The organism is Streptomyces sp. NPDC003016, from assembly GCF_053591455.1.
The window spans coordinates 57,672-112,521 of the sequence record NZ_JBSFTV010000028.1; the positions used below are offsets into that span (position 1 = coordinate 57,672).

At 71.2% G+C, this 54,850-nt stretch carries 56 protein-coding genes (2 of these 56 only partly in view); 28 read left to right on the top strand and 28 right to left on the bottom strand.

Translation table 11 applies throughout. From position 1 onward, the window contains the following. From ACWDZ4_RS23515 to ACWDZ4_RS23525, 3 genes are all read left to right on the top strand, one after another. On the top strand, positions 1-202 hold the 3' end of the coding sequence (locus tag ACWDZ4_RS23515) for a DUF2252 domain-containing protein (protein WP_451510357.1). It extends 1,289 nt beyond the left edge of the window; the window shows 202 of its 1,491 coding nt (coding positions 1,290-1,491); its start codon lies beyond the left edge, outside the window; its stop codon occupies positions 200-202. 45 nt (positions 203-247) lie between these two features. Further along, positions 248-1,264 (top strand): J domain-containing protein, encoded by a 1,017-nt coding sequence (locus tag ACWDZ4_RS23520; protein WP_451510358.1) that lies wholly within the window; start codon positions 248-250, stop codon positions 1,262-1,264. Between the two features lie 91 nt (positions 1,265-1,355). After that, a complete protein-coding gene (locus ACWDZ4_RS23525) occupies positions 1,356-1,700 on the top strand; it encodes a rhodanese-like domain-containing protein (protein ID WP_451510359.1) in 345 nt (114 codons plus the stop codon). A 61-nt stretch (positions 1,701-1,761) separates the two neighbouring features. Here ACWDZ4_RS23525 and ACWDZ4_RS23530 read toward each other — a convergent pair whose 3' ends face one another. The 5 genes from ACWDZ4_RS23530 to paaA are packed head-to-tail and all read right to left on the bottom strand — an operon-like array spanning position 1,762 to position 5,346. Next, positions 1,762-2,841, bottom strand: a complete 1,080-nt coding sequence (locus ACWDZ4_RS23530) for a 2Fe-2S iron-sulfur cluster-binding protein (protein WP_451510360.1) — start codon at positions 2,839-2,841, stop codon at positions 1,762-1,764. Continuing rightward, positions 2,842-3,339 (bottom strand): 1,2-phenylacetyl-CoA epoxidase subunit PaaD, encoded by a 498-nt coding sequence (gene paaD, locus ACWDZ4_RS23535; protein ID WP_451510361.1) that lies wholly within the window; start codon positions 3,337-3,339, stop codon positions 2,842-2,844. Beyond that, positions 3,333-4,064 carry a 1,2-phenylacetyl-CoA epoxidase subunit PaaC gene (gene paaC / locus ACWDZ4_RS23540; RefSeq protein ID WP_451510362.1) on the bottom strand — a complete coding sequence of 244 codons (732 nt, stop codon included), beginning with the start codon at positions 4,062-4,064 and terminating at the stop codon, positions 3,333-3,335. Before paaC ends, paaD begins: the two co-directional genes overlap by 7 nt. Next, entirely contained in the window at positions 4,061-4,348 is a 288-nt protein-coding gene (gene paaB / locus ACWDZ4_RS23545) for a 1,2-phenylacetyl-CoA epoxidase subunit PaaB (protein WP_344489457.1), read from the bottom strand. Before paaB ends, paaC begins: the two co-directional genes overlap by 4 nt. Continuing rightward, entirely contained in the window at positions 4,345-5,346 is a 1,002-nt protein-coding gene (paaA, locus tag ACWDZ4_RS23550) for a 1,2-phenylacetyl-CoA epoxidase subunit PaaA (RefSeq protein WP_451510363.1), read from the bottom strand. Before paaA ends, paaB begins: the two co-directional genes overlap by 4 nt. Positions 5,347-5,508: 162 nt before the next feature. Between paaA and ACWDZ4_RS23555 the strand changes: the two genes are divergently transcribed. The 3 genes from ACWDZ4_RS23555 to ACWDZ4_RS23565 are packed head-to-tail and all read left to right on the top strand — an operon-like array spanning position 5,509 to position 8,431. Next, positions 5,509-6,321 carry a DUF5819 family protein gene (locus tag ACWDZ4_RS23555; RefSeq protein ID WP_451510364.1) on the top strand — a complete coding sequence of 271 codons (813 nt, stop codon included), beginning with the start codon at positions 5,509-5,511 and terminating at the stop codon, positions 6,319-6,321. Further along, positions 6,318-7,628: an HTTM domain-containing protein gene (locus ACWDZ4_RS23560; protein WP_451510365.1), complete on the top strand. Its 1,311-nt coding sequence runs from the start codon at positions 6,318-6,320 to the stop codon at positions 7,626-7,628. The genes ACWDZ4_RS23555 and ACWDZ4_RS23560 overlap by 4 nt, the downstream gene beginning before the upstream one ends. Before the next feature lie 38 nt (positions 7,629-7,666). Next, positions 7,667-8,431 (top strand): TrmH family RNA methyltransferase, encoded by a 765-nt coding sequence (locus ACWDZ4_RS23565; protein WP_451510366.1) that lies wholly within the window; start codon positions 7,667-7,669, stop codon positions 8,429-8,431. Between the two features lie 85 nt (positions 8,432-8,516). On the opposite strand, the gene paaN is transcribed toward ACWDZ4_RS23565, so the two are convergent. Then, positions 8,517-10,247, bottom strand: a complete 1,731-nt coding sequence (paaN, locus tag ACWDZ4_RS23570) for a phenylacetic acid degradation protein PaaN (protein ID WP_451510367.1) — start codon at positions 10,245-10,247, stop codon at positions 8,517-8,519. Between the two features lie 125 nt (positions 10,248-10,372). Here paaN and ACWDZ4_RS23575 point away from each other — a divergent pair, with 125 nt between their 5' ends. Together ACWDZ4_RS23575 and ACWDZ4_RS23580 are read left to right on the top strand one after the other, a co-directional pair. After that, positions 10,373-11,878 carry a 3-hydroxyacyl-CoA dehydrogenase gene (locus tag ACWDZ4_RS23575; RefSeq protein WP_451510368.1) on the top strand — a complete coding sequence of 502 codons (1,506 nt, stop codon included), beginning with the start codon at positions 10,373-10,375 and terminating at the stop codon, positions 11,876-11,878. Further along, entirely contained in the window at positions 11,878-12,480 is a 603-nt protein-coding gene (locus ACWDZ4_RS23580) for a TetR/AcrR family transcriptional regulator (RefSeq protein WP_451510369.1), read from the top strand. Before ACWDZ4_RS23575 ends, ACWDZ4_RS23580 begins: the two co-directional genes overlap by 1 nt. A gap of 6 nt (positions 12,481-12,486) precedes the next feature. Here ACWDZ4_RS23580 and ACWDZ4_RS23585 read toward each other — a convergent pair whose 3' ends face one another. After that, entirely contained in the window at positions 12,487-13,035 is a 549-nt protein-coding gene (locus ACWDZ4_RS23585) for an Lrp/AsnC family transcriptional regulator (protein ID WP_451510370.1), read from the bottom strand. A 189-nt stretch (positions 13,036-13,224) separates the two neighbouring features. Between ACWDZ4_RS23585 and pdhA (ACWDZ4_RS23590) the strand changes: the two genes are divergently transcribed. Genes pdhA (ACWDZ4_RS23590) through ACWDZ4_RS23620 form a run of 7 tightly spaced genes read left to right on the top strand, consistent with a single transcriptional unit; the run spans position 13,225 to position 21,339 of the window. After that, a complete protein-coding gene (pdhA, locus tag ACWDZ4_RS23590) occupies positions 13,225-14,358 on the top strand; it encodes a pyruvate dehydrogenase (acetyl-transferring) E1 component subunit alpha (protein ID WP_451510413.1) in 1,134 nt (377 codons plus the stop codon). Further along, a complete protein-coding gene (locus ACWDZ4_RS23595; protein ID WP_451510371.1) occupies positions 14,355-15,389 on the top strand; it encodes an alpha-ketoacid dehydrogenase subunit beta in 1,035 nt (344 codons plus the stop codon). Before pdhA (ACWDZ4_RS23590) ends, ACWDZ4_RS23595 begins: the two co-directional genes overlap by 4 nt. A 17-nt stretch (positions 15,390-15,406) precedes the next feature. Beyond that, entirely contained in the window at positions 15,407-16,777 is a 1,371-nt protein-coding gene (locus tag ACWDZ4_RS23600) for a dihydrolipoamide acetyltransferase family protein (RefSeq protein ID WP_451510372.1), read from the top strand. A 58-nt stretch (positions 16,778-16,835) separates the two neighbouring features. Next, positions 16,836-17,741, top strand: coding sequence for an NTP transferase domain-containing protein (locus ACWDZ4_RS23605; RefSeq protein WP_451510373.1), 906 nt, complete (start codon positions 16,836-16,838; stop codon positions 17,739-17,741). Continuing rightward, entirely contained in the window at positions 17,738-19,204 is a 1,467-nt protein-coding gene (locus ACWDZ4_RS23610) for a molybdopterin molybdotransferase MoeA (RefSeq protein ID WP_451510374.1), read from the top strand. Before ACWDZ4_RS23605 ends, ACWDZ4_RS23610 begins: the two co-directional genes overlap by 4 nt. Before the next feature lie 20 nt (positions 19,205-19,224). After that, the gene (locus tag ACWDZ4_RS23615; protein WP_451510414.1) at positions 19,225-20,298 is read left to right on the top strand and encodes a potassium channel family protein; all 1,074 of its coding nucleotides are present in this window, start codon (positions 19,225-19,227) and stop codon (positions 20,296-20,298) included. Positions 20,299-20,358: 60 nt separating this feature from the next. Next, a complete protein-coding gene (locus ACWDZ4_RS23620) occupies positions 20,359-21,339 on the top strand; it encodes an NAD(P)H-quinone oxidoreductase (protein WP_451510375.1) in 981 nt (326 codons plus the stop codon). Positions 21,340-21,427: 88 nt separating this feature from the next. Here ACWDZ4_RS23620 and ACWDZ4_RS23625 read toward each other — a convergent pair whose 3' ends face one another. The 6 genes from ACWDZ4_RS23625 to ACWDZ4_RS23650 form a co-directional block, all read right to left on the bottom strand. After that, on the bottom strand, positions 21,428-21,967 hold the full coding sequence (locus tag ACWDZ4_RS23625) for a bacterial proteasome activator family protein (protein WP_451510376.1): 540 nt from the start codon (positions 21,965-21,967) through the stop codon (positions 21,428-21,430). 114 nt (positions 21,968-22,081) lie between these two features. Continuing rightward, entirely contained in the window at positions 22,082-24,922 is a 2,841-nt protein-coding gene (locus tag ACWDZ4_RS23630; RefSeq protein WP_451510377.1) for an FtsX-like permease family protein, read from the bottom strand. Beyond that, complete coding sequence (locus ACWDZ4_RS23635; protein ID WP_451510378.1) at positions 24,919-25,734, bottom strand: ABC transporter ATP-binding protein; 816 nt, start codon at positions 25,732-25,734, stop codon at positions 24,919-24,921. The genes ACWDZ4_RS23630 and ACWDZ4_RS23635 overlap by 4 nt, the downstream gene beginning before the upstream one ends. 46 nt (positions 25,735-25,780) lie before the next feature. Beyond that, a complete protein-coding gene (locus tag ACWDZ4_RS23640; RefSeq protein WP_451510379.1) occupies positions 25,781-26,473 on the bottom strand; it encodes a PadR family transcriptional regulator in 693 nt (230 codons plus the stop codon). 114 nt (positions 26,474-26,587) lie between these two features. Then, the gene (locus ACWDZ4_RS23645; RefSeq protein WP_451510380.1) at positions 26,588-27,292 is read right to left on the bottom strand and encodes a hypothetical protein; all 705 of its coding nucleotides are present in this window, start codon (positions 27,290-27,292) and stop codon (positions 26,588-26,590) included. A gap of 244 nt (positions 27,293-27,536) precedes the next feature. After that, positions 27,537-29,228 carry a protein kinase domain-containing protein gene (locus ACWDZ4_RS23650; protein ID WP_451510381.1) on the bottom strand — a complete coding sequence of 564 codons (1,692 nt, stop codon included), beginning with the start codon at positions 29,226-29,228 and terminating at the stop codon, positions 27,537-27,539. Positions 29,229-29,633: 405 nt separating this feature from the next. Here ACWDZ4_RS23650 and ACWDZ4_RS23655 point away from each other — a divergent pair, with 405 nt between their 5' ends. Next, positions 29,634-31,322, top strand: a complete 1,689-nt coding sequence (locus ACWDZ4_RS23655; RefSeq protein ID WP_451510382.1) for a protein kinase domain-containing protein — start codon at positions 29,634-29,636, stop codon at positions 31,320-31,322. A 16-nt stretch (positions 31,323-31,338) separates the two neighbouring features. Here the strand turns inward: ACWDZ4_RS23655 and ACWDZ4_RS23660 are convergent, their stop codons facing one another. The 3 genes from ACWDZ4_RS23660 to ACWDZ4_RS23670 all read right to left on the bottom strand — a co-directional run bounded on the left by ACWDZ4_RS23660 (position 31,339) and on the right by ACWDZ4_RS23670 (position 33,687). Then, complete coding sequence (locus ACWDZ4_RS23660) at positions 31,339-32,352, bottom strand: phosphotransferase (protein WP_451510383.1); 1,014 nt, start codon at positions 32,350-32,352, stop codon at positions 31,339-31,341. A gap of 15 nt (positions 32,353-32,367) precedes the next feature. Beyond that, the gene (locus tag ACWDZ4_RS23665) at positions 32,368-32,886 is read right to left on the bottom strand and encodes a pyridoxamine 5'-phosphate oxidase family protein (protein WP_451510384.1); all 519 of its coding nucleotides are present in this window, start codon (positions 32,884-32,886) and stop codon (positions 32,368-32,370) included. 138 nt (positions 32,887-33,024) lie between these two features. After that, the gene (locus tag ACWDZ4_RS23670) at positions 33,025-33,687 is read right to left on the bottom strand and encodes a response regulator (RefSeq protein ID WP_451510385.1); all 663 of its coding nucleotides are present in this window, start codon (positions 33,685-33,687) and stop codon (positions 33,025-33,027) included. Between the two features lie 325 nt (positions 33,688-34,012). Between ACWDZ4_RS23670 and pdhA (ACWDZ4_RS23675) the strand changes: the two genes are divergently transcribed. Genes pdhA (ACWDZ4_RS23675) through ACWDZ4_RS23685 form a run of 3 tightly spaced genes read left to right on the top strand, consistent with a single transcriptional unit; the run spans position 34,013 to position 37,664 of the window. After that, positions 34,013-35,170: a pyruvate dehydrogenase (acetyl-transferring) E1 component subunit alpha gene (gene pdhA, locus ACWDZ4_RS23675; RefSeq protein WP_451510386.1), complete on the top strand. Its 1,158-nt coding sequence runs from the start codon at positions 34,013-34,015 to the stop codon at positions 35,168-35,170. 2 nt (positions 35,171-35,172) lie between these two features. Further along, complete coding sequence (locus ACWDZ4_RS23680) at positions 35,173-36,162, top strand: alpha-ketoacid dehydrogenase subunit beta (RefSeq protein ID WP_451510387.1); 990 nt, start codon at positions 35,173-35,175, stop codon at positions 36,160-36,162. 14 nt (positions 36,163-36,176) lie between these two features. Continuing rightward, complete coding sequence (locus ACWDZ4_RS23685) at positions 36,177-37,664, top strand: dihydrolipoamide acetyltransferase family protein (protein WP_451510388.1); 1,488 nt, start codon at positions 36,177-36,179, stop codon at positions 37,662-37,664. Between the two features lie 80 nt (positions 37,665-37,744). On the opposite strand, the gene ACWDZ4_RS23690 is transcribed toward ACWDZ4_RS23685, so the two are convergent. Both ACWDZ4_RS23690 and ACWDZ4_RS23695 read right to left on the bottom strand, forming a co-directional pair. Continuing rightward, positions 37,745-38,200 (bottom strand): VOC family protein, encoded by a 456-nt coding sequence (locus ACWDZ4_RS23690; RefSeq protein WP_451510389.1) that lies wholly within the window; start codon positions 38,198-38,200, stop codon positions 37,745-37,747. A 55-nt stretch (positions 38,201-38,255) separates the two neighbouring features. Next, the gene (locus ACWDZ4_RS23695) at positions 38,256-39,200 is read right to left on the bottom strand and encodes a BRO-N domain-containing protein (protein ID WP_451510390.1); all 945 of its coding nucleotides are present in this window, start codon (positions 39,198-39,200) and stop codon (positions 38,256-38,258) included. A gap of 210 nt (positions 39,201-39,410) precedes the next feature. On the opposite strand from ACWDZ4_RS23695, the gene ACWDZ4_RS23700 reads away from it, so the two are divergent. Together ACWDZ4_RS23700 and ACWDZ4_RS23705 are read left to right on the top strand one after the other, a co-directional pair. After that, positions 39,411-40,103, top strand: coding sequence for a GntR family transcriptional regulator (locus ACWDZ4_RS23700; RefSeq protein WP_451510391.1), 693 nt, complete (start codon positions 39,411-39,413; stop codon positions 40,101-40,103). 71 nt (positions 40,104-40,174) lie between these two features. Next, positions 40,175-41,455: an MFS transporter gene (locus ACWDZ4_RS23705; RefSeq protein ID WP_451510415.1), complete on the top strand. Its 1,281-nt coding sequence runs from the start codon at positions 40,175-40,177 to the stop codon at positions 41,453-41,455. A 116-nt stretch (positions 41,456-41,571) separates the two neighbouring features. On the opposite strand, the gene ACWDZ4_RS23710 is transcribed toward ACWDZ4_RS23705, so the two are convergent. Further along, the gene (locus ACWDZ4_RS23710) at positions 41,572-42,396 is read right to left on the bottom strand and encodes a maleylpyruvate isomerase family mycothiol-dependent enzyme (RefSeq protein ID WP_451510392.1); all 825 of its coding nucleotides are present in this window, start codon (positions 42,394-42,396) and stop codon (positions 41,572-41,574) included. Between the two features lie 158 nt (positions 42,397-42,554). Between ACWDZ4_RS23710 and ACWDZ4_RS23715 the strand changes: the two genes are divergently transcribed. Beyond that, entirely contained in the window at positions 42,555-43,340 is a 786-nt protein-coding gene (locus ACWDZ4_RS23715) for a carbon-nitrogen family hydrolase (protein ID WP_451510393.1), read from the top strand. A gap of 14 nt (positions 43,341-43,354) precedes the next feature. Here the strand turns inward: ACWDZ4_RS23715 and ACWDZ4_RS23720 are convergent, their stop codons facing one another. Then, on the bottom strand, positions 43,355-43,849 hold the full coding sequence (locus tag ACWDZ4_RS23720; RefSeq protein ID WP_451510394.1) for an LURP-one-related/scramblase family protein: 495 nt from the start codon (positions 43,847-43,849) through the stop codon (positions 43,355-43,357). 10 nt (positions 43,850-43,859) lie between these two features. Further along, the gene (locus tag ACWDZ4_RS23725; protein ID WP_451510395.1) at positions 43,860-44,273 is read right to left on the bottom strand and encodes an ATP-binding protein; all 414 of its coding nucleotides are present in this window, start codon (positions 44,271-44,273) and stop codon (positions 43,860-43,862) included. 215 nt (positions 44,274-44,488) lie between these two features. Between ACWDZ4_RS23725 and ACWDZ4_RS23730 the strand changes: the two genes are divergently transcribed. Continuing rightward, positions 44,489-45,340 (top strand): helix-turn-helix domain-containing protein, encoded by an 852-nt coding sequence (locus tag ACWDZ4_RS23730; protein WP_451510396.1) that lies wholly within the window; start codon positions 44,489-44,491, stop codon positions 45,338-45,340. Between the two features lie 11 nt (positions 45,341-45,351). After that, positions 45,352-45,549, top strand: coding sequence for a DUF397 domain-containing protein (locus ACWDZ4_RS23735; RefSeq protein ID WP_451510397.1), 198 nt, complete (start codon positions 45,352-45,354; stop codon positions 45,547-45,549). 81 nt (positions 45,550-45,630) lie between these two features. Here ACWDZ4_RS23735 and ACWDZ4_RS23740 read toward each other — a convergent pair whose 3' ends face one another. Further along, positions 45,631-46,185, bottom strand: coding sequence for a Uma2 family endonuclease (locus ACWDZ4_RS23740; RefSeq protein ID WP_451510398.1), 555 nt, complete (start codon positions 46,183-46,185; stop codon positions 45,631-45,633). A 116-nt stretch (positions 46,186-46,301) separates the two neighbouring features. Here ACWDZ4_RS23740 and ACWDZ4_RS23745 point away from each other — a divergent pair, with 116 nt between their 5' ends. Beyond that, positions 46,302-48,116 carry an NHL domain-containing thioredoxin family protein gene (locus ACWDZ4_RS23745; RefSeq protein WP_451510399.1) on the top strand — a complete coding sequence of 605 codons (1,815 nt, stop codon included), beginning with the start codon at positions 46,302-46,304 and terminating at the stop codon, positions 48,114-48,116. A 77-nt stretch (positions 48,117-48,193) separates the two neighbouring features. On the opposite strand, the gene ACWDZ4_RS23750 is transcribed toward ACWDZ4_RS23745, so the two are convergent. From ACWDZ4_RS23750 to ACWDZ4_RS23775, 6 genes are all read right to left on the bottom strand, one after another. Further along, complete coding sequence (locus ACWDZ4_RS23750; protein ID WP_451510400.1) at positions 48,194-48,415, bottom strand: DUF6458 family protein; 222 nt, start codon at positions 48,413-48,415, stop codon at positions 48,194-48,196. A 167-nt stretch (positions 48,416-48,582) separates the two neighbouring features. Next, positions 48,583-49,878 carry a M18 family aminopeptidase gene (locus tag ACWDZ4_RS23755; RefSeq protein ID WP_451510401.1) on the bottom strand — a complete coding sequence of 432 codons (1,296 nt, stop codon included), beginning with the start codon at positions 49,876-49,878 and terminating at the stop codon, positions 48,583-48,585. 46 nt (positions 49,879-49,924) lie between these two features. Beyond that, positions 49,925-50,638: a hypothetical protein gene (locus tag ACWDZ4_RS23760; protein ID WP_451510402.1), complete on the bottom strand. Its 714-nt coding sequence runs from the start codon at positions 50,636-50,638 to the stop codon at positions 49,925-49,927. A gap of 103 nt (positions 50,639-50,741) precedes the next feature. Continuing rightward, complete coding sequence (locus ACWDZ4_RS23765) at positions 50,742-52,568, bottom strand: acyl-CoA dehydrogenase (RefSeq protein ID WP_451510403.1); 1,827 nt, start codon at positions 52,566-52,568, stop codon at positions 50,742-50,744. A 234-nt stretch (positions 52,569-52,802) separates the two neighbouring features. After that, entirely contained in the window at positions 52,803-53,258 is a 456-nt protein-coding gene (locus tag ACWDZ4_RS23770; protein ID WP_451510404.1) for an ATP-binding protein, read from the bottom strand. Beyond that, on the bottom strand, positions 53,255-53,446 hold the full coding sequence (locus ACWDZ4_RS23775; RefSeq protein ID WP_451510405.1) for a hypothetical protein: 192 nt from the start codon (positions 53,444-53,446) through the stop codon (positions 53,255-53,257). The genes ACWDZ4_RS23770 and ACWDZ4_RS23775 overlap by 4 nt, the downstream gene beginning before the upstream one ends. 114 nt (positions 53,447-53,560) lie before the next feature. Here ACWDZ4_RS23775 and ACWDZ4_RS23780 point away from each other — a divergent pair, with 114 nt between their 5' ends. The 3 genes in view from ACWDZ4_RS23780 to ACWDZ4_RS23790 are tightly spaced (at most 34 nt apart) and all read left to right on the top strand, a layout consistent with a single transcriptional unit that may run on beyond the window. After that, the gene (locus ACWDZ4_RS23780; protein ID WP_451510406.1) at positions 53,561-54,415 is read left to right on the top strand and encodes a helix-turn-helix domain-containing protein; all 855 of its coding nucleotides are present in this window, start codon (positions 53,561-53,563) and stop codon (positions 54,413-54,415) included. Next, complete coding sequence (locus ACWDZ4_RS23785) at positions 54,396-54,689, top strand: DUF397 domain-containing protein (protein ID WP_451510407.1); 294 nt, start codon at positions 54,396-54,398, stop codon at positions 54,687-54,689. The genes ACWDZ4_RS23780 and ACWDZ4_RS23785 overlap by 20 nt, the downstream gene beginning before the upstream one ends. A gap of 34 nt (positions 54,690-54,723) precedes the next feature. Then, positions 54,724-54,850, top strand: the beginning of a protein-coding gene (locus ACWDZ4_RS23790; RefSeq protein WP_451510408.1) for an SseB family protein. It continues 335 nt past the right edge of the window; 127 of the gene's 462 nt are visible here — the first part of the coding sequence; it begins with the start codon at positions 54,724-54,726; the stop codon falls past the right edge of the window.

Below are 54,850 nucleotides of genomic sequence, written 5' to 3' on the forward strand. Positions count from 1 at the left end.
GATGACCGGGGCACTGCTGGCGCGGGCCCATGCGCACAGCGTCGACCCGCGGCTGCTCGCCGGGTACTGCGGGAAGAACGAGGAGTTCGACGAGGCGGTGGCGTGTTTCGCGGTGGTGTACGCGGATCGTACGGAAGCGGACCACGGTGACCTGGTGGTGGCGGTCAAGAGCGGGCGAATAGCCGCCGAGCCGGGGGTGTGACGGCGGGGTGTGACCGCGCGCCCCGGCCGCCCGTACGCTGGGCAGGTGACTCAGGAAGCTCCCGGGGAGCCGACGACCCGGAACGACGACGTGCAGGACCCGCAGGCAGCCGGGCACGAGGCAGCCGGTCAGCAGCCCGACGGCCTGAAGCCCGACAGTCAGCAGGCCGAGGGACAGCAGGCCGAGGGGCGGGTGACTGCCGCCGGGCCGGCGAGCGGTGAGGAGACCGCTGGCCAGGTCGGCGGCGGGGGCGCTGAGCAGAACACGGGGCCGGCCCCGGACCAGGCCTCGGAGCGACCGGAGGCGCGGCTGGAGAGGGCCGTGCGCGCTGCCGAGCAGGCGCTGATCGAGTTCGAGATCGCGGTGGAGACCTTCCGGGTCGAGGTGGAGAACTTCTCCCGGCTCCACCACCAGAAACTCGGTCCGATGTACGCGCGCCTCGACGAGCTGGATGCCCGGATCGCGGAGGCCACGGCCGCCCGCACCGGTGATCCGGAAGACCGCCGCAGGGCGGAAGAGGCGCGAGCCATGGTCATGCCGATGCCCGGTGTCGACGAGCTGTTCCACGACTGGATGGACTCGGACGGCCTCTCGCCGGAGGCGTCGGCGATGCTCACCGAGCAGGCCGTGCAGCCTCCCAAGCGGGTCAGGCCGAGCGAGGAGGCGCGCAGGCTCTACCGCGAGCTGGCCCGCAAGGCGCACCCGGACCTGGCGCAGGACGAGGCGGAGCGGAGCCGCAGGGACGAGTTCATCACGCGGGTCAACGCTGCGTACGGGCGTGGGGACGTGGATCAGTTGCGGGTGCTCGCCGAGGAGTGGGCCGCGGGTCCGGTGCCCGTGGAGCAGCAGCCGGAGCGCGATGAGCTCTATGCCCGGCTGGAGTGGCTCTCGCGGCGCAAGGAGCTGCTGTCCGTGGTCGCCAAGGAGCTGGAGGACAGCGCCATCGGTTCGATGCTGCGGATGGCGCCCGATGATCCGGACCGGCTGCTGGAGGAGATCGCGGAACAGCTGCTCGCGCGGGTCGCCGAGCGCGAGGCGGATCTTGCGAAACTGGTGCAGTAGGTTGCACTGCCGGGCGAGCCCCGCTCCCCGTTGAGTGTTGAGTGACGAGCACGACGAGCACACTGTGTACGTACGAGAGAAGGCATGACCCATGAACTTCGCCCCGCTCCCTTCCATCGACGTGGCGTCGGTGCCGGCCGACGGTCTCGTGCTGGACGTACGGGAGAACGACGAGTGGGCAGCCGGTCACGTCGAGGGCGCGCTGCACATTCCGATGAGTGATTTCGTGAGCCGCTTCGGTGAGCTCACCGAAGCGGCGCAGGACGGCCGACGGGTGCATGTGATGTGCCGGGTCGGCGGCCGTTCCGCACAGGTCACGCAGTACCTGGTGCAGCAGGGTGTGGACGCGGTGAACATCGACGGCGGGATGCTCGCCTGGGACGGCGCCGGGCGCCCGATGGTCACCGACAATGGAAGCCCGGCCTTCGTCCTCTGACGTCACCTGAGCCGTCGCAGCCGTCGCAGCCGTCGCAGCCGGCTCCGTCGTATCAGTCGTCTCAGCGGTCGAAGTCCAGCTCCACCTCCGGTGATGCCGGGTGCGACTGGCAGGCCAGCACATAGCCCGCTTCGGTCTCCTCCGGCTCCAGCGCGTAGTTGCGGTCCATCCGCACCTCACCGGAGACCAGGAAGGCCCGGCACGTTCCGCAGACCCCGCCCTTGCAGGCGTACGGCGCGTCCGCACGGCTGCGCAACACCGTCTCCAGCAGTGATTCGCCGTCCCGCACCGGCCAGTTGCCCGACCGGCCGTCAAGAGTGGCGGTGAGGGTGGCGGTGAGAGTGCTGTTCGTGGGCGCCGCTGGTGACGTACCGCTCGTGACCGGTACCGTCCCGCCCCCGGCGTCGACGTGGAAGATCTCTTCGTGGATGCGGTTCCTGGCCACCCCCAGACCGCGCAGTGCGCGCTCGGCGCTCTGGACGAGACCGAAGGGCCCGCACAGGAACCAGCCGTCCACATCCGCCACCGGTAGCAGCGCGGGCAGCAGCCCTGTCAGCCGGTCCTCGTCGAGACGGCCCGACCCCAGCCCTGCCTGCTGCTCCTCCCGGGAGAGCGCGGTGACCAGCTGGAAACGGTCCGGGTAGCGGTCCTTGAGGTCGGCCACCTCGTCCAGGAACATCGTCGAAGCCGCGGTGCGGTCGCTGCGGATCAGACAGAAGTGGGCGTCGGGCTCCCGCGCCAGCAGCGTCGCCGCGATCGACAGCACCGGTGTGATGCCGCTGCCGCCCACGATCGCCGCGAAGCGGCCCGGGCGCGGCTTGAGGACGAACCGGCCCGTGGGGGCCATCGCCTCGACCATGTCGCCGACGGCCAGCTCCTTGAGGGCGTACGTCGAGAAGCCGCCGCCGTCGACCAGCCGGATGCCCACTCGAAGGACCGGATCCACTGGCTCTTCGGTAGCCGGGGCGCAGATCGAGTACGTACGCCGGATCTCCTCCCCGGCCACCACGCGGCGCAGCGCGATGTGCTGGCCCGGTGTGTGCCGGAAGGTCTCGCGGAGCTCGGGCGGCACGTCGAGGGTGACGGCCACGGAGTCGTCGGTGAGCCGCTCGACCTCGCGGACCCGGAGCGGATGGAACATCTACAACTCCTTGAAGTGGTCGAACGGTTCGCGGCAGGACACGCAGCGGCGCAGCGCCTTGCACGCGGTGGAGGAGAACCGGCTGAGCAGCTCGGTGTCCGTGGAGCCGCAGTGCGGGCAGCGCACCGACAGTGCGAGCGGCACGGGTCCGCCGCCGGCGGGCTGCGGGCGCGGCGGGGCTATGCCGAACTCCGCGAGCTTGCGCCGGCCCTCCGCGCTGATGTCGTCCGTCGACCAGGCGGGGGACAGGACCGTGCGGACCGAGACCTCCGGTATGCCGTGCTCGTGCAGCACGCGCTCGATGTCCGAGGACATCGCCTCGATCGCCGGGCAGCCGGTGTACGTCGGGGTCAGCTCGACCTCGACCCGGCCGGGCCCGAAGACGTGGACGGCGCGCAGGACGCCCAGTTCCCCCAGGGTGAGCACCGGCAGCTCCGGGTCGGGGACCGAGCCCGCGAGCCGGCGCAGCTCGGCCTCCAGGAGCGTCTCGGTCACCATGTCGCCCCCGGGTGGCTGCGGTGCAGGTGCTGCATCTCGGCGAGCATCCGCCCGAACGGCTCGGTGTGCAGTCCCTGCCGTCCCGCTCCCGCCGTCCAGGCACCGCTGCGCGGCCCGTCGGGCACGGTCAGCGTCGCCCGCTCCAGCACGGCGCCGACCGTCTCCCGCCAGTCGGCCTCCACCTTCTGCCAGTCGGCGTCGACGCCCTCGACGGGCTGGAACATCTCGCCGGTGAACCGCCACAGCGCGTCGCAGCCCCGCTGCATCCGTCCGTGGCTCTCTTCGGTGCCGTCGCCCAGGCGCAGAGTCCAGTGCTCGGCGTGGTCCCGGTGGTAGGCGACCTCCTTGACGGCCTTCGCCGCAAGCGGCGCGAACTCGCCGTCACCGGACGCCAGTTGCCCGTACAGCAGTCCCTGGTAGGTGGAGAAGTAGAGCTGGCGGGCGATGGTCTGCGCGAAGTCGCCGTTGGGCTGCTCGACGAGCTGGAGGTTGCGGAAGGCCCGTTCCTCGCGGAGGTATGCCAGCTCGTCCTCGTCACCGACGAGGGAGAGCAGGATCCGGGCCTGCCCCAGGAGGTCCAGCGCGATGTTCGCGAGGGCCACTTCCTCTTCCAGTACGGGGGCGTGTCCCGCCCACTCCCCCAGCCGGTGCGAGAGCACCAGCGCGTCGTCGCCCAGGGCGAGGGCCGCGGGCGCGAGGGCCGCGGTGGCAGGTGCGCGGTTCACAGGTGCTTCACCCCTTCCGGGATCTCGTAGAACGTCGGGTGCCGGTAGGGCTTGTCCGCGGCCGGTTCGAAGAACGGGTCCTTCTCGTCGGGTGAGGACGCGGTGATCGCCGACGACGGCACGACCCACAGCGAGACGCCTTCCGACCTGCGGGTGTAGAGGTCGCGGGCATTGCGCAGCGCCATCTCCGCGTCCGGGGCGTGCAGGCTGCCGGCGTGGGTGTGGGACAGTCCGCGACGCGAGCGCACGAACACCTCCCACAGCGGCCAGTCGGAACTCGTCATGCTGCTGCCTTCCCGTGCTTCGCGGCATACGCGCTCGCCGCGTCCCTGACCCAGGCGCCCTCTTCGTGTGCCCGGCGCCGCTGCGTGATCCGCTGCTCGTTGCACGGACCGTTGCCCTTCAGTACGTCCCAGAACTCGTCCCAGTCGATCGCGCCGAAGTCGTACTGCCCGCGTTCCTCGTTCCACCGCAGGTCCGGGTCGGGGAGGGTGAGGCCGAGCGCCTCGGCCTGCGGGACGGCGATGTCGACGAAGCGCTGGCGCAGTTCGTCGTTCGAGTGCCGCTTGATCTTCCAGGCCATGGACTGGTCCGAGTGTGCCGACTCGTCGTCCGGCGGGCCGAACATCATCAGCGACGGCCACCACCAGCGGTCCACCGCGTCCTGCGCCATCGCGTGCTGCTCCGGCGTCCCCCGGCTGAGGGTGAGCAGCAGCTCGTACCCCTGTCGCTGGTGGAAGGACTCCTCCTTGCAGATCCGGATCATCGCGCGGGCGTACGGGCCGTACGAGCAGCGGCACAGCGGCACCTGGTTGGTGATCGCGGCGCCGTCCACCAGCCAGCCGATCGCACCGACGTCGGCCCAGGTCAGGGTGGGGTAATTGAAGATCGACGAGTATTTCTGGCGGCCGGAGTGGAGTTTGTCGAGCAGCTCTTCGCGGCTGGTGCCCAGGGTCTCGGCGGCGCTGTAGAGGTAGAGGCCGTGCCCTGCCTCGTCCTGCACCTTGGCCATCAGGATGGCTTTGCGGCGGAGTGAGGGGGCGCGGGTGATCCAGTTGGCCTCCGGCTGCATGCCGATGATTTCCGAGTGGGCGTGCTGGGCCATCTGGCGGACCAGTGAGGCCCGGTAGGCGTCGGGCATCCAGTCCCGCGGCTCGATGCGCTCGTCCGCGGCCACCGCGGTGTCGAACGCCGCTTCGTACGCCGCTTCGTGCGCCGCTGACCGCTCTGCCTGTCCGGCTTGCGTCCCAGCCGTCGTACGGTGCGCAGCTGCTGTTGCCATCCGAGCCCCCTGCCGTTCCTGCCGGGTTCCCGGCCGGTCCTCCGAAGGAACGACCAGCCGACCGACCGATCGTTCGGTTCGATGACTTCAATGGTGAGTCGACGGCCCGTAGGGTGTCAACCCTGTGGATAACTGCTGTGGGCCGACGGGGATCGGGGCGGGATGGATTCGTACGACGACAGGGGTGTGACCGCCGGGCAGGACGCGGCCTCCGCCCCGGGCGCCCCGGACGCTCCAGGGGCCGCGACGGCCTCGGAGGCCGTCGCGCCGCCGGATCTCGCGGGAGTCGCGGAAGACCCTCGTCACCCCGGCGCGTCGGGCGGTATCGCGGCGCTCTCTCTCCCGTACCAGCTCGTGGCCGCTCTCGCGCTCGCCGTGGTCGGGGTGGTCGCCTGCGTGCACCTCGGGATGGTCTTCCTGCACGTCGCGCCGTCCAACACCCTCACCAAGCAGAACGGTGAGGCGGTCGACGACTGGGTCTACCCCGAGTTCGAGCAGAACTGGAAGCTGTTCGCACCCAATCCGCTCCAGCAGAACATCTCCGTACAGGTGCGGGCGCAGGTCCGTACGGCGGACGGGCGGTGGAAGACCAGTGACTGGATCGACCTCACCGCCCGGGACGGTGAAGCGATCCGCGGCAATCTGCTGCCGAGCCACACGGTCCAGAACGCGCTGCGGCGCAGCTGGGACTTCTACACCGCCACGCACGACAACGCGAACAAGCCGAACGGCCTGCGCGGCGCCCTCTCCGAGCGCTACGTCCGCCGCACCGTCATGCTGCGCCTCGACGGGCGGGACCTGGGCGGCAAGGTCGAACGGATACAGGTCAGGTCGGAGACGGTGTGGGTGAAGGCGCCGCCGTGGAGCGAGGAGAAGACGAACACGCGGCCGGCCCACCGGATCCTGCCGTGGTGGCCGGTGACCGGGGCGGATCTGCCCGAGGGCGCGCGGCACGCATCGGGGGCGGCCCGGTGAGCTCGTCCGTTCCCCCTTCTGCCGACGTTTCCGACGGCAGCCCTGTCCGCACTTCTGCCGACGCTCCTGCCCGCACGCCTGTTCACACCCCAAGGCGCGTCCCGGGCCGTGTCTTCGGCCGCGCTCCCGTCCGTAAGCTCGCCCGCGCCGTCCAGCGCGTCACCTCCACCGCCCTCGGGCCGTACCAGAGTGCCGTCGTCCGGATCGGGTTCTCGCTGACCTGGCTGTTCTTCCTGCTCTGCGAATATCCGCACCGCCATGAGCTGTACGGGCCCGGCGGGCCGTGGGGCTGGGACATGGCCCGACAGCTGATAGCGGACAACCACGCGTTCACCGCGCTGATGTGGTCGCAGAGCCCGGTCTGGTTCGAGATCGTCTACGGGCTCGCGGTCGTGTCCGCGGCGCTGCTGATGCTGGGCTGGCGGACCCGGACGATGTCCGTCCTTTTCATGATCGGTGTGCTGTCGCTGCAGAACCGCAGCATCTTCATGGGTGACGGCGGTGACAACGTCATTCACCTGATGGCGATCTATCTGGTGCTGACGCGGTGCGGGCAGGTGTGGTCGCTGGACGCGCGGCGCGACCCCTCGCGTGCCGACCAGGTGGGGCCCGCTCTGTGGGGCGCGCTCGGTGCCTGCCTTGCCGCGCTGACGTTCATGGGCCAGCTCAGCGGCGGCTGGCTGCTGATCTTCTGGGGCCTGTGGGCGGTGCACGCGCTGTGGTGGGCCGCCGGCCGTTACGCGCCCGGGCAGCCGCGCGTGCTGCTGGACGTCATCGCCAACCTCACGCACAACGCGGGCCTCCTCGTGATCATGGCGGAGGTCTGTCTCGTCTATTCCACCGCCGGCTGGTACAAGATCCAGGGCTCGCGCTGGCAGGACGGCACCGCGCTCTACTACCCGCTGCACCTGGACTACTTCTCGCCCTGGCCCGCGCTTTCGGGGCTGCTCGCCTCCCATGGCGTGATCGTGATGCTGCTGACGTACGGGACGGTGGCCGTGCAGGTCGCCTTCCCCTTCACGCTCTTGAACCGGCGGGTCAAGAACGTCCTGCTCGCCGTCATGATCGCTGAGCATGCGGCGATCGCCGTGGTGCTCGGCCTGCCCTTCTTCTCGCTCGCGATGATCGCCGCCGACGCGGTCTTCCTGCCGGCCGGCTTCCTGCGGCGCACCGGCCACCGGGCGGCGCGCGGACGTGCCCGGGTGTGTGCCCGGATGCGTGCCGGGGGGTTGCGACGCCCGGAAGCGCGGGTGACGCCGCAGGAGCGGCCGCGGCACGAGGAGCAGGTCCGTACGCTCGTCGAGTGAGTGACGGTCCCGGCCGCAGGCCCCCGTAGGCTGAGGCCATGACCGAGGACGTGGCCGAGGCCGTGATGCGGCAGTGGCGTGAGGCTGCCCCGAGCGCCGTTCTGCTCGACGGGTTCCATGCCCTGAAGCACGCGCTCCGCTTCGGTGCGGAGGTGCGGCTGACGGTCGCGAGCGACCGGAAGGCCGTGCTGGCGCTCGCGCGGGAGCTCGCCGACGACCTGTCGGACGTGCTCGCCGAGTCCGTCGTCGAAATCCCGGCGCAGGCCCTGCGCGAGCTGGTTCCCAGGGTGCACACGACGGCGGTGGTCGCGCTGGCGGTGCGGGGCGACGCGCGCGCGAACGCGGACAGGCTGACCCGGCTGCCCCGGCCGGCCCCGGTCGTCGTGCTGGACAATCCCCGTAATCTCGGCAACGTCGGAGCGGTGGTCCGGCTGGCTGCCGGATTCGGCGCCACGGGCGTCGTCACGACCGGTGACATGGACCCCTGGCACCCCAACGTCGTGCGGGCCGGTGCGGGGCTCCACTACGCCACGGCTGTCGAGCGCAGGAGCCTTGACGCCTTGCCTCCGGGGCCGCTGTACGTACTGGACCCGGAGGGCGAGGACATCAGGTCGGTCAAGATCCCCGACGACGCCCTCGTCGCGTTCGGCTCGGAGCGCCACGGGATCTCACCGGAGCTGCGTGGCCGGGCGACCAGGCTGGTGGCCCTTCCCATGAGACCGCAGGTCTCCAGCTACAACCTGGCGACCAGTGTGGCCATGGCGCTGTTCCACTGGGGCGGACCGCCCGCCATCACCCCCTGAGCAAGCGGGGCGATGACGAGGCGGTGACCGGGTGGTGACGTGATGAGGCGATGACGGGGCGGGGGCCCGCGAGAGGCCGGGGCCGCTACGCCTGGCGGCGGACCTCCACCATCCGGAAGCGGTTGGCCACGAACGCCGCGTCGCACAGGGCCGCGTTGGCCGCGGGATTGCCGCCCGAGCCGTGGAAGTCGGAGAAGGCCGCGGTCTGGTTGACGTAGACGCCGCCCGTCAGGTTCAGGGACAGCTGGGCGGACTCCTCCAGGCAGACCTCCTCGACGGCGCTTTCGGTGTCCGGCGACGTCGTGTACGCGCCCACAGTCATCGCGCCCTTCTCGCGGATCGTACGGCGCAGCAGTTCCAGGGCGTCCGCGGTGGAGCCGACCGCGACCGCGAAGGAGACCGGGCCGAAGCACTCGGACATGTACGCCGCTTCCGCGTCCGGCTTCGCACCGTCGAGCTTGACCATGAGCGGCGTGCGGACGGTCGCGTCCGGGAAGTCCGGGTGGGTGATCCCCTTCGAGGGGAGGGCCACTTCGCCCAGTTCGGCGGCCGCTTCGAGGCGGGCCTTCACGTCCGGGTTGACCAGCGCGCCCAGCAGCGCGTTCGCGCGGGCGTCGTCGCCGAGGAGACCGGCGACCGAGGCCGCGAGGTCGGTGACCACCTCGTCGTACGACTTCGGTCCGGTGTCCGTCGTGATGCCGTCCCTGGGGATGAGCAGGTTCTGCGGGGTCGTGCACATCTGGCCGCTGTAGAGCGACAGGGAGAACGCCAGGTTGGACAGCATTCCCTTGTAGTCGTCGGTGGAGTCGATGACGACCGTGTTGACGCCGGCCTTCTCCGTGTAGACCTGTGCCTGGCGGGCGTTCGCCTCCAGCCAGTCGCCGAAGGCGGTGGACCCCGTGTAGTCGATGATGCGGATCTCGGGGCGGGTCGCGAGGGTCTTGGCGATGCCCTCGCCGAGTGGGGCCTCCCCTGCTCGGGCGGAGCCGAGGGCTTGGGGACGCTCGGCCGCCAGCGCCACCAGGTTCGGGTCGAAACCGGCCTCGCCGAGGACCTCGCGGGCGATCCGCACCGTGAGGGCCAGGGGGAGGACCGCGCGGGGGTGCGGCTTGACCAGGACCGGGTTTCCGGTGGCGAGGGAGGCGAAGAGGCCCGGGTAGCTGTTCCACGTCGGGAAGGTGTTGCAGCCGATCAGCAGCGCGACGCCGCGCGGGACCGCGGTGAAGGTCTTGTTCAGGCTGAGCGGGTCGCGCTTGCCCTGCGGCTTGGACCAGTCGGCCGCGGCGGGGGTGCGGGTCTGCTCGGCGTACGCGTACGCCACGGCCTCCAGGCCGCGGTCCTGCGCGTGCGGGCCGCCCGCCTGGAACGCCATCATGAAGGCCTGGCCGCTGGTGTGCATCACCGCGTGGGCGAACTCGTGCGTGCGGGCGCTGATGCGCGACAGGATTTCGAGGCAGACCAGGGCGCGGGTCTCCGGGCCCGCGTCCCGCCACGCGCCCATGCCGGCCCGCATCGCCGGCAGCAGGACGTCGATGTCCGCGTGCGGGTACTCGATGCCCAGTTCCGGGCCGTACGGCGACACTTCGGCGCCCGTCCAGCCGTCGGTGCCCGGCTGGTCGAGTTCGAAGCGGCTGCCCTGCAGGGCCTGGAAGGCCGCGAGGCCCTCGGCGGCGCTCAGGCTGCCGTTCTCGCCGTACGCCTTGGGGTGCTCGGGGTGCGGGGACCAGTACGCCCGCGTGCGGATCACGTCGAGCGCCTGGTCGAGCGTGGTCCGGTGGGTCTCGGACAGCTGGGAAGTGGTGAGTTCGGCGGCCACGGCGGACCAACTCCTCGTCGAGCTGGGCAGGGACAGGCGGACACGAGATACAGTAACCGAACGATCGGTCGGGACAAGAGGGCCCGGTAAAACCTGTGGACAACTCGTACGGGAGGATCGGGGTCATGACAGCTATCGATCGAGCCCGCACCGTCGCCGTCGTGGGCACCGGCACCATGGGTCAGGGCATCGCCCAGGTCGCCCTCCTCGCCGGCCACCCGGTGCGTCTCTACGACGCCGCGGCCGGACGTGCCCAGGAGGCCGCCGAGACCGTCGGCGCGCGCCTGGACCGGCTCGTCGAGAAGGGCCGGCTGGAGCGGGGCGCGGCGGACGGGGCCCGCGCCCGGCTGCACGCCGCGGACGAGCTCGCCGGGCTCGCCGACGCCGCGCTGGTCGTCGAAGCGGTCGTCGAGCACCTGCCGGTCAAGCAGCAGCTCTTCACCGCGCTCGAATCGATCGTCGCCGACGACTGTCTCCTCGCCACCAACACCTCCTCCCTCTCCGTCACGGCCATCGCGGGCCCCTTGAAGAACCCCGGCCGTTTCGTCGGGCTGCACTTCTTCAACCCGGCGCCCCTGATGCCCCTCGTCGAGGTCGTCAGCGGCTTCGCGACCGACGAAACGAGCGCCACGCGCGCGTGGGCGACCGCGGCCGCCTGGGGCAAGACCCCGGTCCGCTGCGCGGACACCCCCGGTTTCATCGTCAACCGCATCGCCCGCCCCTTCTACGCCGAGGCGTTCGCGGTGTACGAGGAGCAGGGCGCGGACCCGGCCACCATCGACGCCGTGCTGCGCGAGTCGGGCGGCTTCAGGATGGGCCCCTTCGAGCTGACCGACCTGATCGGACAGGACGTCAACGAAGCCGTCAGCCGGTCGGTGTGGGAGTCGTTCTTCCAGAGCCCCAAGTTCGTCCCCTCGCTCGCTCAGCGTCGCCTTGTCGAGTCGGGGCGGCTCGGCCGCAAGTCCGGCCGCGGCTGGTTCCCGTACGGAGAGGGGGCGGCGAGGCCGGTCCCGCTCACCGTGGGACCGGAGGAGGCTCCCGAAGCCGTCACCGTGGTCGGGGACCTCGGCCACGCCGGCGATCTCGTCGCGATGATGGAGGAGGCGGGCATCGCCGTGGAGCGGGTCGGGACGGGCGGCCCGTACATCGAGCTGCCGGGCGAAGGGCAGCTCGTACCGGCCGACGGGCGCACCTCCGTCGAGTACGCGGACGTCGTCTACTTCGACCTCGCCCTCGACTACCGCGGCGCCGCCCGTATCGCGCTCTCCGCCTCCGAGGACACGTCCGCGCGGGCGGTCGCGGAGGCCACCGGGCTCTTCCAGAGGCTCGGCAAGGACGTCAGCGTCATCGGTGACGTCCCCGGCATGATCGTCGCCCGTACGGTCGCCATGCTCATCGACCTGGCCGCCGACGCCGTCGCGCGCGGTGTCGCCTCGCCCGAGGACATCGACACGGCGATGCGCCTCGGTGTGAACTACCCGCTGGGGCCGCTCGAATGGAGCGGCGCGCTCGGCCAGGACTGGGCGTACGACCTGCTGAAGAACCTGCACGGATGCTGTCCGACCGGGCGCTACGCCCCGTCCCTGGCGCTTCACCGGCAGGCGTTCGCCACCAAGGAGGAGAGCGCCTGATGGCCACCGCCAAGCGGGACACGTACACCCCCGAAAGCCTCCTGACGGTGGCCGTCCGGGTCTTCAACGAGCGAGGCTACGACGGCACGTCCATGGAGCACCTCTCCCGGGCCGCCGGCATCTCGAAGTCCTCGATCTACCACCATGTGGCGGGCAAGGAGGAGCTGCTCCGGCGCGCCGTCAGCCGCGCGCTCGACGGGCTCTTCGGGATCCTCGACGAGCCGGGCGCGGTGCGCGGGCGGGCGATCGAGCAGGTGGAGTACGTCACCCGCCGCACCGTGGAGGTGCTGATGGCCGAGCTGCCGTACGTCACGCTGCTCCTTCGCGTACGCGGCAACACGGAGGCCGAGCGCTGGGCCCTGGAGCGGCGCCGCGAGTTCGACCAGCGGGTGGCCGATCTGATGAAGGCGGCGGCGGCCGACGGGGACCTGCGCACCGACGTGGACATACGCCTGGCGACGCGGCTGCTCTTCGGAATGGTGAACTCGCTGGTGGAGTGGTACCGGCCGCAGACGGCCCAGGGGGGCGGCGGGACGGACGGGGAGCAGCTCGCCGAGACCGTGGTGCGGCTGGCCTTCGACGGGCTGCGGACCAGCCGCTGAGCCTTTTCACAGTTCCTGGGGCGACTGCGGCGATTGCGGCGACTGAGGCGGCTGGGGCGCCTGCGGCGGGGCGGCCGAGTCGAGGTCTGTCTCCTCGAAGACCAGCAGGGTGCGCGTGCTGAGCACCTCCGGGATCGACTGGATCTTCGTCAGTACGAGCTCGCGCAGCGCTCTGTTGTCCGCCGTGTGCACCAGCAGCAGTACGTCGAAGTCCCCGCTGACCAGTGCGATGTGCGCGGCGCCGGGCAGTTCCTGGAGCCGCTCGCGCACCGTCCGCCAGGAGTTCTGCACGATCTTGAGCGTGATGTACGCCGATGCCCCCTGCCCCGCGCGTTCGTGGTCCACGCGCGCGCTGAAGCCGCGGATCACGCCGTCGTCGATGAGGCGGTTGATGCGCGCGTACGCGTTGGCGCGCGACACGTGCACGCGCTCGGCCACGGACCGTATCGACGCGCGGCCGTCCGTTTGGAGCATGCGCAGGATGTCGCGGTCGATGGCGTCGAGCGGGCGCACCGGAGGCCCTGTTCCCGCGTCGGCCATTTGTTCAGCTGCCATGTCCCCCCGCCTTCCTCTCATGGACGACCTGCGTCCATCCCAGGCTGTGGAGAACCGTTTGTCCACAGGCTGGAGCCGCCTGTAGCCAAATTGCGTCCACGACCGAACAATCGGTAGGTGAGGCACACCACACTCCTGTGCCGTTCTCACCGCTCCCACGAGGAGGTGCACGCGATGAAGAAGAGCACCATGACGGTCCAGGAAATGCCGGGTGCCGCCCCATACAGGCCCACTCCTCCCCCGGCCTGGAAGCCCCGCACGGACCCCGCACCGCTGCTCCCGGACAGCGAGCCGTACCGCGTGCTCGGCACCGGCGCCGCAGACCGGCTCGACGCCGCTCTGATGCGGCGGCTGTACGCGGAACTGGTCCGCGGCCGCAGGTACAACGTGCAGGCCACCGCCCTCACCAAGCAGGGCCGCCTCGCCGTCTACCCGTCCAGCACCGGCCAGGAGGCCTGCGAGGTCGCCGCCGCGCTCGTCCTCCAGGAGCGGGACTGGCTCTTTCCCAGCTACCGGGACACCCTGGCCGCCGTGGCGCGCGGGCTCGACCCCGTACAGGCGCTGACGCTGCTGCGGGGCGACTGGCACACCGGGTACGACCCGCGCGAGCACCGCATCGCGCCGCTGTGCACCCCCCTCGCGACCCAGCTGCCGCACGCGGTCGGCCTGGCACACGCCGCGCGCCTCAAGGGCGACGACGTGGTCGCGCTCGCCATGGTCGGTGACGGCGGCACCAGCGAGGGCGACTTCCACGAAGCGCTCAACTTCGCCGCGGTCTGGCAGGCACCGGTCGTCTTCCTCGTGCAGAACAACGGCTTCGCGATCTCCGTGCCGCTCGCCAAGCAGACCGCCGCGCCCTCCCTGGCCCACAAGGCCGTCGGGTACGGCATGCCGGGCCGGCTCGTCGACGGCAACGACGCCGCCGCCGTGCACGAGGTGCTCGCCGAGGCGGTGGAGCGCGCCCGGCGGGGCGGCGGCCCGACGCTGGTCGAGGCGGTCACGTACCGCATCGAGGCCCACACGAACGCCGACGACGCGACCCGTTACCGGGGCGAGGCCGAGGTGGAGGCGTGGCGTACGCACGACCCGGTCCAGCTGCTGGAGCGGGAACTCACCCAGCGGGCGATCCTGGACGCGGACGCCGTACGGCAGGCACGTGAGGACGCCGAGACGATGGCGGCGGACCTGCGCGAACGCATGAACGCGGACGCGGTGCTCGACCCCATGGACCTCTTCGCGCACGTCTACGCCGAGAAGACCGCGCAGTTGAGGGAGCAGGAAGCCCTGCTGCGGGCCGAACTCGACGCGGAGGGCGAGCGATGACGACGGCGGCGAAGACGGCCGCGGCGGCCGCCGCGAAAGCCGCGAAGCCCGCGACGATGGCGCAGGCCCTCGGACGGGCGCTGCGCGACGCGATGGCCGAGGACCCGACCGTCCATGTGATGGGCGAGGACGTCGGCGCGCTCGGAGGTGTCTTCCGGGTCACCGACGGGCTCGTGAAGGAGTTCGGCGAGGACCGGGTCACGGACACACCGCTCGCGGAGGCGGGGATCCTGGGAACGGCCGTCGGCATGGCGATGTACGGGTTGCGGCCGGTCGTCGAGATGCAGTTCGACGCGTTCGCCTATCCCGCGTTCGAGCAGCTCGTGAGCCATGTCGCACGGATGCGCAACCGCACGCGCGGCGCGATGCCGATGCCGATGGTGATCCGGGTGCCGTACGGCGGCGGGATCGGCGGCGTCGAGCACCACAGCGACTCGTCCGAGGCCTACTACATGGCGACTCCGGGGCTCCATGTCGTCACGCCGGCCACGGTCGAGGACGCGTACGGGCTGATGAGGGCCGCGATCGCCTCCGACGACCCGGTGGTCTTCCTGGAGCCGAAACGGCTGTACTGGTCGAAGACGGCGTGGTCGCCGGACGCGCCGGCCGCTGTCGAGCCGATCGGCCGGGCGGTGGTGCGGCGCTCCGGGCGCAGCGCGACGCTCATCACGTACGGGCCGTCCCTGCCGGTGTGCATGGAGGCGGCGGAGGCGGCCGGGGCGGAGGGCTGGGACCTCGAAGTCGTGGACCTGCGCTCGCTCGTGCCCTTCGACGACGAGACGGTGGCCGCTTCGGTACGGCGGACCGGGCGCGCGGTCGTCGTCCACGAGTCCACCGGCTTCGGCGGACCCGGCGGGGAGATCGCGGCCCGGGTGACGGAGCGCTGCTTCCACCACCTGGAGGCGCCGGTGCTGCGGGTCGCCGGATTCGACATCCCGTATCCGCCGCCGATGCTGGAGCGGCACCATCTGCCGGGAGTGGACCGGGTCCTCGACGCGGTCGCGCGGCTTCAGTGGGAGGCGGGCAGCTGATGCCACACGCTTTTGACATGGCGAGTCTGGAATTCAAGCTCCCCGACCTCGGTGAGGGCCTCACCGAGGCGGAGATCGTGCGCTGGCTGGTGGAGGTGGGCGATGTCGTCGCCGTCGACCAGCCGGTGGTCGAGGTCGAGACGGCCAAGGCGATGGTGGAGGTGCCGTGCCCGTACGGAGGCGTGGTGACCGCCCGCTTCGGCGAGGAGGGGACCGAGCTGCCGGTGGGCTCTCCCCTGCTGACGGTCGCGGTGGGGGCGGCCCCTGACACCGCGGCGGCCCCCGGTGCCGTGCCGGTTGCCGTCTCTCCCGCGGAGGCGGATTCCTCCGCGGAGGCGGATTCTTCCGCGGAGGCGGAGTCCTCGGGGAACGTGCTGGTGGGGTACGGCACGGGGGCGGCGGTGGCCCGGCGGCGGCGCATCCGGCCGGCCGCGGCCGGGCCGGTGGTGGTGCCGGTGGCTGGGGTCGCGGCGGCCAGGACGGCCGGGCCGGTGCCGGTGATCTCGCCGCTGGTGCGGCGGCTGGCGCGCGAGAACGGCCTGGACCTGCGGGAACTGAAGGGCACGGGGCCCGACGGTCTGATCCTGCGGTCCGACGTGGAGAGTGCGGTCCGCAGCAAGGAGCAGGAGCGGGTGACGGCACCGGCACCGGCGTCTGTGCCTGCGTCCGTTCCGGTGTCTGCGGGGGCTCCCGTCGCCGCCGGAGAGCGTGTCCCGCTGCGGGGGATGCGCGGGGCCGTCGCCGACAAGCTCTCGCGCAGCCGTCGCGAGATTCCGGACGCCACCTGCTGGGTGGACGCGGACGCGACGGAGTTCATGGCGGCCCGTACGGCGATGAACCGGTCGGCCGGGCCGCCGGTCTCGGTACTCGCGCTCCTCGCCCGGATCTGTACGGCTGCCCTGGCCCGCTTCCCGGAGCTCAACTCCACCGTGGACACGGCCTCCCGCGAGATCGTGCGCCTTCCCGGTGTGCACCTCGGGTTCGCCGCGCAGACGGAGCGGGGGCTGGTCGTCCCGGTCGTACGGGACGCCCATGCCCGCACCGCGGAGCAACTGGGCACGGAGATCGCCCGGCTGACGGAGTCGGCCAGGAAGGGGACGCTGACCCCGGCGGACCTGACCGGCGGCACGTTCACGCTGAACAACTACGGGGTGTTCGGTGTCGACGGCTCCACGCCGATCATCAACCATCCGGAGGCGGCGATGCTCGGGGTCGGCCGGATCGTCCCCAAGCCGTGGGTGCACGAGGGCGAACTGGCGGTCCGCAAGGTCGTTCAGCTGTCCCTGACCTTCGACCACCGGGTGTGCGACGGCGGTACGGCGGGCGGCTTCCTGCGGTACGTGGCGGACTGCGTGGAGCAGCCGGCGCTGTTGCTGCGCACGCTTTAGGCCGCTGCGCGGGCGCTGCCCCGACCCGCCTCTTCCCGGAGGGCCGCATACTCGGGGAATGACCACGACCGCGTATGACGCCATCGTGCTGGCCGGAGGCGCCGCGAAGCGGCTGGGCGGAGTGGACAAGCCCGGGGTGCGCGTGGGTGGGCGAACCCTGCTCGACCGGGTGCTGGGGGCCTGCCGCGGAGCCGGTACGACCGTCGTCGTCGGCGGGCGGCGGGCGACCGTGCGCCCCGTCGAGTGGGCGCGGGAGAAACCGGTCGGGGGCGGGCCGCTGGCCGCACTGGACGCCGGGGTGCGGCGTACCACCGCGGACAGCGTGCTCGTACTCTCCGCCGATCTGCCGTTCATCGGGAGCGGCACGGTTCAGCGGCTCCTCGGGGCTCTGGAGGAGAGCGGGCGGGAAGCCGCCCTGCTGGTGGACGCGGGAGGACGGGACCAGCCCCTCGTCGCCGCCTACCGCGCCGAACCGCTCCGCCGCGAGCTGGCGCTCCTCGCCACCGAGCACGGCAGTCTCTTCGGCCTGCCGCTCCGGCTGCTCACGGGTGAACTCGCGCTGACACGCGTCGCCGCCGGCCCCCTGGACTCCTTCGACTGCGACACCTGGGAAAACATTGCCGCAGCCCGGTCGCGGATCAGGGAGCATGGACATGTGCTGGATGAATGGATGACCGCAGTCAAGGACGAGCTCGGCGTCGAACTCGATGTCGACACCGGCCTCCTGCTCGACCTCGCCCGCGACGCCGCGCACGGTGTCGCCCGGCCCGCCGCGCCGCTCACCACCTTCCTGGTCGGTTATGCGGCGGCCAAGGCGGGCGGGGGCGGGCCGCAGGCCGTTGCCGAAGCGGCTGGCAAGGCCGTGGCTCTCGCCGCCCGTTGGGCGCAGGAGGCCGAGGAAGAGGCCAGGGGGGAGGCCTCGGGGGCCGCCACGGGAGACCGCAGGGAAGACGGCGCGGGGTGAACCAGGAGGATCGCGAGATCGACGAGGCACTCGCTCTCGTCAGCCGGACACCGGCACCGACAGCGGCATCGGCATCTGCATCAGCACCGGAGCCGGCACCGGAGCCGGGCCGGGCGCCGGAGCAGCCGCAGGCGCCGGAGCAGCCGGAAACGTCCGGACAGGCCGTCCGGACCGGCCGGCCCGCCGCCGTACCCGCGCCCCAGGCCCGTACCGGCGCCACTGCCTGGGCCGAGGCGCGCGCCGTCGCCGCCCGGGCCGGTGGGGCCGTCGCGCCCCGCACGGTGCGGGTGGCGTTGGGGCAGGCCCTGGGACAGGTCCTCGCCGAACCTCTCGCCGCGCTCACCGATCTGCCGTCCTTCGACACGTCCGCCATGGACGGGTGGGCGGTCGCGGGCCCAGGGCCGTGGCACATCGGGGAAGGCGGCCAGGTCCTCGCCGGGCACGCCGCCCCCGGAGCGCTCACCGACGGTACGGCCGTACGCATCGCCACCGGGGCCCGTGTCCCGCCCGACACCACCGCCGTGATCCGCACCGAGCACGCCCGGCCGGCGGAGGCCGAGGGGCGGCTGTACGCGCGCCGCGAGGTCGTCCAGGGCCAGGACATCCGGCCGCGGGGCCAGGAGTGCCGTACCGGTGACCGGCTGCTGCCCGCCGGCACCCTCGTGACCCCCGCCGTCCTCGGCCTCGCCGCGGCCGCCGGTTACGACGCGCTGTCCGTGGTGTCCCGGCCCCGCGTCGAAGTGCTCGTACTGGGTGACGAGTTGCTGAGCGAGGGACTGCCGCACGACGGGATGGTCCGCGACGCCCTCGGCCCGCTCCTCGACCCCTGGCTGCGCGCCCTCGGCGCCGAAGTGCTGGGCACCCGCCGCCTGGGCGACGACGCCGAAGCGCTCCACCGGGCCGTCACCGCGTCCACGGCCGACCTGGTCGTGACCACAGGCGGTACGGCGGCCGGTCCCGTCGACCACGTCCACCCGATCCTGCGCAAGGCGGGCGCCGAGCTGCTGGTCGACGGTGTCGCGGTGCGGCCCGGCCACCCGATGCTGCTGGCGCGCCTCGGAGCGGGGGAAGGGGAAGGAGGAGCCGGCGGAGCACAGGGGCGTCCGTATCTGGTGGGCCTGCCCGGCAATCCGCTGGCCGCCGTGTCGGGCCTGCTGACCCTCGCCGAGCCGCTGCTGCGCGCCCGTGCCCAACAGGCACCCCGCGCTCCGTACTTCTCGTCCGTACGGGACGATGTGAGCGGCCACCCGTACGACACCCGTCTCGTCCCTGTCGTCCGCCGCCGAGGAGGGAGGGACGGGAACGGACCGGAACAGGCCGTGCCGCTGCACTACAACGGTCCGGCCATGCTGCGCGGCATCGCCGCCGCCGACGGCCTGGCCGTCGTCCCGCCCGGCGGCGCACGGGCCGGCCAGGTACTGGAGATCCTCGACCTGCCCTGGACAGAAGGACGTTTCACGTGAAACTTCCCGGCCAAGACGCGATGGCCAGGCATGCCGACGAGCACCTCGTCACCGCCCGGATCAGGTTGCCGCGCCGTATCGTCGACCGCCCGCTGCGGCAGGTCGGCAAGCGTCTGCTGATGGCGATGATGGTGCTGGCCGTGACGGTGCTCATCGTCTACATCGACCGCGCCGGCTACCACGACAACGCCGACGAGAGCGTCGACTTCCTCGACGCCGTCTACTACTCGACCGTGACCCTCTCCACGACGGGTTACGGCGACATCGTGCCGCACAGTGACAGCGCCAGGCTCACCAACGTGCTGCTGGTGACGCCGCTGCGCGTGCTTTTCCTGATCATCCTGGTCGGCACCACTCTCGAGGTCCTCACCGAACGGACCCGGGAGGAGTGGCGGCTGAACCGCTGGAGGGCCCAGTTGCGCGATCACACCGTCATCGTCGGATTCGGCACCAAGGGACGTTCCGCGATCCAGACCCTGGGCGCCACGGGGCTCAGAAAAGAGCAGATCGTGGTCGTCGACCCGAGTGCGAAGGTCATCGAGGCGGCCAACGCCGACGGGTTCACGGGCGTCCTGGGCGATGCCACCCGCAGCGACGTACTGCTCCGCGCCGAGCTCCAGAAGGCCCGCCAGATCATCATCGCGACCCAGCGCGACGACACGGCGGTCCTGGTCACGCTCACCGCGCGTCAGCTCAACCGCGGTGCGAAGATCGTCGCCGCGGTCCGTGAGGAGGAGAACGCGCCGCTGCTGCGCCAGTCCGGTGCCGACGCGGTCATCACCAGCGCCAGCGCGGCCGGGCGGCTCCTCGGCCTGTCCGTGCTCAGCCCCAGCGCGGGCACGGTGATGGAGGACCTGATCCAGCAGGGCAGCGGACTCGATCTCGTCGAGCGGCCGGTGATAAAGGCCGAGGTGGGACGGAGCGTGCGGGAGACCGAGGACCTGGTGGTCAGTGTCCTGCGCGGGCACCGGCTGCTCGGTTACGACGACCCGGCGGCCAGTCCGCTGCAGTTGACGGACCGGCTGATCACCATCGTGCGGGTCTCGCCCGGTGCCACGAGCGCGGGGGACATGCGGGTGACGGTGCCGGACTAGGACCACGGCCAGGACTACGGCTGGGACGGGAACGGGCCGGTGCGGAGTAGCCTCGCGGCCATGTATGCGATCACGATTCCTGAACCCGGTGGCCCCGAGGCGCTCGTATGGGCGGAGGTCCCCGATCCCGTACCCGGCGAGGGCGAGGTCCTCGTCGAGGTCGCGGCGAGCGCCGTCAACCGCGCCGACCTGCTGCAGCGCCAGGGCTTCTACGACCCGCCGCCCGGCTCGTCCCCGTACCCCGGCCTCGAATGCTCCGGCCGGATCGCGGCACTGGGGCCCGGCGTCTCGGGCTGGTCCGTCGGCGACGAGGTGTGCGCCCTGCTGAGCGGCGGCGGATACGCCGAGAAGGTCGCCGTACCGGCCGGGCAGCTGATGCCCGTGCCCGACGGCATGGACCTGGTCACCGCGGCGTCGCTGCCCGAGGTGAGCGCGACGGTCTGGTCGAACGTCTTCATGATCGCCCACCTGCGGCCCGGTGAGACGCTGCTGCTGCACGGCGGCGCGAGCGGCATCGGCACGATGGCGATCCAGCTCGCCAAGGCGGTCGGTGCGCGCGTCGCGGTCACCGCCGGCGGTCCCGAGAAGCTGGCGCGCTGCGCGCAGCTGGGCGCGGACATCCTGATCGACTACCGGGAGCAGGACTTCGTACAGGAGGTGCGCAAGGCCACCGACGGGGCCGGCGCGGACGTCATCCTCGACATCATCGGTGCGAAGTACCTGGACCGGAACGTGAAGGCACTCGCCGTCAACGGCCGCCTCGCGATCATCGGCATGCAGGGCGGCGTGAAGGGCGAGCTCAACCTGAGCGCGCTGATGAAGAAGCGCGCCGCGATCACGGCGACGTCGCTGCGGATGCGCCCGCTGGGCGAGAAGGCGGCGATCGTCTCGGCGGTACGGGAGCATGTCTGGCCGCTGATCACCACCGGCCGCGTCCGCCCGGTGGTGGACCGCGTCCTGCCGATGGCCGAGGCGGCGGAGGCCCACCGGGCGCTGGACGCGGGTGGCCATGTCGGCAAGATCCTGCTGACCACGGCCTGAGCGGCCCCGATCCGGGCGAACGGCGAGAGGCCCGCACCGCCGTCACGGCGGTGCGGGCCTCTCGCCGCCGGTAAGCGGGTGCGGCGGGCTAGAGGTACGGGCCCGAACGCACCGGGCCGTGGCCTTCCTCATGGCCCTCGTCCTCGTGTCCCGCGCCCGGCGGAAGCGCGCGCCGCATCTGCTCCAACTGCGCCCGCGCCGCCATCTGCTGGGCGAAGAGCGCCGTCTGGATGCCGTGGAAGAGGCCTTCGAGCCACCCGACCAGCTGGGCCTGCGCGATGCGCAGTTCCGCCTCGGAGGGGATCGCCTCGTCCGTGAACGGCAGGGAGAGCCGCTCCAGTTCCTCGACGAGCTCAGGCGCGAGACCGTCTTCGAGCTCCTTCACCGAGCTGGCGTGAATGTCCTTCAACCGCACCCGGCTCGCCTCGTCGAGAGGAGCCGCCCGGACCTCCTCCAGGAGTTGCTTGATCATGCTGCCGATGCGCATGACCTTCGCGGGCTGTTCGACCATCTCCGTCACTGGCACCTCGCGCGACTCGTCGTCAGCGCCGCCGAAAGCCATTCCGTCCTGTCCCATGACAAGAACTTTCGGGCTCTCCTGCGACCGTTCACTCCTCGGCATCTCCATGCCGCCATTCTCTCGTACACCTGCGTCACAAACACGGTGTGCCCCCGCACAGAGGTGATCCACCCTGCGCGGGGGCACGGGAACAGCGGAGGGCGCGGGAACAGGCGCCTCGGCTCAGCCCGCCGCGCGCCGCGCCACCGCGGTACGGGACCTGGTGACCAGTGCGGCGAGGAGCGCCGCGCCCACGGGTACGGCGACGAGCAGCGCCGCGAGGGTCTCCCACGGGACGACGATCGGGACGTACGGCGGGTCGATCATGCCGCCCATGCCGGCGTCCAGGTCCCTCTCGTACCACTTCAGCTGCTGGTGTTCCTCGGTCAGCCGCAGTCCGATCGCGGGCAGCACACCCGCCGCCGAGCCGAGGACCACGCCCATCGCGGCGACCACCCCGCACTGGAAACCGCTCAGCGTCCTGCGCACCCGCGGGGGCGCGCCGACCGCGGCGAGGGTCTTCAGGTCGGGTTCGGCGTCGGTCTGGGCGAGGCCCGTCGCGATGCCGGCCGCGCCGATGGTGACGAGTCCGGCGAAGACGGTCAGGGCCAGCAGGACGATGCTGTTGTCGCTGACGTACCCCTCCTCCACGTACAGGCCGCCTTCGGTGCCCAGCGTGTCGAGCGCCGCGTCGAGCTTCTGCCGCTGTGTGCTGTTCGGCAGGTTGTCGGTCGAGAAGTACGCGCCGAAGGGGACGGTGGTGAGTCCGGCGGCCTTCGCGGTCTGCACCGGCAGGACGACGTTCAGTCCGTACGACTGGACGGACTCGGGGGCCTGGTGGACGGGGAAGGACGTGATCGCGCCGGGTGCGTCCTTGCCCTCCTGCTGCATCAGGTCGGCCTTCTCGGTGTCGGTGATCAGCTTGACGCCGATCTGCCCCTTCTCGACGTTGCGCCGGTCGAAGGAGACGGCCTTGCCGCTCTTGAGGGCGTCGACGACGGCCGGGTCGTCGATCGCGAGGACCGACAGCAGCTTCTCGTCGGCGACGAGGACCTCCTGATCGGCGTGCCGACCGTCCTCCTGGCAGCGCCAGTCCCCGGACAGCCTGCGGCGCTCGGCCGACGACAGCTCCTTCGCACCCGGGACGTCCTGCGACCACAGGGCGCAGCGGTTCTCCTGGGGTACGACGATCTCGTACCGCCCGCAGCCCTTCGCGTCGCTGTACGGCTCGCAGTTGGCGTTGCCCACGACGATGCGGCCGACATCGGCGCGCGCGTCGACGGGGAAGTGCTTCTGGACGGCCGCGCGCAGGGCCGGCACACCGCGGCCGCCGCCCTCCGTGTCGGACACGGTCACCGCACCGTGCGGCAGCTGTGCCTGGTAGGCGGCGCGCTGCTGTACGTCGACGCTGGTGGCGTACGTCGCCACGGCGACCGTGCCCGCTACGGCGGCCAGCACGGCGGCGACGGCGGGAGCCGTGCGGCCCCGGTTGCGTACGGCGTCGCGCAGTGCCAGGCGCGGCGACAGCGGCAGCCACCCACCGAGCTTGCCGAAGAGGCCGACCAGGGCGGGGGTGAGCGCGACGATGCCCAGCTCCGCGAGGGCGCTGCCACCCGCGACGACGACGATGCTGTCGGTGGCGGTGGCGCCGAACAGCGTGATGATGATGCCCAGGCCGGTCGCGATCAGGCCGACGACGGGCAGGACACGGCTGGAACGGCGTACACCGCGGCGGCCGGTGAGCGAGGCCAGCACGGTCTGCCGGGACGCGGTGACGGCCGGGACGATCGCGGCGAGCAGGCCGGTGAGAACGGCGAGCAGGCCGATGCCGAGCAGTTCCAGGGGGCGGACGTCGAAGCTGCCGAACCGCTTGCCCATGGCGTCCTCGAGCAGCGGCCGCAGCACGAAGGTGAGGAGCAGACCGAGCGCGGTGCCCACGACGGCCGCGGCGAAGCCGATGACCAGACCGCCGGAGAGCACGATGGCGCGGATGTGGCGGCGGTCACCGCCGTTGGCGCCGACCAGGCCGAGCTGACGGCGCGAGCGCCGGGCCCCGACCGCGAACGCCGGGCCCGCGAGCAGGCAGATCTCCAGCATGGCGAGGCCGACGACGGTGCCGACGGCGGCGAGTTCCGCGGTCCTGGCCGCCGCGCTCTGCTGGTAGTCGGACCAGTCGTCCCGCTGGTAGAGCGGCACCTCGGAGTCGGCGGGCGGGTCGAGGGCCACGGCCCGCGAAGTCACCGTGACACCGCGGGCATTGGCCTTCTTGACCATGTTCCACGTGAAACCGTCGCCGCCGACCGACACCAGGTACGTGCTGCCGGCCGCGGTGCCGGGCAGGCCGTCGGCCTTGAGCGCCTTGTCGAGCGGCGCCAGGAACGTGCCGGGCCGCGCGAGGACCTCGTCGGTCTTGAGGGCGCCGGGGAGTTCGTACGAGCCGACGATCCGGTACTCGGTGGCGAGCCCGCGGGCGGTGAGCTTCGAGCCGACCTTCAGGCCGCTGGTCTCCAGGAAGTGGGTGGTCGCGGCGATCTCGCCGGCCTTCTCGGGGAACCGGCCCCGGCCGAGGGTCATGAGGCCCTCGGTCATCGGATCGGTCGCGTCCAGCTCATGGATCGCGGTGTTGAGCAGACCGTGCTCGGTACGGAGCTTGCCGCTGCCGCTCGTGTCCTTGAGTATCTTCGCGCCCGCCGGGAACGCCGCCCGGATGTCGGCGGAGCCTTCGGGCCACGGCTTGTCGTCGAAGTTCTCCACCGTCATGTGGTTGGCGCCGTCGGGAGACTGGTGGATCGGCACACCGCCCATGCCCGGGTCGGACATCCGGGCGTCGGCGGCGCCGAGGCCGCGCTCCATCTCCTGCCCGGTGGAGAGTTCGGCGCTGCGCAGGGTCAGATCGGCGGCGCTCACGCCCAGGATCGGCAGGGCGATCATGGCGAGCACGAGGGAACTGCGGCCCTTGAAGCGCCAGGCGTCGCGGCGGGCTATGCGCACCGCGGCCACCCATGAGTGGTACCAGTGGCTCACTGTGCGGCCGCCTGCCCGGAGAGCAGCGAGTCGGCCTGGCTGCGCAGGGTCTCGTCGACGACGGAGCCGTCGCGCAGGAAGACCACCCGGTCCGCCCAGGCCGCGAAGCGCGGCTCGTGGGTGACGAGGATGCCGGCCGCGCCCGCGTCGCACCGGGCGCGCAGCAGAGCGAGTACGGACTCGCCCGTCTCGGAGTCCAGGGCGCCGGTCGGTTCGTCGGCGAGGACGAGGCGGCGGTCGCCCACCAGGGCGCGGGCGATGGCCACGCGCTGCTGCTGGCCGCCGGACATCTCGTCGGGGAAGCGGTCGGCGAGCTGGCCGAGACCCATTTCCTCCAGGGCGGCGACGGCGGAGACGCGCGCTTTGCGGGCGGACACGCCGTCCAGTTCGCGGGGCAGGGCGATGTTCTCGGCGGCGGTCAGGGCCGGGATGAGGTTGTAGTCCTGGAAGACGTAGCCGATGCTGCGGCGGCGCAGGGCGGCGAGTTCCTTGCGGCCCACGGTCGTGATGTCCGTGCCTTCGACGACGACCCGGCCCGAGGTGGGAGTGTCGAGACCGCCCGCGATGGTGAGCAGGGTGGACTTGCCGGAGCCCGACGGGCCCATGACGGCGACGAGTTCACCGGGGAAGACGGAGAGGTCGACGCCGCGCAGGGCGTGGACTTCGGTGGCGCCGCTGCCGTGGACGCGGGTCAGCTGCTCAAGTCGCAGTACGGGCTGCTGTGACTCCTGTGATCTCTGTGACTCCTGTGATTGACGTGACTCTTGCGTCTGTTGGGGCTGGTGTGACTTGTGGGGCGTGGATTCAGGCATGAAAAAGGTCCCCCTGGGGTGGAATGGTGGTGGTGGGGCGCGGGTTCTAGCGCCCTGTGCTGCGAGACATCGAGGCCGTACGAGCGGTACCGGCGACGGTGGTGACGTCATGGCCCGCAGGGACCGGTGGAGCGGCCTCGGCAGTGTTCCTGGCCCTGCGCGCGGCCGTCGCGGAGAGCCGGGCGAGCCGGGACTCGGAGTGGTCGAGCCAGCGCGCCTCGGCCTCGGTCTGGAAGATCAGCTGTTCCAGGACGAGCAGCCAGGCGATGTCGTCACGCGCCTGCTCACCGTCTTCGCTCTCGGCCTCGACGGCGGCCTCGACCTCGACGGCGGCGAGGGCCCGGGCCTTGAGGCGGGTGTAGTCCTGCATCGCCTTGAGGGTGGCGTGGCGCTGGGCCTGGATGACGGCCCGGATGTCGACGCCGGGGGCGCCGACGGCCATGGCGAGCTTGATGGCCAGCTCGTCGCGGGGCGGACTGGCGCGGTCGACGGGCCGCTCGAACCAGCTCTTGAGTTCACCCCGCCCCGCGTCCGTGATCGCGTACAGCGCGTGGCCCGCTCCGTCCTCGCCGTCCTGGACGACCATGCCGTCGCGTTCGAGGCGGGCCAGGGTCGTATAGACCTGGCCGACGTTGAGAGGCCAGGTCGCACCGGTGCGCGACTCGAATTCGGTACGCAGTTGGGAGCCGTAGCGGGGGCCGTGTTCCAGGAGGGCCAGCAGCCCGTGACGGATCGACATACTGAGTATGTATACCGAGTATGCCGCCGAACGCCAACCGACCCGAGGAGGACGTCGGGAGTAGGTCCTGAGGGGGAAGTAGGCCCTGAGGGGGACGGACTGGCGGGCGGCGGGTCAGCCGCGCCGCAGCCGGAGCCCCAGGAACCCGAGCCCGAGCCCGACCAGCGAGAGCCCCACCCCCAGCGGAAGCACATGGACGCCCAGCGGTCCGGACTGCGCGACGGCCTGCCGGGACCCCTCGCGGGCGGCACCCGGCGGGGCGGCGTGGGAGGGGGAGGCGGCGGACTCGTGCCAGGGGTCCTCCAGCGCCTCTTCGTGGACGCCCCCGGGCGGGGGCGCGTACGGCTCACGGGGGGTGGCCGAGGCGCTCGCCGACGCGGAAGCCGAACCGGACGCGGACGCCGAGGGACTGCGGGTGGCCCCGGTGCTGCCCGACGGGCTCGTACCGCCGCTCTCGGCCGCCTCCGCCGTGGCGGACCCGCTCCCGCTGGGAGCCGCGCTCTTGTCGGGTGTCCTCCCCGGCCGTGTACGCCCCTCTCCGGCCGGCCTCCCGGCCAGGCTCTTGGAGGGCGCGGCGGTGGGACCGGGGAACCGCTTCGAACCGTCGGACGCTCCGGTGCCCCGCCCCGGTTCCCCTGCGGAGGCGGGCGCGGACGAGGAGGACGAAGTGGACAGGGGCGAGGAGACGGAGTCGGGGGCGGAGAGGGGCGCCGAGGTACGTGCGGGCGTCGGGTCCGGCGCACGCTCGCCGGCGTACGCCCCCGGGGCCGGCAGTGCCAGCACCGCGGCCACCCCCACCGCCGCGAACCGGACAGCCATGGGACTCCGCCTCCTGTGCCGAGATGCGCCGGACCGCTGTGTCCGCCGCTGGGATGCCTGACCCAGCGTCACACACCACGACACCCCCGGCACCCCGGGTCACACGAAAGGGGCCCCCGCGGTGTTATACGCGCAGGGAACCCTTCCGTACGTCCCAAACAAAACGGCCCGAACCTGCTCGAATCGGCCTGAACATGGCTTACTGGTCCGAGCAGGGCAGAACCGGCCCGCTCGGCCGTCCGGTCTAGTCCGAGGGCGGGTTGCCGGTGGCGACTTCCAGCTCGATCGTGAAGTCCTCGGGGTCGATGTCGGCATCGCGCTTGGGGTACTGGTTGACCACCGTGTCCTCGCCCCAGGTGGGGTCGTCGACCTTGGTCTCCTTGAGCTTCCACCCCGCCGCGTTCAGGCACAGCTTGACCGAGCGGATGTCCTTGTAGAGGAAGCTCGGCACCACGACCTTCTCCGGGTCCGACATCGACTCCCTGCCGGGCGAGCAGTCGGTGGTCTTCATGGTCCTGGAGCGGTCCGGGCCCTTGTAGCCGGGCTTGGCCGCCACCGCGCTCTCGGTGGGGTCGGTGCCGCCCTCGTTCCCGCCCTCCGGGTCGCCCCTGAGCGAGAGCGCCGTGACCAGGCCGCCGATCGCCAGCAGCGCGACCACGACCGACCCCACGACCACCGGCATGTTCCGGTTGCCGCCGCTGTTGCCGCCGCCGTTCCCGCCCCCCTGACCCGGCGCCGTCCGGGGCGACATCGTGTACGGCGGCGGGGTCTGCCCGCCCTGCATGCCGTGCCCGCCGTGCTGCATCCCGTGCGTCGCGTACGGCGAAGGAGCGGGCGTATGGTGCGCCGCCTGCGCCGGGTACCCGTACCCCTGCTGCGCGGGGCCCGGGGCGGGTGTCGGCGGCCCGTACGGCGCCGGGCCCGGCTGGTACGGCGTCTGGACGCTGCCGCTCTGCGGGTAGCCCGTCTGCTCGACCGGCGGGAAGACCGCCGCCCCGACCCCGGACCCGCTCTGCGCCGGACCGCCGCCGATGATCACCGGTGCGGCGCCCGTCCGGCCCGACCCCGACACCCGCGCGCACTCGTCGCGCATCGCGGCCGCGCTGGGAAACCGCTCGTTCGGGTTCTTCTTCAGCGCCCGCGCGACGAGGGCGTCGACCGCCGGCGGGATCGACCGGTTGATCGACGAAGGAGCCACCGGCTCCTCCTGGACATGTGCGTACGCGATGGCGAGCGGCGAGTCCGCGTCGAACGGCAGCCGACCCGTCACCAGCTGGAACAGCATGATGCCGACCGAGTACAGGTCGGAGCGCGCGTCGACGCCGCGCCCCAGCGCCTGCTCGGGCGAGAGGTACTGCGGCGTACCGACGACCATGCCGGTCTGCGTCATCGACGTGACGCCGGACTGCATGGCACGTGCGATGCCGAAGTCCATGACCTTGACCACATTGCGCTTGTTCAGCATCACGTTGCCGGGCTTGATGTCGCGGTGGACCAGGCCCATCTCGTGACTGGTGTCCAGCGCGGCCAGCACATCCGCCGTGATCTCGAGAGCCTTGTCGGCCGGCATGGCGCCGTACCGCTCGATGTCCGCCCGGAGGACGGAGCCGAGCGGCTGCCCCTCTACGTACTCCATGACGATGTACGGCATCAACGCGCCGTCCAGCTCGTCCTCACCGGTGTCGAAGACCGAGACGATGTTGGGGTGGGAAAGCTTGGCGACCGCCTGCGCCTCGCGCCGGAACCGTTCGCGGAACGACTGCTCGCGCCCCAGTTCCGTGTGCAGCGTCTTGATGGCCACCTGGCGGTCCAGCGCGGAGTCGTACGCGAGGTACACCGACGCCATGCCGCCTTCTCCGAGCAGGTCGCGCAGCTGGTACCGCCCGCCCGCGACCGAGCCGCCCGCGTAGCGGCCCTGTCCGCCGTCCTGGCTCATTACCGTGCTTCCCCCTCAGCGCAAGATTTACGGGCCAAGTCTGCCCGAGGGCACTGACACGTCAAGCGCGGTGCCCGTTCCGTGACCGTACGCGCCACAAGCGTCGCGCAAGCGTTACAGCCAGGGGCCCGGCGCGGACCCGGCGAGAGTCCGGTGAGGGATCGGCGAGGGCTCGGCGCGAGTCCGACACGAGTCCGACGGGAGCCCGGCAGGGGTCCGGCAGGGGTCCGGTGCGAGTCCGGCAGGGGCCCGGAATTTGCACGGGTACATCGGCAACGGGTTTGATGGCCGGTCCATCCCGGACCGGTGCGCCGCGCGGAGGCTGTAGCGTGACGTGGCGGAGAACCTTGAGGCCCCTGAGGACCACCGCGAACGCGACGTGGACAGAAACGACGGCGAGGACTGATGGCACCCGAACCCGAGGGAAGCGGCGGCGGAGTGTCGGACGCCCCGGAATCATGGGGTATGGGCGGATTGGTCGGCGATGGCCGCTACCGGTTGACGCACCGCCTCGGCCGTGGCGGCATGGCGGAGGTGTTCGCCGCCGAGGACGTACGGCTCGGCCGTACCGTGGCGGTGAAGCTGCTCCGCTCCGACCTTGCGGAGGACCCCACCTCCAAGGCGCGGTTCACGCGTGAGGCGCAGTCGGTCGCCGGCCTGAACCACCACGCCGTGGTCGCCGTGTACGACTCCGGTGAGGACCAGGTCGGCGGAAGCGTCGTCCCCTACATCGTGATGGAGCTCGTCGAGGGCCGGACGATCCGCGAGCTGCTCCAGAACGCGGAGGCCCCCGGCCCCGAGCAGGCGCTGATCATCGTCTCCGGCGTGCTCGAAGCGCTCGCGTACAGCCACCAGCACGGCATCGTGCACCGCGACATCAAGCCCGCGAACGTGATCATCACGCACGGCGGCGCGGTCAAGGTCATGGACTTCGGCATCGCGCGCGCCCTGCACGGCGCGCAGTCGACCATGACGCAGACCGGCATGGTCATGGGCACACCCCAGTACCTCTCCCCGGAGCAGGCGCTGGGCAAGGCCGTCGACCACCGCAGCGACCTGTACGCGACGGGCTGTCTGCTGTACGAGCTGCTCGCGCAGCGGCCCCCCTTCACCGGCGAGACCCCCCTCTCGGTGGTCTACCAGCACGTGCAGGACATCCCCGTACCGCCGTCCGAGATCTCGGACGTGGCGCCGCCCGAGCTCGACGGGCTCGTCATGCGCTCCCTCGCCAAGGACCCGGACGACCGGTTCCAGAGCGCCGAGGAGATGCGCGGGCTCATCCAGTACGGCCTGTCGATGCTCCAGGAGCAGGGCAGTCACACCGGCACCTGGAACACCGGCCCCGTGGAGATGCACGAGGGCGGCCACACCCCCGCCGGGGGCGCCTACGCGACGACCGTGATGGGCCACCCGAACCACGGCGACACCTCGCAGATGCAGGCGGGCGGCGCGATACTGCCGCCGATGAACCCGCACGACGGGGCGTACGACGGCGGGCACGGCGGCGGCGGGAGCGGCCGCGGCAAGATGTGGATCCTCGCGGTGCTCGCGGTCGTCGCGATCGCGGCGGGCGTCGCTTTCGCGATGAACCGGCCGGACGACAGCGGCGGCGGCGGCACGGAGCAGAAGGACAAGAACCCGTCGGTCTCCTCCACCCCGACCAAGTCGGACGAGAAGACGACGAAGCCCTCGGACGACGAGTCCTCGCCCGTCACCGACCCGGGCACCTCCACCGGCGGTCAGCAGCCGAGCTTCACCCCGTCCAAGAAGTACCCGCAGTACCCCCCGAGCAGGACGCCGTCGTACACGCCCAGCAGCACGCCGTCGGCGACGGACACCGCTCCGGGCACGACGACGGACGGCGGTACGGACACCGGCGGCACCGACACGGGTGGCACCGACACGGGCGGTACCGACACGGGCGGCACCGACACCGGCGGCACCGACACCGGCGGCACCGACACCGGTGGTACGGACACCGGCGGCACCGACGCGGGCGGCACCGACGCGGGCGGTACCGACACCGGTGGCACCGACGCGGGCGGTACGGACGTCGGCGGTACGGACGCCGCCGGCGGGGCCGCCACCCCCTGACCCGGGGCCCCTGCCCTCACCCGGCGAACGCCTCGCGCACCGCCTCGTACTCCCTCGTCCACCACACCACCAGGGCCGACGCCGCAGGAAACTGCGGGTCGGCCCTCCGGTCGTTCAGCTGGTAGCGCCAGCGCAGTATCCAGAAGTCGTTGAGCCGCTCCCACCACACCCGGTGCACCGCCGCGGCCAGCTCGTCCGCCCCGGCCCCGGCCGCCCGCCGGTACGCCGCCGCGTACGCCCGTACCTTCGCCAGCTCCAGCTCCCCGTCCGGCCGCACGAAGAAGATCGCCGCGGCCCGTACCGCCTCCTCCGCGCGCGGTTGCACCGCGAGGCGGTCCCAGTCGACGATCGCGGCGGGCTCGGCGCCCCGGTAGAGCAGGTTCAGCGGATGGAAGTCGCCGTGCACCCATCCGGTGGCGGGCTCGGCGACCGGCGGGGGCCGCCGGTGGGCGTGGAGTTCCAGGAGGGTCCGCCGCTCCAGGAGGCGGTGTTCCGCCAGTACGTCGAAGGCGTCGCGGGGCCGCCGCCCGCGCGCGAGCGTCAGCAGCTCGTCGATCAGGGTGAAGGTGTCGGCGGGGTCGGCGCAGTCGTGCGTACGCCGTGCGGCCTCCTCCATCACCCGGTCGAGACAGGTGTGCACGAGCCCCAGGAGCGCCCCGAGCCGCCGGGACTCCGCCGTCGTGAGCTGGGCGCCGCCCCGGTGCCGGCCGTCGATCCACGGGTGCAGGGCGTAGCAGTGGCCGCCGATCACCGTGACCGTACCGCCGTGGGTGTCCTCGACGGGCGGGGCGACGGGGACGCCGAACGCCTGGAGGTGGCGGGTGGCGCGGTGCTGGCGCCTGATCGTGTCGCGGTCACCGTCCAGGTGGTGCTTGAGGAAGTAGTCGCCGCGGGTGGTCACGAGGCGGTAGCCGTGGTTGAGCAGGCCCTGGGCCACGGGCTCACAGGAGAGCGGCTCGCCCGGATCGCGGTAGTGGCGCAGCAGGGGGCCGACGGGCGGCGGAGGGGCGGATACAGATGAGCGTGACACCCGTCAGATGTTAGATCACAGAGCGTACGCACAACGCTGCTCCGGGGTGCCGCTCAAGGTGTGCACGGTGGTGAACTGCGGCTCGATACGCAGGTAGACGGGATCGAAGAGCTCGCCGTTGACGTAGTGGGGGCCACGGCCGAAGAGCTCCAGCTCGTCGGTGGTCGGCTCGAACAGTTCGGCGGTGCCGGTGAACTGGACGGACCACAGGGTGGCGTCGTCGGAACCGGAACCGGAACCGGAACCGGAACCGGAATCAGGACCGGGCCCTGAACCGGGCCCGGACCCGGACCCGAAGTTGTCCGCACCGTACGCGACCACGCTGCCGTGGCAGACCTGGTGGTGGTTGAAACCCGCATGCATGCGCAGCAGCACACGTCCGCGCACGACGATGTGACGTGCGACGGCGAGGAAGGGCAGGGCCCGCATGCTCGTGACGACTCGGCCGTAGGGAACGCGGCGGAGGAGCTCGACGGCGCGTGGATCCTCGGCGGGCTCGGCGGGCTCGGCGGGCGTGGCGGACTCGGTGGGCATGCCCTTCACTGTCGGCCACCGGCAGGGGCCCGTAACAGGGACGGAAGTCCCGAATCGAAGCCGGGAACCGGAAGCCGGGAGCCAGGAACCGGGAGCCAGGAACCGGGAGCCGGGAGCCGGGAGGCGGGCGGTGGGCGGCTAGCGCCTCTCCTCCGCCTGCTTGCGCGCCACATACGCGGCGGCCTGCGAGCGGCGTTCCATGCCCAGCTTGGAGAGCAGGCTGGAGACGTAGTTCTTGATGGTCTTCTCCGCGAGGTGCAGCCGCTCGCCGATGACCCGGTTGGTCAGGCCCTCGCCGATCAGGTCGAGGATCCTGCGTTCCTGCTCGGTGAGGCGCGCGAGCCGGCTGTCGTCCTTGGCCGCGCCGCCCGAACGCAGCCGCTCCAGGACGCGGGCGGTCGCCACCGGGTCGAGCAGCGACTTGCCCGCCGCCACGTCGCGCACGGCCGCCAGCAGCTCGTTGCCGCGGATCGCTTTGAGTACGTATCCGGAGGCGCCGGCCATGATCGCGTCGAACAGTGCCTCGTCGTCGGAGAACGAGGTGAGCATGAGGCATTTGATGTCCTCGTTCTGCGAGCGGACTTCGCGGCAGACCTCCACACCACTTCCGTCGGGCAGCCGTACGTCGAGAACGGCCACGTCGGGACGGGCCGCGACGATCCTGACCAGGGACTCTGCGGCTGTGCCGGCCTCGCCGACCACCTCGATGTCGTCCTCGACGGAGAGCAGTTCGTGGACGCCGCGCCGGACCACCTCGTGGTCGTCGACAAGAAATACGGTGATTTTTCCATCTTCGCGCACGCCGTCATCCTCACACACGAACTCTTCCCGTGCCGTAGGTCGCCGGGATAACGTGCCGTTGTTCCGGCGGACTGCAAGGCTCTGACCAGTGGTTGTTCCCGAATTCTGCGATTTACTTGGATATCCAAGCAAAATCGCAGGTCAAACGGGGTTTCGCAGTTATGCGACCCACTGGGTAACGTGCCTGTGGCAGGCGTTTCGCCGGGGCACCTGTCACACCTGTTCCCGGCCGCGTCGCACCCACCCCGTGCACGAGGACGCAAGCAGGTGAGCCGCACTGGTCACCGGCAGACCCCGGGGGCCGGACAGACGGAGGAGCACGCACGTGACCGTGGAGAGCACTGCCGCGCGTAAGCCGCGACGCAGCAGCACCAAGCGCGTCAGCGCCAAGAAACCCCAGCGATCCGAGCCGGAGCTCGTACAGCTGCTCACCCCCGAGGGCGAACGCGTCGAGCACCCGGACTACGCGATCGACCTCACCCCGGACGAACTGCTCGGCCTGTACCGGGACATGGTCCTGACCCGCCGCTTCGACGCCGAGGCCACCGCTCTCCAGCGCCAGGGCGAGCTGGGCCTGTGGGCCTCGCTGCTCGGCCAGGAGGCCGCCCAGATCGGCTCGGCCCGTGCGCTGCGTGACGACGACTACGTCTTTCCGACGTACCGCGAGCACGGTGTCGCCTGGTGCCGAGGTGTCGATCCGACGAATCTGCTGGGAATGTTCCGTGGCGTGAACCACGGTGGCTGGGATCCCAGCACCAACAATTTCCATCTGTACACGATCGTCATCGGCTCGCAGACGCTGCACGCGACCGGTTACGCGATGGGTGTCGCCAAGGACGGCGCGGACTCCGCGGTCATCGCGTACTTCGGCGACGGCGCGTCCAGCCAGGGCGATGTCGCTGAATCGTTCACCTTCTCGGCGGTCTACAACGCCCCGGTCGTCTTCTTCTGCCAGAACAACCAGTGGGCGATCTCCGAGCCCACCGAGCGCCAGACCCGCGTCCCGCTCTACCAGCGCGCGCAGGGCTTCGGCTTCCCGGGCGTGCGGGTCGACGGCAACGACGTCCTCGCCTGCCTGGCCGTGACCCGCGACGCGCTGGAGCGCGCGCGGCGGGGCGAGGGGCCGACGCTGGTCGAGGCGTTCACGTACCGGATGGGTGCGCACACCACCTCCGACGACCCGACGAAGTACCGGGCCGACGAGGAGCGCGAGGCGTGGGAGGCGAAGGACCCGATCCTGCGCCTGCGCAGGTACCTGGAGAAGGAGGGCCTCGCCGGCGCGGCCTTCTTCGAGGCGCTGGAGACCGAGAGCGAGAGCCTCGGCAGGCGGGTCCGCGAGGCGGTGCGCGCCATGCCCGACCCGGACCAGCTGGCGATCTTCGAGAACGTCTACGCGGACGGCCACGCCCTCGTCGACGAGGAGCGCGCGCAGTTCGCCGCCTACCAGGCGTCCTTCGCGGCCGAGTCAGGGGAGGGCAAGTAAGCATGTCCGTTCAGTCTGTACAGAAACTTCCTCTCGCGAAGGCGATCAACGAGTCGCTGCGCAAGGCCCTCGAAACCGACCCCAAGGTCCTGATCATGGGCGAGGACGTCGGAAAGCTCGGCGGCGTCTTCCGGGTCACCGACGGTCTCCAGAAGGACTTCGGCGAGGAGCGGGTCATCGACACCCCGCTCGCCGAGTCCGGCATCGTCGGCACGGCGATCGGCCTCGCGCTGCGCGGCTACCGCCCGGTCGTGGAGATCCAGTTCGACGGGTTCGTCTTCCCGGCGTACGACCAGATCGTCACGCAGCTCGCGAAGATGCACGCGCGCTCGCTCGGCACGATCAAGATGCCGGTCGTCATCCGCATCCCCTACGGCGGCGGCATCGGGGCGGTCGAGCACCACAGCGAGTCCCCGGAGGCGCTGTTCGCGCACGTCGCCGGCTTGAAGGTGGTCTCGCCGTCCAGCTCCTCGGACGCGTACTGGATGATGCAGCAGGCCATCCGGAGCGACGACCCGGTGATCTTCTTCGAGCCGAAGCGGCGCTACTGGGACAAGGGCGAGGTCGACGTCGAGGCCATCCCCGGCCCGCTCCACACGGCGCGCGTCGTGCGTGAGGGCACCGATCTGACGCTCGCGGCGTACGGCCCGATGGTGAAGGTCTGCGTGGAGGCGGCAGCAGCGGCGGCCGAGGAGGGCAAGTCCCTCGAAGTCCTCGACCTGCGGTCGATGTCCCCGATCGACTTCGACACGGTCCAGACGTCGGTCGAGAAGACCGGCCGCCTGGTCGTGGTCCACGAGGCCCCGGTCTTCTACGGCTCGGGCGCGGAGATCGCCGCTCGCATGACGGAGCGGTGCTTCTACCACCTGGAGGCGCCGGTGCTGAGGGTGGGCGGTTTCCACGCGCCGTACCCGCCGGCGCGCCTGGAGGAGGAGTACTTGCCGGGACTCGACCGGGTACTCGACGCCGTCGACCGCTCGCTTGCGTACTGAGGAGAGCCGTGACGATGACTGAGACTTCCCAGACTCCCCGTACCTCCGCCTCCCAGCGCTTCCGCGAGTTCAAGATGCCCGACGTGGGCGAGGGGCTCACCGAGGCCGAGATCCTCAAGTGGTACGTCCGGCCGGGCGACACGGTCACCGACGGCCAGGTGGTGTGCGAGGTCGAGACGGCGAAGGCCGCCGTGGAACTTCCCATCCCGTACGACGGCGTGGTGCACGAGCTGCGCTTCGACGAGGGCGTGACGGTCGATGTCGGCCAGGTGATCATCACGGTGGACGTGGCACCGGGGACGGACACGGCCGGTGCGGATCAGGCCCCGGTGGCGGAGCCCGAGCCCGAGACGGAGAAGCCTGCGGAAGCCAAGCCTGCGGCCCGCCAGCCGGTGCTCGTCGGCTACGGCGTGTCCGAAGCCTCCACCAAGCGCCGCCCGCGCAGGGGCGCGGTGGCCCCGGCGGAGACGGCGGCGGTCGCCGCCGCCGTCCAGGCGGAGCTCAACGGCCACGGTTCCGGCGCCACGGCGGCGCCGGAGCCCCGGCAGTCCCGCCCGCTGGCCAAGCCTCCGGTCCGTAAGCTCGCCAAGGACCTGGGCATCGACCTGGCCACGATCACGCCGACCGGCCCCGACGGGATCATCACCCGCGAGGACGTCCGCGCGGCGGTCCCGGCTCCGGCACGCCAGGAGCAGGGGCAGGAGCAGGGGCAGGTGCAGGCGGCTCGGGCTCAGCAGGCGGAGCCCGGGCCGGTGGCCGCGCCGGAGTCCGCTGCGGCTGCCGGGCCGGTCACCACCGGCGCCCGGGAGACCCGTACCCCCATCAAGGGCGTACGGAAGGCCATCGCGTCGGCCATGGTGAACAGCGCGTTCACCGCGCCGCACGTCACGGAGTTCATCACCTTCGACATCACGCGCACGATGAAGCTCGTCGAGGAGCTGAAGTCCGACAAGGACATGGCGGGCCTGCGGGTCAACCCGCTCCTCCTGATCGCCAAGGCGTTCCTGGTCGCGATCAGGCGCAACCCGGACGTCAACGCGGCCTGGGACGAGGCGAACCAGGAGATCGTGCGCAAGGAGTACGTGAACCTGGGCATCGCGGCGGCCACCCCGCGCGGCCTGATCGTCCCCAACATCAAGGACGCCCAGGCGAAGACCCTGCCCGAACTCGCTTCTGCGCTCGGCGAGTTGGTCTCCACCGCCCGTGAGGGCAAGACGGCTCCGGCGGCGATGCAGGGCGGCACGGTGACCATCACCAACGTCGGTGTCTTCGGCGTCGACACCGGTACGCCGATCCTCAACCCGGGTGAGTCCGCGATCCTCGCGGTCGGTGCGATCAAGCTCCAGCCGTGGGTCCACAAGGGCAAGGTGAAGCCCCGTCAGGTGACCACCCTTGCCCTCTCCTTCGACCACCGCCTGGTCGACGGCGAACTGGGTTCCCGGGTCCTGGCGGACGTGGCGGCCGTACTGGAACAGCCGAAGCGCCTGATCACCTGGGCCTAGGCAACTGCTCCCCCCCGGACCGGGTCCCGCCGCACGGCGAGGCCCGGTCCGGCTGTTTCCGGGCTCGGCCGGTTCCGGGATCAGTCGACGCAGAACTCGTTGCCCTCGGGGTCCTGGAGGACGACGGCGCAGAACTCCATGTCGGGCCGGTCCAGGACCCGGAACACCGTCGCACCGGTGTCGGTCAGCCGTCTCACCGTGTCGGTGACGCGCCGGGTCCGGACGTCGGGCGGAACGCCGCGCCCGCCGCTCACCTTCACGTCGAGGTGTACCCGGTTCTTGACGCGCTTGCCTTCCGGGACCCGCTGGAACCACACCCGTGGTCCCCGCCCCGCCGGGTCGACGATCGACCCGGGTCTCTCGCCGGCCCCGGCGGTCAGCTCCTCCTCGGCCACACCCATGTCGGCCCAGTACGCCCGCCGCGTGGGGTGCCCGCCCGGCGCGGGCTCCGGCACGTAACCCAGCGCGTCGCACCAGAAGGCCACCAGCTTCTGCGGGTACGCGCAGTCGACAGCCACTTGCAGCGTTGTCTCCATGGGCCGAGCGTCCCGGACGGGTCCGACAACGGCGGGCCGTCCTCCCGGCCCGGACCTACGGCCGGTGCAGGACGTAGACCGGCTCCCCTTCCTCCGTGCCGTCCGCGGGGCGGATGCACGCGTGCTCGCGCATGAGCCTCAGGCACTCGCCGACACGGGACACCGGCAGCCCCGTCCGCTCCGCGATGGATTCGAGCGGCTGCCGGAGCTCACCGTCCTGGGCCAGTACGGGAGCGATGGTGACGGCCACGGCCCACACGTCCTCCGTCACCGACATCCGCGTTTTCCAGTCGGCCAGCACCGCCTCGGCGGTGAGGCGCGGGTGCCGTACGGCCGGCGGCGCGGTGTGGTCGGTGAGCAGCACGTCGAGCCGGTCCGCGATCCGCTCCATGGCCCGTGCGGTCGCCCGGTGCGCGGCGAGGGATGCGCGCTGGGCGGCAAGGGATTCACGCTGTGCCGCGAGCGCTTCGCGCTGTACGGCCGCGAACTCCTCGTCCGCCCGGAGGTTCCGCTCCTCCAGCCGGACGATGGCATCGGCGATCCGCGCCGGCATGGCGTAGGCCACGGGGGCTGCCGGGTCCGAAGGTTGCACTTCGGCTCGGGGGAGGGCGTAGGAGCCGTGCCGCTGGACGGACAGGACCACCTCGGCGACCCATTCCCTGAACGGCGCGCAGGCGGGTTTCGTACAACCGATGACGAGGAGGACGAGTCCGTGCAGATCGATGAGCTGGAGGTCCCGGCGCCACTCTCTGCCTGCGGGGATGCCGAGACCGTGGCTCCTGGTCACCGTTTCGAGGCGCTTGCGGTGTTCTTCCGGGACGTGATCGAGAAGGGCCTTCCCGGTCGTGGTGTACCCGAGCTTCCTGCATACCTCGGATGCCGGGAACCAGTGGCTTCCGTCGGGCATCGTCAGCCTCCGGAGCCGTGCCCCGGTCGCGCCGTAGGCGAAGTCGCCGATGTCGATCGCCTCGTGCCGCGGCGGCATGCCGTGTTCGTTCATTCGGACCACCTCCAGGGCGGAACGTAGAACGGGACGAATCGAATATGCCAGTCGAATCGTTGATGTTCACAAGTGCGAGTGGACGGGGTGGATTTCCCTGCGGACGATCACCGGTGTCCGTATAACGAACGCTGTCCGGCGGTCTCGTCCTCCGTTCCGGGATGCGGACGCCGGTTTCTGTTGCACCCCTGTTGTATCTATGCTGTGCGCATGCCTGCCGCGCCCCCGATTCCCGCCCGCTCCGCCGCTACCGCCCCCGCCCCCGGCAAGCAGCCCCCCGCCGCCGAGCGCGTCTACGCCCACATCAAGAAGGGTGTGCTCGACCGCCATTACGAGGGCGGCACCCTCCTCACCGAGGGCGACCTCGCCGACGCCGTCGGCGTGTCCAGGACGCCGGTGCGGGAAGCGCTGCTGCGGCTGGAGGTCGAGGGGCTCATCAAGCTGTACCCGAAGAAGGGCGCCCTCGTCCTCGCCGTCTCCGCCCAGGAGATCGCGGACGTCGTCGAAACCCGGCTGCTGGTCGAGGAGTTCGCGGTACGCCGGGCCGTTCCCGCGCCCCCCGCCCTCGTCGCCCGGCTCGAAGAGCTGCTGGAGGAGCAGAAGCAGCGCGCCCTGGAGGGCGACCTCGCCGAAGTCGCCGTCACCGACCGCTGCTTCCACGCCGAGATCGTCCGCAACGCCGGGAACCAGATCCTCTCCCGCCTCTACGACCAGCTCCGCGACCGTCAACTGCGCATGGGCGTCACCATCATGGAGGCGCACCCCGACCGCGTGGCCAAGAACATCACCGAGCATGCCGAGATGCTCGAAGCCATCAGGGCGGGGGACGTGGAAGGCGCCGCGCAGTGCGTACGCCGCCACGTCGGCCGGGTCAAGGTGCTGGTCCGGGGTGAGGACCGGTGAGGGTTCCCCCCGTTCCCCCCGGCTCCCCCGTTCCCCCCGGCCCTCCTGGCCCCGCCACTCCCGCCGCCTCCCTGCCCGGCGACCCGCCCGGCGGCCGGCGCGCCGTCGCCGTCTGGGGCATCGGCGTCGCCGTCTACTTCGTCGCCGTCATCTTCCGTACGAGCCTGGGGGTCGCGGGGCTCGACGCCGCCGACCGGTTCGACGTCAACGCGTCCGCGCTGTCGACGTTCTCGATCCTCCAGCTCCTCGTGTACGCGGGCATGCAGATACCCGTCGGCCTCATGGTCGACCGCCTCGGGACGAAGAAGGTCCTGACCCTGGGCGTCACCCTGTTCACCCTCGGGCAGCTCGGATTCGCCCTTTCCCCCTCGTACGGCACGGCCCTCGCCGCCCGCGCCCTCCTCGGCTGCGGCGACGCGATGACCTTCATCGCCGTCCTGCGGCTCGGCGCCCGCTGGTTCCCGGCCCGCCGCGGACCGCTCATCGGGCAGGTCGCCGCGCTCTGCGGGATGGCGGGCAACCTCATGTCCACGCTCGTCATCGCGCGCATGCTGCACGGCGTCGGCTGGACCACCACCTTCGCGGGCAGCTCGCTCGCCGGGGTGCTCGTGCTCGTACTGCTGCTGCTCTTCCTCAAGGACCACCCCGAGGGGCACGCGCCGGCGCCCGCCGAGCACGCGGGCGCGGCCTACGTCCGCAAGCAGATCGCCGCCGCGTGGCGCGAGCCCGGGACGCGGCTCGGGATGTGGGTGCACTTCACGACGCAGTTCCCGGCGATGGTGTTCCTGCTGCTGTGGGGGCTGCCGTTCCTCGTCGAGGCGCAGGGGCTCTCGCGCGGGACGGCGGGCGAGCTGCTGACGCTCGTCGTGCTGTCCAACATGGCGCTCGGCCTGGTGTACGGACAGCTCATCGCCCGCCACGGCGCGGCCCGTGCGCCGCTCGCCCTCGGCACGGTCGGGGCCACCGCCCTGCTGTGGGGGGCGACCCTCGCGTACCCGGGCGACCACGCCCCGATGTGGCTGCTGATCACGCTGTGCGCGGTGCTCGGTGCCTGCGGTCCCGCCTCGATGATCGGCTTCGACTTCGCCCGGCCCGCCAACCCGCCGGAGCGCCAGGGCACCGCGTCCGGGATCGTCAACATGGGCGGCTTCGTCGCCTCGATGACGACGCTGCTCGCGGTGGGCGTGCTGCTCGACGCCACCGGGGACAACTACCGGATCGCGTTCGCCTCGGTCTTCGTGCTGGAGGCGGCCGGGGTCGTGCAGATCCTGCGCCTGCGCAGGCGCACGGCGCGCCGGGAGCGGGACCACCTGGTCGCCAGCCGCGTCGAGGCGGTGCACGTCCCGGTCTGACGGGGCCGTGAAGCGACCGCCTCATGGGGTGCCGGCCTCAGGGAATGACCCCTCAGGGGGTGACGGCCTTACGGGGTGACGGCCTTGCGGGGTAGCGGCCTCATGGGGTGGCGGCTCTACGGTGTGACGGCGAAGTTGCGCAGGATCGCGTCCGCCAGCTCCTCGTCGCCCTCGACCTTGATCCGGTCGGCGACCGAGCCGTGGCGGACCCGGCCGCAGGCCAGGCGTACGTACGTCTCCCAGTCCAGGGCGATCGTCGCGAGCGGGCCCAGCGAGGGCGTGCCGTCCACCGTGCCGCGGCCCTCCGCGTCCACGCGGACCGTGCGCATGAACTCGACCGGGCCGTGCACGTCGAAGACGACCGCGGAGTTGGCGGGCGCGTCCGCTCCCTTCGCGACGACCTTCGGCAGGCCCTGGACGAGGACGTCGCGGGTGACGAGCGCGCCGGGGGAGTCGAGGTTGCCGGGCCGGCCGAGCGCCGTGCGCAGGTCCTGCTCGTGCACCCAGGTGTCGAAGGCGCGCATGCGCAGGGCCAGTTCCAGGGTCTGCTCGGCGCCGAGCGGGGCGCGGACCATGGTGTCGGGGGAGCGCGTCTCGTTGCGGAGCTGACGCGCGCGGCGGATGATCGTGTACTCGAGCTCGGAGGTCATCTCCGGCGCGGTGTGGTGGCGCCGTACGTCGACCTGCATCTCCATGTACCGGGCGAACTCCGACGTCACGTGGTACAGGTCGCGCGGCAACGAGTGGATCGGCCGGGGATCGCCGAGCATCTCGCACTCCATGCCGATGACGTGCGAGACAATGTCGCGCACCGACCAGCCGGGGCACGGCGTACGGCGGTTCCACTCGCCCTCGACGAGCGGTGTCACCAGCTCGGATATCGCTTCGATGGAGTGGGTCCATGCTTCGGCGTAGGGCTGGAGGCTGGGATGGACGGTCACGGGACCCCTCGTGCGGTTCAGTGGCGGTGGCGCGGGCTGGTCTGGGCTCTGTGGGAGGCTTGCACGCTAAGTTACGCTGCCCCGTGGCACCCTGGCAGTGCTTTGGTGTGACGATCGTAGGCCCGTGTTGACGGCTCGAATGCCAGGACGGTGGTAGTGTGCGCGCCTCCCTCATCCAGATCACAGTAGACCCGGACGAATCGGTCAATTCCCGTCGGCGGCGCGCGGCTTCGCTCGTGCGCGAGCAGCGCGAGCGGCACGGTGCGGATCTGGTGGTCCTTCCCGAGCTGTGGCCGACCGGGGCCTTCGCGTACGCGTCCTTCGTCGACGAGGCGGAGCCCCTGGAGGGCCCGACGTACGAGGTGATGGCGGAGGCGGCGGCCGGTGCCGGGGTGTGGCTGCACGCCGGGTCGATCGTCGAGCGCGACCCTGACGGTCCCCTCTACAACACCTCGCTGGTCTTCTCCCCCGACGGCGAGCTCGTCCGTGCGTACCGCAAGATCCACCGCTTCGGCTTCGACCAGGGCGAGGCCGTGCTGATGGGCGCGGGCGAGGAGCTCGTGACGGTGCGGGCCGCGGACCTGACCCTCGGCCTCGCCACCTGCTACGACCTGCGCTTCCCCGAACTCTTCCGCGGCCTCGTCGACGCCGGGGCGCAGGCGTTCGTCGTCCCGGCCGGCTGGCCCGCCCGGCGCCGCGACCACTGGACGCTGCTCGCCCGTGCCCGCGCCGTCGAGAACCAGGCGTACGTCCTGGCCTGCTGCACCGCCGGCACCCACGCGGGGGTGGAGCAGGCGGGGCACAGCATCGTCGTCGACCCGTGGGGCGAGGTGCTGGCGGAGGCGGGACCGGCGGAGGAAGTGCTCACGGCCGAGCTGGACCCGGCCAGGGTGGCGAAGACCCGCGAGCAGTTCCCGGCCCTGAAGGACCGGCGCCTGCGCTAGGCGGCGGCGGGGGCTCAGTCGTCGCCCCGTTCCTTCTCCGCCATCCGGATCACGCACACCGCGACCGCGATCAGCAGCGCCGTGTCGGCGTCGTCCCGTACGACGTCGACGGCGTACGTGTCCCGGACCCGAAACCACTTCCGGGAGATGCGGGCCAGCAGCTCGCCGTCGTGATCGACCGAGAACTCCCGGTCGAGCACGCGGCCGCTGACGTCCAGCTCGGTTCCCTCGGCCAGGGCGACGCGGTAGTGGTTGCGCAGCAGTGACAGCCGCTTCTTGCGTACGGTCGCGAGCGTCTGATCGTCCCGCTCCATGGTCATCGCGTCCCGGACGCTGAGCATCTTCGCCCGCAGCGTGATCAGCACCCGGCCGGCCGGATCCTTGATCTCCAGGGTGTCGCGCAGCCGCATCGCCTTGCCGTCGACGAGGAAGGCGTGGCGGCCGCGCTCGTCCTCGATCCAGTAGTCGTCGCCGATGCCGAAGATCTTGTCGCGTACGAGGTACTTCATGCCGTGACGGTTACCCGGCGGCGGCGACCTCGCACCAGACGTACTTCCCGGACGACCCGAATGCGGCAGCGGTGAGCGGAAACCACCCCCAGGCGTCCGCATAGCTCCGTACGAGATCGAGCCCGCGTCCGTTCTCGTCGCCATCGGCTGCCCGGCGCGGCTCGGGCGGCCCGGGATCGGTGTCCCAGGCCCCGAGGCGCAGGACGCCCCTGTTGTGGAGGAGGCGCAGGGCGGCGGGGCCGTCGGTGTGGGCGATGGCGTTGCTGATCAGCTCCGACGCGAGCAGCTCTGCCCGGTCGGCGAGGTGGGCGAGGTGATGCGTGGTGAGGACGAGGCGCAGCGTGCGGCGGCAGACGGAGACGGCGCGTGGGTCGTGCGGGACGTAGAGCATGTATTCCCAGGGTGCTTCTTCGTCGTTCTGCATACGGGACTCCGAGCGGGCGGTACGAAGGTGGGGGCGCGACGGTCGGCGGGCGGTGGCAGTGACACGGCCGCCATGGCATGGCGGGGCGGTGCGCTTCCGGGGTCCCGGTGATCGCAGCGTGTGCGACGCGTCACTCACGGTAGGGGTGATGTATCACCCCGGTCAAGCCGGGCTGGAATACTGGCTTCTCGCAACTCCCAGGAGAGAAGGGCCGCATGCCGGCGAGGAGCATCGTCACCGCACGACAGGAACGGCTTGGCGCCGAACTGCGCAAGCTCCGGGAGCGAGCGGGGCTGACGGCCAGAGAGGCGGCCCGGATCGTGGGCATTGCCGAGAGCAAGGTCTCCATGACCGAGGCGGGCCGGGTCGGCGTGAGCGCAGAACGGGTACGCCACCTGGCCAGCCAGTACGCATGTGATGACGCCGCGCTGGTCGACGCGCTGGTTGCCATGGCGACCGAACGCGTTCGCGGCTGGTGGGAGGAGTACCGGGAGCTGGTGCCCTCGGGGTTCTTGGACATTGCCGAGCTGGAGCACCATGCCCTGCACTTGAGGACCTTCGAGAGCGTGCACATCCCCGGGCTGCTGCAGACGGAAGAGCATGCGCGAGCCATCTGTTCCTTTCCGATGCCGGAGATCAGGCCCGAGGAGGTCGAGACCCGAGTCCGGTACCGGATGCGCCGTCAGCAGGTCCTGGCCGGGGACGGTTCCTTTCGCTACACAGCGGTGATCCATGAAGCGGCACTGCGCGTAAGGGTTTCCGACCGCAAGGCGGCCCGGAGGCAGCTGCTCCACATCTTGGAGCAGTCACAACGTCCTCAAGTCACCGTGCGTGTCGTTCCGTTCGACATGGACGGTTTCGCCGGCATCGGCTATCCGCTGCTGTATGCGTGTGGGCCCGTTCCTCAGCTCGATACCGCTCTGGTGGAGACGGCGCACGGTTCGGCCTTCCTGGATGCGGAGGCGCAGTTGAACCGGTATCGGGGATTCCTCTCCAGGCTGGAAGTCGCAGCGCTGGGAGTCGTAGAGTCGAGGGACCTCGTCCACCACCTGGTACGGCAGATCTGAGAGCCCCACTGATGACGAAGTTCCTCGCCTGGCAGAAGTCCTCGTTCTCCGGGGCAGGAGACGGCGGGAACTGCGTCGAGCTCGCCGCCACCGACGACACCGTCCTCCTCCGCGAGAGCGACGCCCCCGCCGACGTCCTGGCCGTTCCCCCCACCGCACTCGCCGCACTCGTGCGCGACCTGCGGTCCGGCCGGCTCGGCCACCGCTGAGGTCCCAGGGGACGGCACCCGGGGTTTCATGAATGCCGCTCCCCCGCCCCGCCCCGCCCCGCGCCGTGCCCGTGTCGGGTACTAGAGCTTGCTCGTGTCGAGGTCGAGATCGAACGGGGCGGGGAGGTGCACAGGGGTGCCGAAGGGGTGAGGGCCATTGACATGGGTGTAGCCGAGGGGGCCGGGTTCCGCGAAGAGGGTGACGGTCTTCTCGACGCGGTCGACGATGAGGAGGAGAGGCGCGCCGTACTCGGCGTACCGCTTGCGCTTGACGACGCGGTCGGTCTCGGCGTTGGACTCGGAGGTCACCTCGACAATGAGGAGGGTCTGGTCGGGGAGGAGGGCGCCCGCGTCTTTGGTGAGGTCTTCGGGTACCACGGCGATGTCCGGGACGTACCAGTTGCGCGAGCCGGGCAGGTCAAGGTTCCCGGATCCCTCGACACAGCCCAGTTCGTCCACTCGGGCTTCGATCTGGCGGCGGACCAACTTGGCGGCACGCTCGTGGTCCCAAGTCGGTGGCACGATGTCGATGAACCCTTCGATGATCTCGGCGTGATCGCCACGGATTCTCTGAACGGCGTGCTTCAAGGCACGCTCGGAGTCGATACCCTCGTCGTATTCGGGCGCGGTGGCCATCTGTGACGCTCCTTCCCTCCACGCGTACGCCAACGGTCCCACGTAGAACGCCCCACGTCCTCGCCCCGGCCCACGGTCACTCGTGAGTGCGTACGAGAGGATGGCACCCTTGAACCATGAACGACACCGCTTCCACGCCGACCCCCCGCCGTGCCCGTGTCCGTGCCCCCGAGCTGATCGGCAAGGGGGGCTGGCTCAATACCGGTGGGAAGGAGCTGAGCCTCGCCGGTCTGCGAGGACGCATTGTCATCCTCGATTTCTGGACCTTTTGCTGCGTGAACTGCCTGCACGTCCTGGACGAGCTGCGGGAGCTGGAGGAGAAGCACCGGGACACGGTGGTGATCATCGGGGTCCACTCGCCGAAGTTCGTGCACGAGGCCGAGCACCAGGCGGTCGTCGACGCCGTCGAGCGGTACGGCGTGCACCACCCGGTCCTCGACGACCCCGAGCTCGCGACGTGGAAGCAGTACGCCGTACGGGCCTGGCCGACGCTCGTCGTCATCGACCCCGAGGGGTACGTCGTCGCGCAGCACGCCGGCGAGGGCCACGCGCACGCCATCGGGAAGCTCGTCGAGGAGCTGGAAGCCGCCCACGGGGCCAAGGGGACGCTGCGGCGCGGGGACGGGCCGTACGTCGCGCCCGAGCCGGTCGCGACCGACCTGCGCTTCCCGGGCAAGGCGCTGCTGCTGCCCGGCACCGGGAACTTCCTGGTCTCGGACACCACCCGCCACCAGCTGGTCGAGCTGGAGGCCGACGGCGAGACCGTCGTACGGCGCATCGGCGGGGGCGGTGGCGACGCCGAGTTCAAGGAGCCGCAGGGGCTCGCGCTGCTGCCGGACGGGCGGGTCGTCGTGGCCGACACCGTCCATCACCGGCTGCGTACGTACGACCCCGCGAGCGGCGCGATCGAGACCGTCGCCGGTACCGGAAAGCAGTGGTGGCAGGGGTCCCCGGCCTCCGGGCCCGCCCGCGAGGTCGACCTGTCCTCGCCGTGGGACGTGGCCTGGTGGCAGGGCAAGGTGTGGATCGCCATGGCCGGTGTGCACCAGCTGTGGACGTACGACCCCGAGACCGGGGCCGTACGGGCCGCGGCCGGGACGACCAACGAGGGGCTTGTGGACGGGCCCGCCGCCGAGGCGTGGTTCGCCCAGCCGTCCGGGCTCGCGGTCTCGGCGGACGGCGAGCGGCTGTGGGTCGCGGACTCGGAGACGAGCGCGCTGCGGTACGTCGACAGCGACCTGGTGGTGCACACCGCCGTAGGGACCGGGCTCTTCGACTTCGGGCACCGCGACGGCGCGGCGGGGCAGGCGCTGCTCCAGCACCCGCTCGGGGTGACGGCGCTGCCCGACGGATCGGTCGCGATCAGCGACACGTACAATCACGCGCTGCGGCGCTACGACCCGGCGAGCGGTGAAGTGACCACGCTGGCCACGGACTTGAGGGAGCCGAGTGACGCCGTGCTCGTCGGTGACGACATCGCCGTCGTCGAGTCCGCCCGCCACCGGCTGACCCGGCTGCGCCTGCCCGACGAGGCGGTCCGCGTCGAGGCCGTCGCCCACCGTACGCAGCGCGCGGCGACCGAAGTGGCCCCCGGGAAGCTTCGGTTGGACGTCGTCTTCCAGGCGCCGGGCGGGCAGAAGCTGGACACGCGGTACGGGCCCTCGACGCGGCTGCTGGTCTCCTCGACCCCGCCGGAGCTGCTGGCCGGGGGTGAGGGCGCCGGGACCGATCTGAGCCGCGAGCTGGAGCTGAACCCGGAGGTCACCGAGGGAGTGCTGCACGTCTCGGCGATGGCCGCATCCTGCGACGACGACCCGGCCAACGAGTACCCGGCGTGCCATGTCCACCAGCAGGACTGGGGCGTCCCCGTCCGTGTGAGCGCGGAAGGAACGCCCCGGCTGCCGCTGGTGCTCGCCGGCATGGACGGCTGAGCAGCCGGCGTCTTCCGGGTCCGGGCCCGGTGTGCGCTGTCCGGGCCCGGCGTGCGCCGGTCGGCCGCCGCCGGGTGTCAGGGGTTGTGGTGCCGGTCGTCGGACACGACGGTGGTGGTGGGCGGTACGACCATGCGACGGCGCCTGGCGACGCTGGCGTAGACCGCGACCCCGATGATTCCGACGAGCATCATGATGACCCCGACAAGGTCGAGGTTGACGCTTTCCATCTCCCAGTCGGTGGCGAAGGTGAGTATCGCCCCGCCCGCGATGAGGAGAATGAATCCTCCCAGTCCCATGAGTTCTGCCTCCCTGTAGGCCCGGCTGTTTGGGCCGGTGTACGTCCTTCGCGTACCCGGCCCTTCAACAGGCAAGCGTGCAAGCAGGCTTCGGGATTCGGGAGGGGGCGGCCTTCCCGGAACGCCGTCGGCCTTCCCGCACCGCCGTCGGCCTTCCCGGAACGCCGTCAGCCTTCCAGGAACGCCGTCATCGCGTTGGCGAGCAGGTACGGGTCGTCCGCCCCGCACAGCTCGCGCGCGCTGTGCATCGACAGGATCGCGACGCCGATGTCGACGGTCCGGATGCCGTGCCGGGCGGCGGTGATCGGGCCGATCGTCGTGCCGCACGGCATCGCGTTGTTCGACACGAAGTTCTGCCAGGGCACCCCGGCCTTCTCGCACGCCGCCGCGAACACGGCCTGGCCGCTGCCGTCCGTCGCGTACCGCATGTTGACGTTGACCTTGAGGATCGGTCCGCCGTTGACACGCGGGTGGTGCGTCGGGTCGTGGCGCTCCCGGTAGTTGGGGTGCACGGCGTGCCCGGTGTCGGACGACAGGCAGACCGTGCCGGCGAAGGCGCGCGCCCGGTCGTCGTAGCTGCCGCCGCGCGCGAACACCGAACGCTCCAGCACGTTGCCCAGCAGCGGCCCGTCGGCGCCGGTGTCGGACTGCGACCCGTTCTCCTCGTGGTCGAAGGCGGCGAGCACCGGGATGTACGGGAGCGGGCCGTCCGACCCGCTGACGGCCACCAGTGCCGCGGCCCCCGCGTGCACGGAGATCAGGTTGTCCATGCGCGGCCCCGCCACCAGCTCGCGGTCGCGGCCGAGGTAGGACGGCGGGTCGATGCTGTGCGCCATGAGGTCCCAGCCGGCGACCTCTCCCCGGGCCAGGCCCTCTTCCTCCTCCAGGAACCGGATGAGGTCCCCTTCGTTCACGTCGCCGAGGCCCCAGATCGGCTGCATGTGCCGCTGCTTGTCGAGCTTGAGGCCGTCGGTGTTCACCGACCGGTCCAGGTGCACGGCCAGCTGCGGCACGCGCAGCAGTGCCCGGTCGATGTTGACCAGACGGTACGAGCCGTCGCGCAGCGTCAGCCGCCCGGCGATGCCCAGGTCCCGGTCGAGCCAGGTGTTGAGGAGCGTCCCGCCGTAGATCTCGACGGCGATCTGCCGCCAGCCCTCCGCGCCCATGTCGGGCAGCGGCTTCACGTGCAGGTGCGGGGAGTCGGTGTGCCCGCCGATGATCCGGAACGGGGTGCTCGCCCGCGCGCCCTCCGGTACGTACCAGGCGATGATCGCCCCGCCGCGCAGCACGTACTTCCCGCCGGCCGTCGCGTCCCAGGCGTCGGTCTCCGCGACCTGCCGGAACCCGGCCTTGTCCAGTCGCTCTGCGGTGTTCGCCACCGCGTGGTACGGCGACGGGCCGGCCGCCAGGAAGGACATCAGGTCGTCGGTGTGGCCGCGGTCGAAGCGGACGGGTGCGCTCATGGGGTTCACCATAACCACGGGCGGCGACGGGTCCGTACCGCCCGCGTCAGAGCCCCGGAGGGCGCTCGAACCGCCGCTGTACCGTCCGGCGTTCGCCGCGCCGCACCTGCGGCAGCATCCGCGGGGCGCCGGCCGGCCGCTGCGCCTGCCGGCGCCTGCCGACACAGAACAGACAGCCCTCGCCGGGGGGCGCGGTCGGGTCGATGGGCGAGCCGGGGTGCTCGGCGCAGCCCGACGCGTTGCGCGGCCGGGAGAGCTCGCGGGCCACGATGAAGGCGCGGTGCAGGGTGTCCGCGATCTCCACGAACTCCTCGGCGGGGGAGGAGACGGTGACGGCGAAGGCGCGGTCGTTGACCTCCTGGACGTACCCCTTGAGCCGGCTCTGCGTGTACGGCGGATCGGGCACGGGGTAGCCGAGGCGGCGCTGCTCGGCCGGGGCGGGAACGCTGCGCTCGCCGCGGCGGCGGCGGTCGTTGCAGAGCAGGCAGCGGCCCCAGCCCGTGGGGGCCTCGGGGTCGGTGGCGCCGTTGGGGTGCAGGTCGCAGCCGGTGTAGCTCTTGACGGGGGCGAGGTCGGCGGCCGTCTTGAAGGCGACGTACAGCGTGTCGGCGACCGGTTCGTACTCGAGCGGGTGCGAGCCCTCGTACAGCTCGCCGATCTGGTCGCCCACGGAGCCGAGCTTTCCGCGCAGCTCACTGAGCGCGTACGGCCGGCCGGCCGGGACGGAGTAACCACCCCTGCGGGGTTCCATGGAACTCATGCCCACCAGAGTCGCACGGGCCACTGACAACGGGCCGGGTCCGTCCCCGGAGGGAGGGTCCCGGCCCGATGCCAGAGGGTTTTCCGGTGGTGGACCAGGTGGACTAGAAGGCGGCCTCGTCCAGCTCCATCAGGGACTGGTCGACGGACTCGGCCAGGGCGCGCTCGACACCGACGCCCGGCAGGACGTTCGCGGCGAAGAACTTCGCCGCCGCGATCTTGCCCGTGTAGAACGGCACGTCCTTCGGGGACGCGGTCGGCAGCTTCTCGGCGGCCACGGCCGCCCCCCGGAGCAGCAGGTAGCCGACGACGACGTCACCGGAGGCCATCAGCAGCCGGGTGGTGTTCAGGCCGACCTTGTAGATGGACTTGACGTCCTTCTCGGTGCCCGCGAGGTCCGTCAGCATGGCGCCGACGATGGCCTCCAGGTCCACGGCCGCCTTGGCGAGCTGGTCGCGGGCCGCGGCGAGCTCCTCGCCGCCGGTGCCGACCGCGAGGAACTTCTTGATGTCCTCGGCCAGCGAGTTCAGGGCCGCGCCCTGGTTGCGGACGATCTTCCGGAAGAAGAAGTCCTGGCCCTGGATCGCGGTCGTGCCCTCGTACAGGGTGTCGATCTTCGCGTCGCGGATGTACTGCTCGATCGGGTACTCCTGGAGGTACCCGGAGCCGCCGAACGTCTGGAGCGACTGCGCCAGCTGCTCGTACGACTTCTCGGAGCCGTAGCCCTTGACGATCGGCAGCAGCAGGTCGTTCATGGCGACGAGCGCCGAGGTGTCCTCGCCCGCCGCCTCCCTGGCGGTGATCTCGTCCTGGACGGACGCGGTGTGCAGGACCAGGGCGCGCATGCCCTCGGCGTACGCCTTCTGCGTCATGAGCGAGCGGCGGACGTCGGGGTGGTGCGTGATGGTGACCTTCGGCGCGGACTTGTCCATGAAGTTGGCGAGGTCCGGGCCCTGGACGCGCTCCTTGGCGTACTCCAGCGCGTTGAGGTAACCGGTCGAGAGCGTCGCGATGGCCTTCGTGCCGACCATCATCCGGGCGAACTCGATGATCATGAACATCTGGCGGATGCCGTCGTGCTTGTCGCCGATCAGCCAGCCCCTGGCGGGGTGCTGGTCGCCGAAGGTCATCTCGCACGTGTTGGACGCCTTGAGGCCCATCTTGTGCTCGACGTTCGTGGCGTAGACGCCGTTGCGCTCGCCCAGCTCGCCGGTCTCCCAGTCGAACTCGTACTTCGGGACGAGGAAGAGCGAGAGCCCCTTGGTGCCGGGACCGGCGCCCTCCGGCCGCGCGAGCACGTAGTGGAGGATGTTCTCCGACATGTCGTGCTCGCCGGACGTGATGAAGCGCTTCACGCCCTCGATGTGCCAGGAGCCGTCCTCCTGCCGGATCGCCTTCGTGCGGCCGGCGCCGACGTCCGAACCGGCGTCCGGCTCGGTCAGGACCATCGTCGAGCCCCACTGCTTGTCGACGGCGATCTGCGCGATCTTCTTCTGCGCCTCGTTGCCCTCCTCGAAGAGGACGCCGGCGAACGCCGGGCCCGAGGAGTACATCCAGACCGCCGGGTTGGCGCCGAGCAGCAGCTCCGCGTAAGCCCAGATCAGCGAGCGGGGGGAGGTGGTGCCGCCGATCTCCTCGGGGAGGCCCAGGCGCCAGTACTCGCTGTCCATGAAGGCCTGGTAGCTCTTCTTGAAGGACGCCGGTACGGGCGCGGTGTGGGTGGCCGGGTCGAAGACCGGCGGGTTGCGGTCGGCGTCCTCGAAGGAGGCGGCGAGGTCGTTCTCCGCGAGGCGGGCGATCTCGTCGAGGATGCTCTTGGCGGTCTCGACGTCCATCTCCGCGAACGGGCCGGTGCCGTACAGCTTGTCGCGGCCGAGGACCTCGAAGAGGTTGAACTCGATGTCGCGGAGGTTCGACTTGTAGTGACCCATGGCAACGGCTCCGTAAGGATCGGGAGGCAGATTCCTCGTACATCTACTACTGGCAAGTAGCTACGATGATGCTACCCGTCGGTAATAAGATGCAACCCCCCAGAGGTCTCTGTGACGCGTTACGCGCCGGACGGGGTGTGTACGCCGTAGTACGTGCGTGGGGTGACTGGAGCCTCGAACGCACCCGGACACACCCGGAACAGTCGTCATCGTCACGAAGAACGGCCGCCCTGTTCACCACGGACCGGCATTTGCGCGTGATGCGCCCTCTGACGGGGCACGACGGCTTCCGGCTGCTGCCCGACGATCTGTGGGCGACGGGCCCGGCAGCTCGCACCAGACCGTCTTGCCGCCCGGCCCCTGGCTCACGCCCCAGCGCAGCGACACGGCGGCGAGCAGGGCGAGACCCCGGCCGGACTCGTCGTCGTCCGTTGCCCGGCGCAGTACGGGCCACACACGCGGGTCGGGGTCGGTGACCTCGACGCGGGTGCGGGCGTTGTCGGCGGTGCGGGTGATGCGGACGGTGACGGGAGTGCCCTCGCCGAGATGTGCGATCACGTTGCTGAGCAGCTCGCTCACGCAGAGCTGGAGATCGGGGCACGATCGCCCGCCGAGGTGCTCGCGCACGGCGTGGCGGAGCATCGGCACCGCCTTCGGGGTGGCGAGGAGGCTCGCGGTGAACGGCGTCACCGGTCCACCGCCGCCGCCTGGCGGAGGACGTCGGTCAGCGCGCGGGCGGTGGCGAGGTTGCAGTTGCCGAGGATGACGAGCGGCGGGGAGCCGAAGTCCCTGCCGAGGGAGGGCAGGGCGATGCCGTGCCGGGTGAGGGCGGCGCGGAGTCCTTCGACGGTGGCCTGTGCTTCCAGGTCCAGGTTCATGGGGGGTGCACCCTTCCGTTGCGTGCTGTGACGAAGTAGTCACACGCTGACGCGTCGCGGCGTACCGTGGAAGGGTTTCGGCGCCACAGGGCGCGGTGTGGAAGGCGGTCAACGGTGGCGGCACGCAAGGACATCGACGGCTCGGCGAGCGTCCCTGCCTTCTACGGCAAGGAGTTGCGCTGGCGGCGGGAGGAAGCGGGCCGCACGCTTCAGCAGACCGTCGAGGGCAGTTTCTACGCGGCGAGCTATCTGAGCGAGATCGAGCGCGGTACGCGGCGGATGCCGCTGGATCTGGCGCGGCACGTGGATCGTGAGCTGGGGACGGACGGGTTCTTCGAGCGTCGCTGCGAGGACGTTCGGATGGCCCGAAGGAGTGGCCACGCAGAGTACTTCGAGCGGGTACTGGAGGCGGAGCAGCGTGCGCGGACAATTGAGCAGTGGTCGCCTACCGTCGTCCCCGGGTTGTTGCAGACTGAGGCGTACGCGCGTGCCCTGTTCCGCGCTGAACGCCCTCTTGAGCCTGCGCACGAAATCGACGCAAAGGTTGAGGCTCGCTTGGCGCGGGCGTGCCTCTTCGAGGGAGACCACAAGTTTCCGGAGTACTGGGTGGTGCTGCACGAATCCCTTTTGCGGCTGCCGATCCTTCCGGCGGTTCAGATGGCTGTACAGCTCGATCACATCACCGTTCTGGGAAAGCGGTGCCAGATCGTTCCACAGGTCCTTCCGTGGAACACGGGAGCGCACCCGCTCATGCTGGGTAACGCCATGATTTTGACCTTCGACGACGCTCCGCCCCTCGTCTATATGGAGTCTCAGCACAAGGGGAGCACTGACGATGATCCGGCTCTCGTGAAGCAGTATCAGAGGTCGTACGATCTGCTGAGGGCCGCCGCTTTGCCGCCGGAGGCGTCCCTCGCCATGATCGAGGATGCGGCCGAGGACTACCGAAATGGCAAGCACCGACCTTGACTTGAGCGCTGTTGTCTGGCGCAAGAGCAGCCACAGCAACACCTCGGGCGGTGACTGCGTCGAGGTCGCCGAGGCGTTCCCGGGCGCCGCCCGCTGGCGCAAGAGCAGCCACAGCAACGGCGACGGCGGTGACTGCGTCGAGATCGCCGACGGCCTCCCCGGCGTCGTCCCCGTCCGGGACTCCAAGATCCCCCACGGTCCCGCCCTCGTCCTCCCCGCCACCGCGTGGGCCCCCTTCGTCGCCGCGCTCAAGGCCGGTCGGCTGGACGGCTGAGCGCGGGCCCGGCGTACTCAGTACTCTTACGCGCATGTACGGCTACGACCAGAACCAGGGTGGGCAGCAGCAGTACGCGCCGCCACAGCCTCCGCCGCAGGGCGGTTACGGCGAGCAGCCGCTCTACCCGGAGCCGTCGCCGCCCTCGCTCGCCGACGGGG

Bases quoted from the DNA above. Each gene is read 5' to 3' on its own strand.
- ACWDZ4_RS23765 (WP_451510403.1), bottom strand. From the start codon at position 52,568: ATGGGTCACTACAAGTCGAACCTCCGCGACATCGAGTTCAACCTCTTC.
- pdhA (WP_451510413.1), top strand. From the start codon at position 13,225: ATGACGGTCCAGGAAATGCCGGGTGCCGCCCCATACAGGCCCACTCCT.
- paaA (WP_451510363.1), bottom strand. From the start codon at position 5,346: ATGGCAACAGCAGCTGCGCACCGTACGACGGCTGGGACGCAAGCCGGA.
- ACWDZ4_RS23735 (WP_451510397.1), top strand. From the start codon at position 45,352: ATGACGAAGTTCCTCGCCTGGCAGAAGTCCTCGTTCTCCGGGGCAGGA.
- ACWDZ4_RS23580 (WP_451510369.1), top strand. From the start codon at position 11,878: ATGGCCACCGCCAAGCGGGACACGTACACCCCCGAAAGCCTCCTGACG.
- ACWDZ4_RS23650 (WP_451510381.1), bottom strand. From the start codon at position 29,228: ATGAGCCAGGACGGCGGACAGGGCCGCTACGCGGGCGGCTCGGTCGCG.
- ACWDZ4_RS23655 (WP_451510382.1), top strand. From the start codon at position 29,634: ATGGCACCCGAACCCGAGGGAAGCGGCGGCGGAGTGTCGGACGCCCCG.
- ACWDZ4_RS23600 (WP_451510372.1), top strand. From the start codon at position 15,407: ATGGCGAGTCTGGAATTCAAGCTCCCCGACCTCGGTGAGGGCCTCACC.
- ACWDZ4_RS23525 (WP_451510359.1), top strand. From the start codon at position 1,356: ATGAACTTCGCCCCGCTCCCTTCCATCGACGTGGCGTCGGTGCCGGCC.
- ACWDZ4_RS23620 (WP_451510375.1), top strand. From the start codon at position 20,359: ATGTATGCGATCACGATTCCTGAACCCGGTGGCCCCGAGGCGCTCGTA.
- ACWDZ4_RS23760 (WP_451510402.1), bottom strand. From the start codon at position 50,638: ATGAGTTCCATGGAACCCCGCAGGGGTGGTTACTCCGTCCCGGCCGGC.
- ACWDZ4_RS23565 (WP_451510366.1), top strand. From the start codon at position 7,667: ATGACCGAGGACGTGGCCGAGGCCGTGATGCGGCAGTGGCGTGAGGCT.
- ACWDZ4_RS23625 (WP_451510376.1), bottom strand. From the start codon at position 21,967: ATGGAGATGCCGAGGAGTGAACGGTCGCAGGAGAGCCCGAAAGTTCTT.
- ACWDZ4_RS23595 (WP_451510371.1), top strand. From the start codon at position 14,355: ATGACGACGGCGGCGAAGACGGCCGCGGCGGCCGCCGCGAAAGCCGCG.
- ACWDZ4_RS23785 (WP_451510407.1), top strand. From the start codon at position 54,396: ATGGCAAGCACCGACCTTGACTTGAGCGCTGTTGTCTGGCGCAAGAGC.
- paaB (WP_344489457.1), bottom strand. From the start codon at position 4,348: ATGACGAGTTCCGACTGGCCGCTGTGGGAGGTGTTCGTGCGCTCGCGT.
- ACWDZ4_RS23750 (WP_451510400.1), bottom strand. From the start codon at position 48,415: ATGGGACTGGGAGGATTCATTCTCCTCATCGCGGGCGGGGCGATACTC.
- ACWDZ4_RS23740 (WP_451510398.1), bottom strand. From the start codon at position 46,185: ATGGCCACCGCGCCCGAATACGACGAGGGTATCGACTCCGAGCGTGCC.
- ACWDZ4_RS23690 (WP_451510389.1), bottom strand. From the start codon at position 38,200: ATGGAGACAACGCTGCAAGTGGCTGTCGACTGCGCGTACCCGCAGAAG.
- ACWDZ4_RS23700 (WP_451510391.1), top strand. From the start codon at position 39,411: ATGCCTGCCGCGCCCCCGATTCCCGCCCGCTCCGCCGCTACCGCCCCC.
- paaD (WP_451510361.1), bottom strand. From the start codon at position 3,339: ATGGTGACCGAGACGCTCCTGGAGGCCGAGCTGCGCCGGCTCGCGGGC.
- ACWDZ4_RS23640 (WP_451510379.1), bottom strand. From the start codon at position 26,473: ATGTCGATCCGTCACGGGCTGCTGGCCCTCCTGGAACACGGCCCCCGC.
- ACWDZ4_RS23605 (WP_451510373.1), top strand. From the start codon at position 16,836: ATGACCACGACCGCGTATGACGCCATCGTGCTGGCCGGAGGCGCCGCG.
- ACWDZ4_RS23615 (WP_451510414.1), top strand. From the start codon at position 19,225: ATGGCCAGGCATGCCGACGAGCACCTCGTCACCGCCCGGATCAGGTTG.
- ACWDZ4_RS23530 (WP_451510360.1), bottom strand. From the start codon at position 2,841: ATGTTCCATCCGCTCCGGGTCCGCGAGGTCGAGCGGCTCACCGACGAC.
- ACWDZ4_RS23720 (WP_451510394.1), bottom strand. From the start codon at position 43,849: ATGAAGTACCTCGTACGCGACAAGATCTTCGGCATCGGCGACGACTAC.
- ACWDZ4_RS23645 (WP_451510380.1), bottom strand. From the start codon at position 27,292: ATGGCTGTCCGGTTCGCGGCGGTGGGGGTGGCCGCGGTGCTGGCACTG.
- ACWDZ4_RS23665 (WP_451510384.1), bottom strand. From the start codon at position 32,886: ATGCCCACCGAGTCCGCCACGCCCGCCGAGCCCGCCGAGCCCGCCGAG.
- ACWDZ4_RS23725 (WP_451510395.1), bottom strand. From the start codon at position 44,273: ATGCAGAACGACGAAGAAGCACCCTGGGAATACATGCTCTACGTCCCG.
- ACWDZ4_RS23745 (WP_451510399.1), top strand. From the start codon at position 46,302: ATGAACGACACCGCTTCCACGCCGACCCCCCGCCGTGCCCGTGTCCGT.
- ACWDZ4_RS23695 (WP_451510390.1), bottom strand. From the start codon at position 39,200: ATGAACGAACACGGCATGCCGCCGCGGCACGAGGCGATCGACATCGGC.
- ACWDZ4_RS23575 (WP_451510368.1), top strand. From the start codon at position 10,373: ATGACAGCTATCGATCGAGCCCGCACCGTCGCCGTCGTGGGCACCGGC.
- ACWDZ4_RS23635 (WP_451510378.1), bottom strand. From the start codon at position 25,734: ATGCCTGAATCCACGCCCCACAAGTCACACCAGCCCCAACAGACGCAA.
- ACWDZ4_RS23730 (WP_451510396.1), top strand. From the start codon at position 44,489: ATGCCGGCGAGGAGCATCGTCACCGCACGACAGGAACGGCTTGGCGCC.
- ACWDZ4_RS23555 (WP_451510364.1), top strand. From the start codon at position 5,509: ATGGATTCGTACGACGACAGGGGTGTGACCGCCGGGCAGGACGCGGCC.
- ACWDZ4_RS23775 (WP_451510405.1), bottom strand. From the start codon at position 53,446: ATGAACCTGGACCTGGAAGCACAGGCCACCGTCGAAGGACTCCGCGCC.
- ACWDZ4_RS23685 (WP_451510388.1), top strand. From the start codon at position 36,177: ATGACTGAGACTTCCCAGACTCCCCGTACCTCCGCCTCCCAGCGCTTC.
- ACWDZ4_RS23585 (WP_451510370.1), bottom strand. From the start codon at position 13,035: ATGGCAGCTGAACAAATGGCCGACGCGGGAACAGGGCCTCCGGTGCGC.
- ACWDZ4_RS23755 (WP_451510401.1), bottom strand. From the start codon at position 49,878: ATGAGCGCACCCGTCCGCTTCGACCGCGGCCACACCGACGACCTGATG.
- ACWDZ4_RS23680 (WP_451510387.1), top strand. From the start codon at position 35,173: ATGTCCGTTCAGTCTGTACAGAAACTTCCTCTCGCGAAGGCGATCAAC.